Source organism: Ancylobacter dichloromethanicus (assembly GCF_018390645.1).
Taxonomy (GTDB): Bacteria; Pseudomonadota; Alphaproteobacteria; order Rhizobiales; family Xanthobacteraceae; genus Ancylobacter; species Ancylobacter dichloromethanicus.
On record NZ_JAHBGC010000021.1, the window covers coordinates 1 to 47717 of the forward strand.

Below are 47717 nucleotides of genomic sequence, written 5' to 3' on the forward strand. Positions count from 1 at the left end.
TGATCACCCCGGAGACTACGCCAACCTCAATTCCTACCAACTCCGCGACGGCACCGCCGTCAATCCGGCGATCCAGTGCTCGGCATAGTAGGCCTTTACACGCGCATCGTTCATGACCCGCTCGCTATGCTCGACGAGCGCCGGCGCCATGCGCTCCGTAAGATCCATTGGAACATGATCCAGGACTCCAGATGTAAGTTGCCGAATCAACATTAGCACCTTCAGATCCGCGACCGACAACCGGTCTCCAGCGAAATAGCGTCCGCCATGCGCCTCGAGCCGTTGTCCAAGTCGGGTGAGGTAGAACGGGATTGGGCCGTCAACAAGCGCCTTTCGCCGCGTCTTCTTTTCGTTCTCCGGGAGCAATACGGTCGCTGCGATTTGACTGGTAATATCCTCCACCGCACCCATCGCTTCATCGCATAGCGCCGGAGCTATCGCCAATTTTTGGTGACGGCCTGACCGGTCAGGCGGCGGCGGTTATGGGCTGGCGGTCATTCGGTTTGGCGATGACCTCGATCCCGTCGTTGAATGTCACACCGAGAACGAGTTTTGGCAACTGGTTGTGGCCATCGAGACGACGCCAGCTTTTCTGCGCGGCCTCGAGCAGTTTGAAGACCATCGCGAGCGCCGTCCTGTTGGACAGGCACCCCTTCGATCGGATCGTGCGGTGGCGCACGGTAGCGAAGGTGCTTTCAATGGGATTGGTCGTCCGCAGGTGTTTCCAGTGCTCGGCCGGGAAGTCGTAGAACGCCAGTAGCGTGTCCCGGTCCTTGCTCAGGCAGTCGGCCGCCTTCTCGTATTTGGGCGTGTAGCTCTCGATGAAGGCGTCGAACGCCAGCTCGGCGGCGGCCTTGGTTTCGGCCATCCAGATCTCCTGCAGTGCGCGTTTGGCCTTCGGCTGCTGGCTCTTCGGCAACTTGGCGAGCACGTTCGCGGTCTTGTGCACCCAACAGCGCTGCTCGCGCGTTTTCGGCCAGACCTCACCGGCGGCCTTCCAGAACCCGAGCGCGCCATCGGCGATGGCGAGCTGCGGCGGCACGTCGAGCCCGCGCCGCTTCAGGTCGAGCAGCAGATCGCGCCAGTCCTGCGCGCTCTCGCGGGCACCATCGGTGAAGCCGACCAGTTCCTTGCGGCCTTCCGGCGTCGCGCCGATCAGCACCAGGATGCACTGCTTTTCGTCTTCGAGGCGCGCCTGGAGATGGATGCCATCGGCCCAGATGTAGACGTAGCGCTTCACCGACAGATCGCGCTTCTGCCACGCGGTGTGCTCGTCGAGCCAGCCGTCCTTCAGGCGGCCGATGGCGGATGCTGACAACCCGACAGCATCCTTGCCGAGCAGCGCCGCCAGCGCCTCGGAGAAGTCGCCGGTCGAGATACCCTTCAGGTAAAGGATCGGCAGCAGCGTCTCGATCGACTTCGACCGGCGCATGTAGGGCGGCAGGTCGACGGAGAGAACCGGATGCGGTCGGGATCGGCGGCGTCCGCCTCGCGATCGCGTACACGCGGCTGGCGGACGGCGACCGGACCAATACCGGTCATCACCTCGCGTTCCGGCAGGTGACCGTGGCGCACGACGCGCTGGTGGCCGTCCGCGGTCTTCAAATCGGCATGCTTGCCGAGAAAGTCCGCGACCTCGGCCTCGACCGCCTGGGCCAACAGAGCACGCGCCCCATTGCGCAAGATTTCGGTGAGTTGATCGTCGACGTTTCCTGGCTGAATCAGCTTGATGATGTTATCTTTGGACACGGCATATCGCTCCTTCGGTGGAGAAGTGGAGGCGTCAAGCACCCCCACGATATGCCGCCTTCCCGATTCCCGCCGTCACCAACTTTCAGCGATAGCTCTAGCGCCGCTGCCCAAAGGTCTGAAGGGTAGAGATCGACGAGCCTGCCCACATATCTATTGATGGCATTTGACTGCGCCAAGGTCTGTCCGTCTACTTCGAGAACAGGCAGAGAGCCAAAGGGCGTATCTGCCTTCCGCCGCTCCCAGTCGGCAAAGGACACGCGGTCATCTTCGAACGCGATCCCTCCAACTGAGAGCGCCAGTCTTGCAGGCTCACCGCGCCCGCCGTGAAAGTCAAAGTAAGTCAGCTTCAATTTGGGCATGACCTGGTCTCTCTATGGCTGCCTTCTTGCAACCGATGGACATCGCCTTCTTTGGTGTCGCTTCGTCACTTACTTGCCTGGGAAGATCACGCTTGGAGATAAGCCCCACCAATGGCGCACGCTGCTAAGCGCTACGAGCTTTGCCGATCGACCCATAAACCACTCGCGCTAATCGCTTGGATTATATCGATCACGGTTGACTTTCAGACGAAGGACGTCGTCTCGGCTGTAGTGACCGGCAGGATCGAGTTTGAGGTGTTCGCCCATGACGATTTCCACATCGATGTCCGCATACAAAATCTTCTCCTCACCGATAACGGGTCCCGCGATTATCAAGCCGCCAGGTGCAACAATCATTGAGCCGCCGTCGTTTATTACGCGTCTATCTGTGACGATATGTTCTCTGAGTGGAAACGCGTCAGGTATGTCGGTAGCGCGCAGCAAGCCAGAGGCCGAGATCACATAGACTCGGCCCTCCATTGCGATGAACTGTGAGATGTTTTCGGTCACGACTAGGTCTCCGGGCCAGACAGCGACGTGCAGTTGCTCGCCCTGGGCGTACAAGGCTTGGCGCGCAAGCGGCAACCAGTTCTCGTAACAGTTTAGAGCGCCAGCCCTTAGTCCCTTGAAGTCGTGAACCTCAAGCCCACGACCGTCGCCGTCGCTCCAGATCAAACGCTCGTGGAATGTGGGTTTGAGCTTGCGATGCACCCCGACAATTCCCTTGTCGGGGTGGATAGCAGCGAGCGAGGCGTAGACCGAGCCACCAGAGGCCGTCCGTTCAAGGAAACCGACGTATACAAACACGCCGAGCTTTGCGGACTCGCTCCAGATCGCCGCCAGTTCAGGTCCGTTGGCAGCAATGGCGCTGCGCAGATAGGCGATGTGGCCGACCTTCAGCAGCGCGTCGTTCGCAGCGATCGACGGAACCCGTAGCCAGGAAGGGTATCCGGCAATGAACACCTCTGGAAAGGCGATCAGCTCCGCACCGCCACTTGCAGCCTGACGCAAAAACTCCAAGGCTCTGTCCGTCGTCGCAGCCGAGTCGAGAAACACCGGCGCCGCCTGAATAGCCGCAACTCTCATTGTGCTTTCCGCCTCCGGAGAAGTCCTGCCTAGGTGATAGTTCTTCTCCAGAGTGTCATGGCTGACGCGAGACATCTCCTACCCGCGCCACTGGTGACCCACCGTGCTTCACCAGCATCTGTCATTCTCATTGGCGGCCGGTCGATCTTGGCGCGAGGTGCTGTGCAGTTTGGTTAAAGAGGTGGGGATGAGTGCTCGCGTTTACCGTTTTGGTAAACTGGGCCTCCTTGAGAAGATCGACCGCCCGTCTGACCGCTGGCCGACTCTTGATCTTGGTCCGCCAAGCAGCCACTGCCGGAAACGCAGCCAAATCGATCCCTAAGCTCTTCGCTATAAAGATCCACGGAAATGTCATCATGTCGGCAATTGAATACTCTCCGAGGATGTAGTCTCCCCTCGACAGACGCGTCTCGAGGACGCGGATGCAGCGTTCGTACTCTCCACGATATCGATTTAGCGCGTAATCGAAGCGCTCGGGCGCGTAATTCACAAAGTGGCTCAGCTGTCCTGCCATTGGTCCGAGATTGGCCGATTGCCAAAATAGCCACTCATTACGCTCCTTGCTGCGCAATGAGGGCTCCCCCCCAAAAAGACCTGTCGCCTCGAAGAGATAGAGGAGGATGGCGCCGCTTTCGAACACGGTCACAGGCTGAATGCCTGTGCTATGGTCAACAATCGCTGGAATCCTTGCATTCGGACTGATTGCCAGAAAGCTCTCGGCAAACTGATCCCCGTTAGTAGGCAGGCTCAGAAGCACGGTTCGGTAATCGAGGCCGCACTCCTCAAGCATGATCGCGACTTTCCAGCCGTTTGGTGTCGGAGCGTAATAGAAATCTATCATTTCGCAGGCTCACAAGCCTTGGTATCGCCGAGAATCAAAGCGGTGTGCTCACCGAGCGCCGGCGCCGGTGATGGTAGAGATGTCGGCGTACCAAGAAACTGGGCTGGCGTCCGCGCTTGTCTTAAGCGGCCGGCGACGGGATGATCATATTCGATGAGTGTTTTGTTGGCCGCGATCTGGGGGTGATGCCGCATCTCGGTTCGCGTCAACGCTGGTGCACAAGGTACCCCCGCAGCCTCGAGACGCGCGAGAAGCTCGTCCCTTTTGAATCCGGCCACGATGGATTGTGTAAGTGTCAGCCTGGCTTCCCGGTTGACCTCTCGAAGCTCGGCATCCGCGAATCGCGGATCCAACAATATGTCTGGGCGGCCAGTCGCTCTCGCCAAGCCTTCCCAGTCTTTGTCTTGCATCACAGAGATGCTCAGAAAGCCATCCGCAGCGCCATAAATGAGATCCAAAAAGGACTGCGCCTCTTCGCGATGCAGCTCGTCGTTTACAAAGGTATGCCCGTTCATGTCAGACCCCCAGAGGAAGGCGACAACGGTATCCAACATTGAAAGTCTGATCTCTTGTCCGACGCCTGAACGCTCGCGTGCTAAGAGGGCCGCGACAATAGCCTGACTAGTTTGAATTGCGGTCAGCTTGTCCGGCAAGATTGTGCGGATCAGCCTCGGGCGGTCTTCGTCAGAACCGGCCTGCACTGTTGCCAAGGACGAGACCGCCTGGACCAGGGGATCGTATGTGGGTTTGTCGGCGAGTGGGCCTTCGAAGCCAAATCCAACAATCGATGTGTAGATAAGGCGAGGATTGGAGGAACAGAGGGCGTTGGAACCGAGACCCAGCCGCTCCGCGACGCCGGGCCTAAAATTTTGAACGAAGACGTCCGCATCTGCCACAAGTTGCTTTACTGCGTTCAGGCCAGATGGGTCCTTTAGATCAATCACAACCGATTTCTTGCCGCGGTTGTTGTTCAGATAGGACGCTGAAAGCCCGCCGCGCCTTGTTGAGAGTTGTCGGGTGTAGTCGCCCTCCGGCCGCTCAACTTTGATGACCGTGGCTCCCTGATCAGCGAGAATCATTGTCGCCATCGGACCCGAGATCACCGTCGTCAGGTCTATGACTCGTACGCCTTCAAGTGGGCCTGGCATGCAATCCTGTCCTCCCCCAGACTCGGCCGGCCCTGACTTTAGCTCTCCAGACAGGGCCGCCCCAGCAGCGCAACGCCCGAATGATCCGCCGATCACCCGTGTCGACATCAATGTACAATACTCATAGAGAGTTGTATAGATTTTTATAAGAGATGTGAAGTCGGTGAAGGTGCCTCGACTTGCCCCTCCGGCAGCAGTGTCCAAATGCCAACCGAAAAGCCTTGGTGGAAGCGAAATCCGCTCGGCTCGTGACGTCTTTACCTGCTAGCCCGACCGGCGGGCAATAAACGGGGGATACGGCAATTAAAATGGCTCTAACTCATTCGCGAAGGCGCCCGACTGTCAGGCGGGCAATCTTCGTTTCGCTGGTGGTGGGAACGGTTCTCAACCTTATCAACCACTATGACGTATTTCTCACACAGACTTTGAGCTCATCGGTTCTGGTACAGATGGGCCTGACCTATCTCGTTCCGTATCTGGTTTCGACTTACAGCCAGGTCGCAGCCATTATGGAGGCCCATCAGGGTGGCTGGGGGTCTCCCCCAGCCGTCACTGATAGGGCGCCTGCCTCTTCAGGCGTCCAGGTTGCCTCACCTTTAGGGCCCCTGAATACGTTGCACAACTCTGGGCACCCAAGCTGAGCGGGTCGCCGAGGTTCTCGCCGCTATCATGTTCGAACAAGGGTGCCAGTCGTTCTTGGCATTCGGCCAGCACGCGCTCGCACCAGGCTTCCGGGCTGCCGTCCTTGTCGAACATGTCGCTTTTCACGACGGTCAGCAATTTTCCGCGGAGCTCGTTGGTGTCGTAGCTATATCCATCCAGCGAGGCCGTCCGCCAGTTCAGGTCCCGCGTGGCCGCCCCGATCGCGAGCGTAGCGAGCTTGACCTGTTTCCAATCCAGCCCGTCGACGTGCAGCAGGCGCCATGCGTCGTAGAGATTGTAAATCGGCGCGGGGTCTGGACGCCGATCTGCGCTGTAACGTCCTGATTTACTTCATATCAGCGGGGCGCATTGCCTCATCAATAATGTTACCGGAGAACTGATCGTCAGGAGTGGGGCGGCGATACCGAATCGGATCGGTATCGCCGATGGCAGGATGGAATCAGCATGGGTACGCGGCGCGAGATCACGGCGGCGGTGGTGGACCGCTATCGATCAGCGGGGCGGATGGATAAGGGGCGCATTCTCGACGAACTTTGCGCGGTGACGGGCTGGCATCGCAAGCATGCGGTTCGGGCGCTGGCCAGTCATGTCGGAATTTCGCCGGAGGCCCGGCGGCAGCGAAGCCCGACCTATGGCGCTCCTATCAAGGATGACAGCGCGTTCATGAACGATGTCGTCGTGCCCTGGTGTCGCGCGCAAAAAATCGAGGTGACGCGTTCGCGCGCCTATAAGAAGAATGATCAAGCTTTCGTCGAGCAGAAGAACGGCGCGGTCGTCCGACGGCTTGTGGGATACGGTCGCTTCGATGGCGGCGAGACGACGCGTGTGCTGGAACGTTTGTATGCTGCATCTCGGCTGCACACCAACTTCTTCCAGCCGTCCTTTAAGCTAAAGTACAAGCGACGCGAAGGCGCAAAAGTGATCAAGCGTTATCATGTTCCGGCCACGCCCTATGAGCGCGCACTAGCGCACCCGAAATTGAGCAGGGCCGTCAAGCGGCGTCTTCGAGAGATTTATCGCACGCTCGATCCTGTGGCTCTGCTGGCTGAGATGAGGGACGCTCAGGCGGAGCCTGGCACGCGCGTCGGCGCCCGCGCGAGTAAGCTCGCGGCAGTAGCCAGCCTACCGGCACCGACAACGAACGCAGCAGCGTTCGCGAAGAGGCTTGGCAATGATGTGCATCTGGGGGAGCAGCGCATCATCCATCGGCGCATGCACAAGCCATATAAAAAGCGTGTCAGAATGCCATCGATTCTCGATCCGCACCGCGCTGACATCGAGCGCTGGCTGGCGGCCGAGCCTCGTCTGACCGCGCTGGCAATCCTCGGTCGCCTCGCCGAACATTCCCCCGAAAAGTTTGGGCCGCCGCAGCACACCATCGTGCAGCGCTTGTTGCGATCGCTCAGACGAAATGCAGCCGAGGTGATCGTCCCTCGCATGGCGGGGGGTACGGCACCGGCCGCCATTGGTGATCCCGGGACTGGGGGCGGCGCTGCGTGTGATGGGCACTCCGCGACGCCCCCAGTCCCTCCGATCCTGCGAGCAATGACGCAACCTCGGACCGGCCGACAGTCGGAACTATATCCGTCAAGCGAAAGTAACATTCTCAGGTGAGGCAATACGCGGGGTCAAGGTTCGGCGCCGATTCACACCGAGAACGAGCCGAACCCAACTCGAGCACTTTTGCGGCCTCCAAGGTGAATACTCAGGCTGAAGCCATTGCACCGACTTCGTCGCTCCTGGCGGGGCGCGAGACAGAGCTCGACGCGTTATTGCCCAGCCGTTTAAAGGAATTTAGCCGCAAGGGTACGACACCCTTGCGGATTTTATCTTCGTCCAGTCTTCTGGTAAGATATTGATATTATTCGCATAACATAGATTATGGAATATATTCCTAGAGGGTGATTGACGCGCATTGTATTCTCCCGAACGTTTCCTTTGAGAGCCGCCCGAGGAGACCCGTGATTTTGTGCGCCTGACTGCGCCGATCAAAACTAACTTGGGACAATGACCCACCGGATTATTTGGTGATCCATCCTGGAAGACGAATTTAACAAACAAACGAGCCAATTTAACAAACAACGAGCCAATTTGCCCCGCGACCTCGCAAGCCGAGCCGATCCATTTATCAAGAGGCGGTTGCTTGATCTCGCGGTCCCGTACGAAAAAAGACCAGCCAAAACCAGACCCTGCCGCCAGTATCGATTACCCCCCAAGCTGATGCCGACCACTAGAACGGCGGGGTGAGGCTGGCTAGCGCGGGGACACGCAACCATCTCAAATTGCTGTTTCGGGCGATAGGCATTTAAACAGACGACCGACATCTCGCCCTTTCTTGCCAAGATGTCCGGCGGGATCAGCGTTTTTTTGGAACCTCTGAACTCATGCTCTCTCCTCCGTGTCCTCGGTTTCATATTCGTTTATGAGACGATTGAACGAACTTGAACTCATCGAAGCAGCAGATTCACTATGAAGCAAGTTGCTCAGCGTCCATCGGCGATGACTGAGCTCGCCGCAAAAAACGTGGCAGCTGCGTTGCGACGAATTAACTCCCCCAATTCTCTTTCAAGCCAGCGTGTCAGCCGCATCGCTGATGGCGGCGTATATTTCCTCGAGGTCTGCCGCCGTGACGCAATAAGGCGGCATGACATAGATTGTGTTGCCAAGTGGACGCAGCAAAAGGTTTCGACTGTTAAAGAAGGCCTGAAGCTTCGGACCGATGCCGGCGAGGTACCCTCCATCGCGCACTTTTAGATCAAGTGCCGTAATCGTGCCGGTCCGCCGGACGTTTTTGAAACGCGCGTCGGCGCGGAATGGCCCAATTCCCTGTTCCTGCATCGCGACAACGGAAGCTACCCGCTCGCTAGATTCCTGATTTTGCCAAAGATCTAGGTTCGCCTTTGCGGCGGCACTCGCCACTGGATTCGCCGTATACGAACTCGAGTGAAAGAACGTGCGCGTACGATCTTTCGAATAGTGCGCGTCGAAAATGTCGGCGCGGCAGAGCGTTACTGCGAGCGGAAGCGACCCGCCCGTGAGACCTTTGGAATAGCAGGCGATATCCGGCGACACATCCGCCTGCTCGCAAGCGAATAATGTTCCCGTGCGGCCCCAACCGGTCATGACCTCGTCGGCGATGAATAGAACGTCAGAGGCCTCACAGATCCGCTTCATTTCTTTTAGCACCCAAGCAGGATACATCAGCATCCCGCCCGCACCCAAGATCAATGGCTCTACAATAAAGGCTGCCGGATTTTCAGTCCGGCATGCAATTTCGAGCGCATCGAGCGCCGCCTGCTCATGCCCGCCTGTCGGAAACGGGACTGAAGTAACATCGAACAGCAGTGGCTCGTACGCCGCGTTGAAGACGCCTCGCGCCCCAACCGACATCGTCCCCACCGTGTCGCCGTGATAGGAGTGCTGCATCACCACAATGCGCGTTCGTGGCTTGGCCATGTTATGCCAGTAGCCGAGTGCCATTTTTAGCGCTACTTCCACACTAGTCGAGCCGCTGTCGGAGAAGAACACGTAGTCGAGACCACGGGGCACAAGTTTCAAAAGCAGAGCAGCAACCTCTTCAGCCGGTTCGTGAGTGTGGCCGGCAAAAATAATCTGGTTGAGCTGTTCCGCCTGTTTCTGGATGGCGCTGACGATATTTGGATGGCAATGACCGTGGGTCACGACCCACCAGGATGCGATCGCATCGATGATACGATGGCCATCCGCGGTATAAAGATACGCGCCCTCTCCGCGCACAATTTTGGTCATCTCGTCCTGGAGCGCGTGCTGCGTGAATGGATGCCAGATCGGTGACTTCTTTTTTGACATCACAGATTGAAATCATCGCGGCGAAATGAGGTACTGAACGCGGCTCGCAGCGAGTTTGCCGTGAGAGGAGAAAGCCGGGGCAACCGACCGAGCCACCGGACCCTCCCGATCTCGCAAATAGCGCTCTCACTTTCAGAATTTCTTTCGCCAATGAATGCAATCCCGAGAATTTCGATCGTACGATTGCGCAACGCCTCGATCGACAGCAGCGAATGATTGATAGTGCCCAGCTCAGTGCGCGCACAAAGCACGATCGGCAGCTGCCATCGCGCAAAGATGTCAATATAAAGCGTGCTGCGACTAAGCGGCACCATCAGCCCACCCGTGCCCTCAATCACAAGTGGGCGCCCGCCGGTATCAGGCACATCGAGCGACACCGTGTCGATTTGAACTCCGTCAATTGCAGCGGCATGATAGGGCGAGGCGGGTGTTTCCAGGATAATGCCCGTTGGTCTGGCCGTTGATGAGCGCTCCCCGGAAGCCGAGTTGCCCGACGGCGCGCTCAAGTTCGGTCGCCGCCGCCTCAGCGTCCTGCATGGCGAGATGGGCGAAGCCGGCGTAGCGATCCGGCCGCTTCTGCACCTCGCGGGCAAGGAAATCATTGGCGTCGCGGGCGAGGCGGATGGCCTCTTGCGTATCGCTGACGCCCTGCACCCCCGGCGTGGTGACCGAGAGCACCATCAGCTCTATGCCGGTCCGGTCCATCATTTCGAGCCGCAACTGGTCGAAATCGGCCAGGCGGCGTTCGACATCGGCAAACAGCGCGTCGCTCTGCGTCGGTCTTGCCACATATTTCCCGAGCTCAGGGGTAGTGAAATGCTCTTCAAGCGCGATCTTGCGCATGTGCCGCTCCTCTGTGATTGCCGCTGTCGAATGACGCCGCCATCCGATTATGGCTTGGGAGCGGGGCACGCCTCGGCGGGCGATTTGGCGATCTTGAGCTGCTGCATCATGAATTCCGCATTGTTCTTGGAATCGGCGAGGAGGGCGCCCGACCAGTACGCGGTCTTGCAACTCGCCGCGCCGCAATCGCCGCCCGCGGTCTGCCATTCGCCGGTGCGCACCACGTCGCAGGCGCAGATCGCCTTGTCGGGATTGGCGGGATCGACGGTGCATATCTTGTTGAGGCACTGCGACCACGGCGTGCCGCTTTCGCAGCGCAGCCCCTTCTTGCCCTGCTCGAACTGGGTCAGCGCGAACTGGGAATAGACGGTGCGGACGCCCTCCGCGTCGGTGCTCGGCTTCACCGTGTCACAGGCGACGGTGGCGAGGTTCGGCCCCTCCTGCACATCGCACATGCAGATCGAGATATCGGGGTTTCCCGGCTGCGGAATGCAGGGCGCCGAGGTGCACAGGGCGAATTGCTGATCGCACAGATAGTTCTCCGCCGCCGCCGGCCGAGGCAAGCCGAGCGCGGCAGCGAGGGCCAAAAGGACAGGGACAAGACACAGCATCACGGCGCGCATGGAAGGCTCCTCGCGGTTCCATCGGTTATCGTCGGTCATCGCGGTGGGGTCGAAGGTTCGCCAAGCCGGCACCCGCGCGACCCTGGACCCCCGCGACCGATGTCGGGAACGCCGGTGTCCGGAGCCTTGAACATGACGCCGCCGCCAGTGATGAAAAGGCCGTCATCATGTTCAACGGTTTCCGACGCCTGCAGGTCGGCAATTAATGCGCAGCTTTCCTTTCAAGGTAAAGACACGCGATTTCCGGGGCGGCCCGGGTGGGCGCAGGCGCGCGCGCCCGGGCTCCCGTCGTGCCCGCCGCTGGCGGCGTACTCCCATTCCGCCTCGCTCGGCAGATCCTTGCCGCACCAGCGGGCGAAGGCGAGCACATCCGCGGGCATATATGGACCACTGGATGGTCCATCAGCCTGGATGAAGCTCCGCCGGCCGTTCGCGCGCGGCATCAAGTTACCGGGAAAAAGCGCGCTCGGCGCAATTGCGATCTCATCGTGCACCCTCCTCGCCAAACTGCCGCCGCGGCGCGCCATCGCTTGCGGTCTCCGGCGCGGGAGCGTCCCGGGTAGCGCAACGCGCGGCGTCGATTCGATGGCCGAAAGGAGGGCGCCCGCGCGCGAGAAGCTAAAACGTATTATGACTGTTTCGTATGTGACGACGGCTACTTAAGATCATGCGGCGGTGCATGAATGAAACGTTTACCGACCGCGATCTCGCATGGTAGCCTGCGGGTAACGGCTGGCTCGCCTGCCCGCCGCGCGGTTCGCGCGCGGGTGGCGAAGCGCCGGGAAACACAGCGAGCGAGGAACTGCAGTCAATGTCCGAGGAGTCGGCCTTCGAGTTCTTTCACCTTGTGACGAACGGCGGCGTCGCTGTTCTCACCATCGACCGCCCGCCGGTCAATGCGCTCTCGCGCGAGCTTTATGAGAGCCTGGACAGGGTCATCGACCATATCGAGGCGACCCCGGCGATCCGCGTCGTCGTCCTCGCCTGCAAGCCGGACGCGCGCGCCTGGGTGGGCGGCGGCGACCTGAAGGAATTCCTTTCCTTCACCGCCGAGACGCGGCGGGCGCGGCACGATTATGTCGAGGGGATCACCGACCGCTTCTACAATCTCTCCTGTCCGACCATCGCCGCCGTCACCAAGCCCGCCATCGGCGGCGGCATGGTGTTCGCCAGCTTCTGCGACATTGTCGTCGCGGCCGATACCGCCTTCTTCTCCATGCCGGAAGTCGACCGCAGCCTCACCGGCGGGGCGGGATCCTATTTCAACCGGCTCAACCTGCCGGTGAGCTTCATCCGCGAGATGATCCTGACCGGAAGGCGCCTCAGCGCGGCGGAGTTGCGCGACGTCGGCTTCCTGAACCATGTGCTGCCGGAAGCCGAGGTGCTGCCGAAGGCGATGGAACTCGCCGAACTGATCGCCGCGAAGAGTTCGACGGCGGTGCGCGCCATCAAGCAGAGCGCCAACCTCATCGACCGGATCGGCTGGGAGAAGGGGCGCGACGCGGCGCATGAGGTCAGCGCCGCGCGGCTCGTCGACGGGCCCGACTACAGGGAGGCCATCTCGGCCTTTCTCGAACGCCGCAAGCCCGTCTTCGATCACTGAGCCGGCGCGTCGCCGGCTCCGACTCATTCGCCGTGGAAGACCGGCTCGCGCTTCTCGGCGAAGGCGGCGATGGCTTCCTGCCGGTCGCGCGAGCGCGCGGTCGGCGCGTGCGCCACCAGTTCGAAGCGGAAGCCGGTGGCGAAATCGGTGTCGCTGGCGACGTCGAGGGCCTGCTTGGCCTGGCGGACGGCGAGCGGGGCGTTGGAGGCGATGCTGTGCGCGACCGCCAGCGTCTCCTTCAGAAGGTCGCTGGCGGGCACCACCTTGTTGACAAGTCCCCAGTCGAGCGCTTCCCCGGCCGAGAACATCGCGCCGGTCAGGATCATCTCCTTGGCCCGGCGGATGCCGCAGGCGCGCGGAATGGTCTGGGTCGCGCCGGCGCCCGGCGAGATGCCGCGGCGGACTTCGGGCAGCGAGAAGCGGGCCGCCTCGCTCGCATAGGCAAAGTCGACGGCGGCGACGATCTCGCAGCCGGCGCCGACCGCCGCGCCGTTCACGGCGGCGAGGATCGGGACGGGGGAATCGGCGATCTGGCGGATCAGCCGTTCCATCAGCGCGCGCTGGCGGCGCACCGCGGGCGGAGCCATGGTCGCTCGCTCCTTCATGTCGCCGCCGCCGCAGAAGATGCGCTCGCCCGCCCCGGTCAGGACGACGCAGCGCGTGGCACCGGCATCAACATACAGCTCCCACAGCCAGTGGTTCAGCTCTTCCGCCATGGCGAGGCTGATGGCATTGCCCGCGGCGGGACGGTTCAGCGTCAGCAACTGGACATGATCGAAGGTCTCGACCCGAAGGGTCTCATAGGGAGCCGACACGCGCTTTCTCCTGTTTGGTAAACGTTATACCGACTTAACCTGTCGTTACGCGACTGGCTAGCAAGTTGACAGCATGAAGGCGGCGTGCCTTAGGTGGAAAACGATAAATCAAGGCGTCGCCGGACGGTCGAACGATCCAGCGGCGTTTCCGGTGCGGGCCGCCCGCGCCGTCCGGTTCTGCGGAAGGTCAATGTCCCGTCACGGCCCGCTGGCGCTGCTGTTCGCCACCATGTACCCGCAGACCGTGATGTCGATGATGGTGCTGACGCCGCCGGTGGTGGCGGAGCAGGTGACCGCGGCCTTTGGCCTTCCCGCGGAAACGGCCGGGCTCTACGTGGCGGCGAGCTACGTCTTCGTCGCCATCGGCACGCTGTCCACCGCTTCGGTGATTCCGCGCATAGGGCCGCTGCGGCTGAGCTTCGCCTGTATCGCGGCCGGGGGCTGCGCGCTGGCGCTCTTCGGCCTCGGCTCGTTCGCCTTCGTCCTGCTGGCGACGGCTCTGATGGGGCTGTGCTACGGGCCGCTCACCCCGGCCGGCCAGCAGGCGATCGCCAATGGCGAGCCGATCGCCAATCTCGCGCTCTTCCTGTCGGTGCGGCAGACGGCGGTGCCGCTCGGCGGCATGCTTGCCGGGCTGATCGTGCCGGCGCTGGTGGTGCGGTCCGATCTGGAGACGGCGCTCTTCATCGTCGGCGGGACGGTCACGCTGTCCGGGCTGCTGGCGGGAGGGCTGCTCGGCATCGTGCGGCATGAGCGGCGCGAGCCGCGCCCGGTGGTGCGGGCGGGGTTCCTGGCGCCGCTGCGGCTGATGCTGGGGCACCGCGCGCTGCTGGCCATGTCCTTCGCGTCGACGATCTATGGCGCGCTGCAGCTCGTCGTCGGCTCGCTGCTGGTGGTGTTCGTGATGCGCGAACTCGGCCGCGACCTCGTCACCGCCGGCATGATGCTCGGCATCAGCCAGGCGGCGGCGGTGTGCGGGCGCATCGGCTGGGGCTTCATCGCCGACCGGATCGGGCGGCTGCGCGGCACGCTCGGCGCCATCGGGCTCGGCATGGCCGCCGCCTGCGTCATGGCCTGGGCGCTGGGTCCGGACACGCCGGACTGGGTCATCGCGCTGGTCGCCTTCCTGCTGGGCGGAACGACGAGCGGATGGAACGGCGTGTTCCTCGCCAGCCTGATGCAGGCGGTGCCGGCCTCGCAGGCCGGATTCGCGGCGAGCGGGGCGCTGCTGTTCTCCTATCTCGGCATCGTACTCGGCCCGCCAATCTTCGGCGGCATCGCCGCGCTGGCCGGCTTCCCCATCGCCTTCCTGCTGCTCGGCGCGCTCGCGCTGGGAGGCGCCGCGCTCTGCCTGATGCCGGCCTCGACCGCGAGATAGTCGACATTTAATCGCGTCCCAGACATCGAGGGGCTCCTTTTGTCGCCCCCCGAAGCGGCTTAGAGTCCTATAAGAAAGCCATAAACCGTTGGCCGACATGTCGTGCGGGGGTGAGCCCCTCTTGACCTCAATTATAAAAATGTCGACACTAATGCCATTGACGCCGTAGCGCGCTGCTCGGCAATCAGGAGAGAAAAAATGTCGGGAGTGAGTGGCCTGATGACGGGCACGCTGGAACATCTGCGCCGCCCGCTGGTGCGCAACATCAAGAAGGGCCAGCGCGTCCTGATCCTGTCGGACACCGAGCACGATCCGCGCGTCTGGCAGGCCATCATGACCATTCTGGCGGACATCGAGGCGGATGCGACGCTCTGCCTTTTCAGCCGCCGCCCCGCCGACTATTACGACCCGCCGGCCGCGGTGTGCGAGGCGATGATGAAGTCGGACGTCAACGTCCTGTGCTCGTCGACCGGCATGCTCCATTGCGCCGCCAGCCTGCGCTCCATGGAGGCGGGCATTCCCTCGATCTGCCTCGATGGCGGCATGCGGCTGGAGTGGCTGCAGTCCGGCGCCATCGCCGACGATATGAAGCAGATCGCCGTGCGCAAGCACTATGTCGGCAAGAACGTGTTCGGCGAGGGCGCCAAGACCTGCCGCGTGACGTCGCGCTACGGCACCGACTTCACCTACAGCGTTGAGAACATGGTCTGGATCCCGCCGCTGCCGGGCCCGGAATTCGATCCCTACAAGATCATCAACTTCCAGAAGGACGAGAACCGGCCGGCCGGCAAGCTCTATTACTATCTGTACCCGACCGGCGAGTTCAACGTCGCCCCGATCGAGGGCACGGCCAACGGCAAGCTGGTGATCGACCTCACCATGCACCACCTCGGCAAGCTTTCCTCGCCGATCGAACTGACGGTGGAGAACGGCCGGGTGGTGAAGATCGACGGCGGCGCGGATGCGCGCATCCTGCGCGACTTCCTCGCCACCTATGGTGACGACAACGCCTATATGTGCCCCGCCGAGGCGTCGGTGGGCGTCAACGCCAAGGCCGTCATCCGCGGCATCCAGCGCGAGGACAAGAACATCATGGGCACGATGCATTTCGGCCTCGGCACCAATGTCGATGTCGGCGGCTCGATCATGTCCAAGATCCACATGGACGGCGTCATCCTTGAGCCGACGCTCTATGTCGACGGCGTCAAGCGCATCGAGGACGGCCGGTTCCTGGTGCCGATCGAAGGCGAGGGCTGACGCGCCTGCGCCCGAAGGGGGCTACAGCGCCGCCGCGGCCGCCTGGCGCCGCCGGCGGCGCGAGCGCATCGGGGAGGGGATTCCGCCGTCGGCGTAGATCTGTTCCAGCACCGCCAGCGCGTGCAGGTGGTTGGAGCGGATGAGGACGTCGGCGAGCGGTGCGTCCTGCTCCTCCAGCGCGTTCATGAGCTGGACGTGGTGTGCCATGGATTTCTCGCGGCGTGTCGGCTGCGAGAGCGACAGCCGGCGCAGGCGAAGCGTGCGCAGCAGCAGCGAATCGAGGATGCGCTTGGCCGTGGCGTTGCGCGCGGCGATGGTGAGGCGGTTGTAGAATTCGACATTCGCCCAGAGATAGGCGGAGAGGTCGTGCGCGTCATGGGCGGCGCTGAGGCGCGCCAGCAATTCGCGCAGGGCCTGCATGTCCTCCGGCGTTCGCAGGGTCGCCGCGTCCGAGGCCACCGCGCCGAAGAGCACGGCACGCACGCGATAGATCTCGCGCACTTCCTCGATGTCCAGCACCGCGACATGCGGCCGGCGGCGCTGGGGGATGCGCACCAGTCCTTCCTTCTCCAGCAGCAGCAGCGCCTCGCGGATGGGCGTGCGGCTGGTCTCGTAGCGCTCGGCGAGTTCGACCGAGCTGAGGTCCTCCCCGCTCTGGCGGATGTTCTCGATGATCTCCGCGCCCACCTCGCAGGCGACGCGCGAGACCAGTGAAGGCCGGTCGTGATGCTCGGCGACGATGCGGCGCACCACCAGAACGGCGTTGAGGAAGGATTCGGGCTGGCTGGAGGGAGGCGTCGCGATCCAGGAATCGGCGCGCTCGAAGGTGGTCGTCGTCAAGGAAAGGGTCGCCTTCCGCCGCTTTGCCCGTCGCCGGCGTCGGCCGGGCTTCCGGAAGCAATCTACCGCCGCGCGGCCGATCCTGTCGACAGGATCGGCATTCCGTCCATTCGCGGCGGACTTCCGGGGAGGTTCCCGCGTGGATGGCATTCGGCCTGACGCGGCATGTCATGTCGACATAATTACCAGAAATCGCTTATCGGCGAACGCTTGGATCGCACCTGCCAAGTGGGCCTGTATGCCGCGATGCCTGGCAGAGAAGGCGCTTGAATCACGGAAAAGTACGGAGCATCAGCTAATTAGATGTACGCCGCGCCGGCGAGGCATGAAGGCTTGGCGCCAGATGACATCGCCGGGTGTTTGAGTGGCGGATAAAAATCTGTCGACACATATCTTGACGTCGCCCGTTCCGATCCGCTTCAATGCGCCGGCCAACGAAAAGAACATTCAAAGGGAGGAACGTCATGAATCGGTGCCTTTCCTATCTCCTCGGAGGAACGGTCCTGGCCGCGCTCGGCATCGCACCGGTCAGCGCGCAGGAATCGCTCGTGGTTGCGGCCTTCGGCGGCAAGCACGGCCAGACGCTGCAGAAATGCGTCATCGACACCTTCACCGCGAAGACCGGCATCAAGGTCACGGTGGATCAGGGCGTGTCGTCGGTCACCGTCGCGAAGCTGAAGCAGCAGAAGGGCAATCAGTCGCTCGACGTGATCTGGCTGGACGGCGAGGTCTCGCAGGCGGCGGAGTCGGAAGGTGTCTTCCAGGACATCGACCCGGCCAAGGTGCCCAACATCGCCAACATCATCCCGGAAGCGGTCCACAAGAACAAGGACGGCAAGATCACCGGGCTCGACGACTATTACTATTCGGTCGGCATTGTCTACAACGAGGACGAGGTGAAGGAGGCTCCCACCTCCTGGTTCGACCTGTGGAAGCCGGAATATGAGGGCCTGTCGACCTGGCCCTCCATGTCGGACGGTTCCGGCCCGCCCATGCTGGTCTATGTCTCGGAACTGCTCGGCGGCGGCATCGACAACCTGAAGCCCGGCGTCGAGAAGATGAAGGAGCTGGAGGTCGCCGCGTTCTACGACTCCGGCGGCAATGCCAGCAACATCCTCTCCCGCAAGGAAGCGATCATCGGCGTGCTGGACAGCGGCGCGGTCTGGTCGCTGGCGGACGCCAACCCGTTCAAGGTCGGCTTCGTCATCCCGAAGGAGGGCGGCCTCGCCTCGGGCACCCGGCTTCACCTCATCAAGCCGTCCGAGGCGGCCTATGCCTTCATCAACCACGCCCTGACCGCCGACGCGCAGAAATGCTTCGTCGAGAACTATTTCTACGGTCCCTCGGTCAAGGACATCTCGCTCAGCGAGAAGGCGAAGGCCCGCCTGCCCTGGGGGCCGAACGGTTCGATCAAGGATCTGCGCTTCTCCGATGCCATCGCGATCAACGAGCACCGGCAGGAGATCGTCGACGCCTGGAACCGCGACGTGCTCGGTCGCCAGTGAGCGTGCGGGCCGCCTCCGGGGAGTTGAACCCATGCCGCTGATCGCCATCGACCGCTTGACCAAATCCTACGGGTCGCTGCAGGTGCTGAAGGGTGTGTCGCTGGACATCGAGGAGGGCGAGTTCGTCGCCCTCCTCGGACCTTCCGGCTGCGGCAAGACCACGCTGCTGCGCGCCATCGCCGGCTTCGTCGACATCGACGGCGGCGATATCGCCATCGGCGGCCGGTCCATCGCCGGCGAGCCGCCCAACCGGCGGCCGGTCAATATGGTGTTCCAGAACTACGCGCTGTTCCCGCACCTCACCGTGCGCGACAACGTCGCCTTCGGTCCGCGCCGCAACGGCGTGGACAAGGCCGGCCTCGCCGCCATCGTCGACCCGGCGCTGGAGACGGTGGGCATGACCGCCTATGCCGACCGCCTGCCGGCGCAGCTCTCCGGTGGGCAGCAGCAGCGCGTGGCCCTCGCCCGCGCCATCGCCAACAAGCCGAAGGTGCTGCTGCTCGACGAGCCGCTGGGCGCACTCGACCTGAAGTTGCGCAAGCGCATGCAGATGGAACTGAAGCACCTGCACCAGAAGCTCGGCATCACCTTCCTGTTCGTGACTCACGATCAGGAGGAGGCCCTCGTCATGGCCGACCGGATCGTCGTCATGCAGGAAGGCGACATCGCCCAGGTCGGCACCGGCGAGGACATCTATGCCCGGCCACAGAGCCGCTATGTCGCCGATTTCATCGGCGAGGCGAACCTGCTGCCGCTGGAGGCCGGTCCCGACGGCACGCTTCGCATCGCCGGCGAAGCCGAGCCGCTGCCCTACCGCGCGCCGGCCGGCGCCGGCGCACCCACCTTGCTCGTCCGCCCGGAGGAGATCCGCGTCGGCGCCGCGCCGGCCGGGGGCGTCAGTCTTTCCGGCACGCTGACCGACCGGGTGTTCATCGGCAACGCCACCCGGCTCTTCGTGAAGATCGCCAACGGACAGTCCGTCGTCATCCAGCAGGCCGGCGCCGGCACCGAGGACACCCTGCCGGCCGGTGCGCCGGTCCGCATCGGATGGGCGCGCGAAGCCGCCCGCGTGCTGACGGGTTGAGCCATGCGCATCAACCGCCTCTGGGCCGCGATCCTGCTCGGCATCCCCCTGATCTACCTGATCGTCTTCTTCGTCACGCCGCTGGGCATGGTGGTGGTCGACAGCTTCTCCAACGAGGCGGGCGAACTGACGCTGGCGAACTACGCGACCGTCCTCGGCGAAGCCTATTACTGGCGCGTCCTCGGCTACACCTTCTGGATCGCGCTGGTGACCTGCGTCGCCACGCTGATCCTCGGCTATCCGCTGGCCTATTACATGAGCCTGATCGAGCGTCGCCGGACAATGCGCCGGCTATGCTTCATCCTGATCCTGATGCCGCTGTTCACCTCCAACATCGTGCGCTCCTTCGGCTGGATCGTGCTTCTCGGGCGCGAGGGGCTGGTGAACGAGACGCTGCTGCTGCTGGGCATCGTGGATCGGCCGCTGCGTCTTCTGTCGACCGAGGTCGCGATCATCATCGGCATGATCTACGTCATGCTGCCCTTCATGGTGCTCGCCATCGCCAGCGTGCTGCAGAACATGAACGGCTCGCTGCGCGAGGCCTCGCGCGATCTCGGGGCGACGGCCTTCGCCACCTTCCTGAAGGTCACGCTGCCGCTCAGCGCCCCCGGCATCGTCGCCGGCACGCTTATCGTCTTCACGCTCAGCATTTCCAGCTATGTGACGCCGCGCATCATGAGCGGCGGGCGTTCCGTGGTGTCGTCGATGCTGATCTACGACCAGTTCATGCTGGTCTTCAATCCGTTCCTGGGCAGCGCCATCGCGGTGGTGCTGCTGGTGGCGAGCTTCGCGCTCATCATCGCCTACACGCTGCTGATGGAGCGCCGGCCGGCACGGGGGACGTCGACATGAGCCGCCGCCTGACCCGCGCCCGCGATGCCGCGGGACCGCTGCTGATCTCGATCATCGCATGGGCCGTGCTGATCTATCTGGTGCTGCCGCTCGCCGTGGTCATCGCGATTTCCTTCACCACGACGGAATATCTCGCCTTTCCGCCGGTCGGCTTCACCCTGCGCTGGTATCAGCGCTTCCTGGCCGACCCTTCCTATGTCGACGCCATCCTGCTCAGCGCCCGTCTGGCCTTCGGCTCGACCTTGATCGGCTTTGTTCTGGGGGTCCCGGCGGCGCTGGTGCTGAAGCGCGGCCGCCTGCCGGGCGCGCAGATGCTGGGCAATCTGTTCCTGTCGCCGCTGATCCTGCCGGCCATCATCATCGGGGTGGGGGTGCTGCAGATCTCCGGCGCGCTCGGCTTCGCCCGCAGCTTCGAGGCGATGCTCGTCGGTCACGTCGTCATCATCCTCCCCTACATCGTGCGCACGACCCTGGCCTCGCTCGAGGGCTTCGACACCTCGCTTGAGGAGGCGGCGCAGGACCTCGGCGCCTCGGGCCTCGGCACCTTCTTCCTCGTGACCCTGCCGCTCATCAAGCCGGGCATCATCGCCGGCTGCCTGTTCGGGCTGATCATGAGCTGGATCGACGTCGAGGTGAGCATCTTCAACACCGTGATCGCCCAGTCGCCGATCCCCGTGAAGGTGTTCAACTACGTCCAGTACTCGGTCGACCCGATGATCGCCGCCGTCTCGGCCGCCACCATCTACATCGCCTTCGTCCTCGTCCTCCTGCTCGACCGGCTCGTCGGCCTCGACAAGGTGACGGGGCAGCAGAAATGACACCGGAGCCTTCCCCCATGCCTCGCCCCGCCGCCGCTTCCCCGTCGTCCGGCCCGCTCAGCGGCATCCTCGTGGTGTCGATCGACCAGGCGGTCGCCGGCCCGCTCTGCGCGATGCGGCTGGCCGATGCCGGCGCCCGCGTCATCAAGGTGGAAGCCGGGGAGGGGGACCGCGCGCGCGATTACGACAAGGCGCTGGGCAGCACCTCGGCGGCCTTCGGCTGGCTCAACCGCGGCAAGGAGAGCGTCGTCCTCAACCTGAAGGACCCGGGCGATCTGGCGCTGATGAAGGCGATGCTGGCGACGGCGGACGTCTTCCTGCAGAACCTCGCCCCCGGCGCCAGCGACCGCCTCGGGCTCGGCGCGGCGCAGCTCACGCGCGAATTCCCGCGGCTGGTCGTCGTCGACATCATGGGGTACGGGCGCGGCACGCCCCATGCGGCCAAGCGCGCCTACGACATGCTGGTGCAGGCGGAGAGCGGCATCTGCGCCGTCACCGGCACGCCCGAGGTGCCCTCCAAGGTCGGCATCTCCATCGCCGATATCGGCACCGGCACCAATGCCTATTGCGCAGTGCTGGAGGCCTTGCTGGAGCGTGAGCGCACGGGGTGCGGGCAGGCGATCGAGGTCGCCATGTTCGACGCCATGGCCGAATGGATGTCGCTGCCGCTGCTGCATTACGACTATATGAGCATCGAGACGGCGCGCTACGGCCTGTCCCACGCTTCCGTCTATCCCTATCGCCCCTATCATTGCGCCGATGGCGATATCGTCGTGTCGATCCAGTCGGCCGCCGAATGGGTGCGCTTCTGCACCGCCGTGCTGCGCCTTCCCGAGCTGGCAAAGGATCCGCGCTTCATCGACAACTGGGCGCGGGTGCAGAACCGCGACGCCCTCGATGCCGCCGTGCACGAGGTGTTCACCGCTCATCGCTGCGACGAGATGATCGAGCGGCTGGAGGCGGGGCAGATCGCCTGGGCGCGGGTGTCGACGCTGCACGATCTCTCCGTCCATCCGGCGCTGCGCCGCATCGCGGTCGAGATGCCGGGCGGCGAGAGGGTCGAGATGCCGCGACCGGCCGGGCGCCTCGTCGCCTCGGGCAGCAGGGTGCCGGCGCTCGGCGCCGACAGCGCACGCATCCGCGCCGAATTCGCCCCTGCCGAGGCGGCGGCCGGTCCCGGCGCGTGAAGAACCGCTCACCAACAAGGAGGCCAAAGTGGCAGAGAAAATCGGCTGGCAGGGACGTTTCTATGAGGATTTCGAGGTCGGAGACGTCTATCCGCACCAGATCGGGCGCACGCTGCTCTCGGCCGACAATTCCTGGTTCACCCTGCTGATGGGCGCACCGTCGCCGGTGCATTTCGACCATCACTATGCCGCGCAGACCGAGTTCGGCAAGCCGCTGGTCAATTCGGTGCTGACGCTCGCCACGGTGATGGGGCAGAGCGTGTCCGACCTCTCGCAGAACGTGTTCGGCAATCTCGGCTGGGATGAAATCCGCCTGCCCAATCCCGTATTCGAGGGCGACACCATCTATTCGCAATCGGAAGTTCTGGAGAAGCGCCTGTCGAAGTCGCGCGAGAGCGTCGGCATCGTCAAGGTTTCCACCACCGGCTTCAATCAGGACGGCAAAGTGGTCATCACCTTCCGGCGCACGATCATGCTCTATCGCCGCGGCTACCAGCCCAAGCTGCCCAAGCCCCGGCTGGACGAGGTCAAGGCGAAAGCATGAGGCCCGCCGGCGGATGCCGCCTCCACGGCGTCCGCCGCGCTTGCCCTACATCGACCAGCCGCCGTCGATCACATGCACCGCGCCGGTGGTGAAGGCGGCGCCGGCGAGGTAGACGGCGAGGTCCGCAATCTCCTCCGGCCGGCCGATGCGGCCGATCGGCTGGCGGGCGATGAAGGCGGTGCGGGCCGCCTCATAGTCGCCCAGCGCGCGCAGCCGGCCTTCGAGCGAAGGGCTCTCTACCGTTCCCGGGCAGATGGCGTTGCAGCGTATGCCGCGCCCCACATAATCGGCGGCAACCGATTTGGTGAGGCCGATGACGGCGGCCTTGGTGGTGGCGTAGGCGAAACGGCTCGGAACGCCCTTGATGCTGCTCGCCACCGAAGCGATGTTGATGATCGCGCCGTCGCCGCGCGCCAGCATGCCCGGCAGCACCGCGCGGATGGTGCGGTACATCGACTTCACGTTGAGATCATAGGCGAAGTCCATCTCCTCGGCCGTGCAGTCGAGCACGGAGCCCGCATGCACGAAGCCGGCGCAGTTGACGAGGATGTCGATCTTGCCGATCTCGGCCACGAGGGCGTCCACGGCGCCGGAATCGCGGACGTCGAGGCCGCGCGCCTGCGCTCCCTCAAGCCCGGCGAGCCCGCCTTCATTGATGTCGGTTGCCCAGACGCGCGCGCCGGCGCCGAGGAAACCCTCGGCGATGGCGTGGCCGATTCCCTGCGCGGCGGCGGTGACGAGGACGACACGGTCTTGCAGATGCGGCACGGCACTCTCCTGACTTGGCGGGTAGCGGTTCACGCGGCGGCGAAGCGGGCCAGCGCCGCGCGGTCGATCTCGATGCCGAGGCCCGGGCCGGTCGGAATGTCGACCCATCCGCGCACATGCTCGATCGGCGACGTGAGCACAGCCTGCCGGAACGGGTGCTCGGAGCGGTCGAATTCCAGCAGCGGCTCGCGCGGCGTGTGGCGGGGAGGGGTGTGCGGCAACACCGCGAGAAGCTGCAGCGCCGCTGCCAGCCCGATGCCGGTGCCCCAGACATGGGGGATGTAGCGCACGCCGAAGGCCGCCGCCATGTCGGCGATCTTCTTGCATTCCGTCAGTCCCCCGGCGGCGGCGGTGTCGGGCTGGACGATGTCGACGGCCCGCGTCGCCAGTATGTCGAGGAAGCCCCAGCGCGTTGCGGTGCATTCGCCGCCGGCGACCGGGATCGGCTGGCCGGCCTTCACCTCCCGGTAGCTCGCGAGATCCTCGGGAATCACCGGCTCCTCGAACCAGGCGATGTTCTGGTCGGCGACGCGGCGGCCAAGGGCGATGGCGTCGAGCGCGTCGAAGCCGTGATTGGCGTCAAGCATGAGCTGGCGTCCGGGCCCGATGGCGGCGCGCGTCGCGCGGATGAGGGCGATATCCTCTTCGAGATCGAGGCCGATCTTGAGCTTCACCGCCTCGAAGCCCTCCTCGACATAGCCGCGCACTTCCTCGATCACGTAGTCGAGCGGGTCGCCCTGCTCCAGCCTGTACGTGCCGGTGGCATAGGCCTGCACGCGCGTGCGCAGCGGGCCGCCCATGAGGCGATGGACCGGAACGCCGAGCGCCTTGCCGCGCAGGTCCCACAGGGCGATGTCGATTCCGCTGAGGGCGGCGATGACCAGACCGCGCTGGCCATAATCGCGGAAGCGGCTGTGAAGGGTCTGCCACAGCGCCTCGCCGGCCATCGGATCGGCACCGATCAGGTGACGGCGGAAGCCGTCGATCACCGCCGCATTCATGCGCGCCGGCCCGTAGCATTCGCCCCAGCCGACAAGGCCGGTATCGGTGACGATCTCGACGATGCAGGCCCCGCGCACGCGCGTGTTGTCGAAGGACCAGCCGAAGGGCTTCGACAGTGCCGCTTCGAGGACATGGGTGTGAACGGCGGCAATTCTCATCGGCGGGTTCCTCGCGGCTCGTGGGACGACTTCAGGCGATGGTGCGGCCGGGTAGGCGAGTGTCGACAAAAACTCCGGAAGCGGCGATCCCCCGGCCGGTTTCGGCCGTCACGGCACCCGCCCGGCCTCGCCCTGATATTCTTAATTACAGGCATGGCTGGCGGCATCGCGGCCGCCGGCCGACCAGCGGCGTATGGTGAAAACCATACTAATGTGTCGACAGATTTGTTGACAAGCCCAACTGCATCGGCTTCCATGCGGTGACAGGCGGTGCACGGGTCGACACCTCGCCAATGAGGGGCCGTGGCTGCGCAGCGCGCCGGAGAGCGCGTCTTCAATCAGCATGTGGGAGGAACGAATGCCGAGAATCGACAGGCGCGACGCGCTCAAATTCGCTCTGGCCGCGCCGGTGGTGCTGGCCGCCGGCCGCCTCGGGGCCCAGGAGGCTTCGGGCACGAATTGGCCGACACGGCCCGTTCAGGTCATCACCGGCTTCGGCCCCGGCGGCGGCGGCGACATCGCCACCCGCGTCACCTTCCAGGCCGTGTCCGAAATCCTCAAGCAGCCGATGGTGGTCGAGAACCGCACCGGCGGAAATTCGCTCGTCGCCGCCCAGGCGGTGCTGGGGCTGCCGCATGACGGCTACGGCTACCTGATGAACGGCCTCCAGCAGCTCGTCACGCCCCTGCTGATGAAGGACCTGCCGATCAACTACCAGGCCGATTTCCAGCCGGTCACCCAGATGGTGAAATACCCCGAGACCATCTCGGTGGCGAAGGACTCGCAGTGGAAGACCTTCGAGGAGCTTATGGCCTATGCGAAGGAGAATCCGGGACGCATCCGCTACGGCACCTCGGGCATCGGCGGCGTTCCGCACATCGTCGCCGAGGCGATCCAGCTCTATGGCGGAGTGAAGTTCCGCAACATCTCCTACCGCGTCGCCCCGGAAATCGCCCGTGACGTGGTCGGCGGCCAGCTCGATCTCGCCGTGCTCAACGTCTCGACGCTGACGCCGATGATCCAGGCCGACAAGGTCCGCCTCCTGGCGGTGGGCAACGATACGCGGCTGCAGCAGTTCCCCGACGTGCCGACGCTTGCCGAACTCGGCCTGCCCAAGGCCAACCACGCCGACTGGGGCGGCATCTTCACGCCGGCGGACGTCCCGGCGGACATTGTGAGCCAGATGCAGGCGGCGGTCACGCAGGCGGCCAAGACGCCCTCCGCCTACGACAAGCTGGCCGCGCAGGGCACGCTGATGGTCGGCAGTTCGACGGCCGACTTCAAGGTCTTCCTCGCCAACTGGCAGGGGATCGTCGAGGAGGTCGTCCGGGAGGCCAAGATCTCGCTCTGAGATCGCCCTTTCCGCACGCGCGCCCCGGAAGCCCCGCTTCCGGGGATCACCTTCGGACGGCGCGGGCCGAACGGACCGTTCCATGCCCCGCAGGACCCATGATGTCTCGGATCCGCAATCTCAACGACGTGATGGTGGGCGTTCTCCTCATCGCCCTGTCGATCTTCGCGCTCATCCTCGCCCGACCGCTCAATCCCGGCACCGTCGACGCCATGGGGCCGGGGTTCTTTCCCCGCCTGCTCGCGGCCATCGAGATGGTGCTCGGCATCGCCATCGTCGCGCAGGGGCTGCTGACCGAGGGCGAGCCCTTCGAGGCCTGGTATCCGCGCCAGATTCTGTTCGTGCTCGGCAGCATCGCCTTCTTCGCTCTCACCATCGACCGCTTCGGAGCCGTGATCGCCGTGGCCGGCACCGTGCTGGTGTCCTGCCTGGCGCGGCGGCAGACCCGCTTCATCGAGGCGGTGCTCGTCGCCGCCGGGATGGCGGTTTTCGTGGTGCTGGTCTTCCGCGTCGGTCTCGGCCTGCCCATGCGGGTCTGGCCCTGGGGACACATCTACTGATGGACAGCTTCGTCTCGCTCTACCATGGCTTCACCATCGCCCTCCTGCCGGCGAACATCCTCTACTGCCTCTCCGGCACGCTGGTCGGCACGCTCATCGGCGTCCTGCCGGGCATCGGGCCGCTTTCCGCCATTGCCATCCTTCTGCCGATCACCTTCTATCTGGAGCCCGCCTCCGCCCTCATCATGCTCGCCGGCATCTATTACGGCGCGCAGTATGGCGGCTCCACCTCGGCGATCCTGCTCAACCTTCCCGGCGAGAACTCCTCCGTCGTGACCTGCCTCGACGGGCACCAGATGGCCCGGCAGGGCCGGGCGGGGCCGGCGCTCGCCGTGGCGGCGCTCGCCTCGCTCTGCGCCGGCGTCGTCGCCACCTTGGTCATCGCCCTGTTCGCGCCGCCGATCTCCAAGCTCGCGCTGATGTTCGGGCCGGCGGAATATTTCTCGCTGATGGTGCTCGGGCTCATCGCCGCCATCGTGCTGGCGCACGGCTCGGTGCTGAAGGCGCTGGGCATGATAATACTCGGCCTGCTGCTGGGCTGCGTCGGCACCGATGTCGAGTCCGGCTCGCTGCGCATGGCGCTGGGTTTTCCCGGGCTGTTCGACGGCATCGGCTTCGTGCCGCTCGCCATGGGCCTGTTCGGGGTGGGCGAGATCATCCGCAACATCGAGAGCGATCACCACCAGACGGTGATGCAGACCCGTATCCGCGATCTGTGGCCCTCGCGCGAGGATTTCCGCCGCTTCTGGCCGGCGGCCGGGCGCGGCACGCTGGTCGGCTGCATCCTCGGTATCCTGCCGGGCGGCGGCGCGACGCTCGGTTCCTTTGCCGCCTATACGATCGAGAAGAAGATCTCGAGGACGCCCGAGCGTTTCGGCAAGGGCGCCGTGGAAGGGGTGGCGGCGCCGGAGGCGGCCAACAATGCCGGCGCGCAGACCTCCTTCATCCCGCTGCTCACGCTCGGCATTCCCTCCAACGCCATGATGGCGCTGATGGCCGGCGCGCTGCTCATCCACGGCATCCAGCCGGGGCCGCGCGTCATCACCAGCAATCCCGACATCTTCTGGGGCCTGATCGCCTCGATGCTGCTCGGAAACGCGCTGCTGGTCGTCATCAACCTGCCGCTGGTCGGCATCTGGGTGCAGTTGCTCCGCGTGCCGTATCACCTGTTCTACCCGATGATCCTCGTCTTCTGCTGCATCGGCGTCTACACGGTGAACAGCAGCGTGCTCGACGTCATGCTGCTGATGGTGTTCGGCTTTCTCGGCTACATGCTGTCCAAGTGGCGCTGCGAGCCGGCGCCGCTTCTGCTCGCCTTCGTTCTCGGCCCGCTGATGGAGGAGAACCTGCGGCGCGCCATGCAGGTCTCCTATGGCGACCCCGCCATCTTCGTGACCCGACCGATCAGCGCCGGGCTGCTCGTCGCGGCTCTGGGCTGCCTGATCCTCGTTCTGCTTCCCGCCTTCCGGCGCACCCGCGAGGTCGCCTTCCAGGAGGAAAGCTGACGCCGCCCGCCGGCGTTCGCCCTCCCGTGCCGCTCCCGAGGTCCATCCATGTCTGCCAGCAACCATCCCCCGGCCGGCCCCGTGCTCACCGCCCGTCTGCGGCGCGAGGCGATCAGCGTGCGCGCCCTGCGTCTCATGGCGCGCCGCGCCCTGCCGCGTCCGGTGTTCGACTTCTCGGACGGCGGCGCGGAGGACGAGCATACGCTGCGCCGCAACGAGGCCGCCTTCGCACGCTACGCCCTGCTGCCGCGCCCGCTCGACGGCGCCCCTGTCCGCGACCAGTCGCAGCGCCTGTTCGGCATGGATCTGTCGATGCCGGTGATGATCGGCCCCACCGGCCTCGCCGGCCTGTTCTGGCCGGGCGCCGAGAAACTCGCCGTGCGTGCGGCGAACGAGGCCGGCACCGCCTATTGTGCCAGCCACGGCTCGGTCTGCACGCTGGAGGACATCGCCGCCACCGGGGAGCCGAACCGCCTGATGCAGCTTTTCGTCTACCGCGACCGCGGTTTCACCCGGGAGCTGGCCGAGCGCGCGGCAGCGGCGGGCTACAAGGCGCTGGTGCTGACCACCGACAACCAGCTCCACGGCAAGCGGGAGCGGGACCTGCGCAACGGCTTCACGATTCCCCCGCGTTTCGGTGCGGCCGACACGCTGGCGATGGCGACGAAACTGCCCTGGCTCATGCGCATGGGCCGGGAACTGCCGACGCTGACCTTCGGCAATTACCGCCGCGAGGGCCAGCCTTCCGACATCCGCACGCTGGCCGCCCGCATGCACGACATGTTCGATCCGGCGATGACCTGGGCGGATGTCGACGATCTGCGCCGCCTCTGGAAAGGGCCGCTGATCCTCAAGGGCGTCCTTGACCCCGGCGAGGCGGCGGAGGCGGTGGCGCGGGGCGTTGACGGGCTGATCGTCTCCAACCATGGCGGCCGCCAGCTTGACCACGCGGTGAGTTCCATCGAGGCATTGCCCGCCATCGTGCGTGCCGTGGAGGGCCGCATTCCGGTCATGCTGGACGGCGGCGTCCGGCGCGGCACCGATGTGGTCAAGGCGCTGGCGCTCGGCGCCTCCGCCTGCTTCATCGCCCGGCCTTACCTCTGGGCTCTGTCGGTCGGCGGCGAGGCGGGGGTGGCGCATGTGCTGGGGTTGTTCCGCGACGAGATCGACCGCGCCATGGGGCTGCTCGGCGTCACCAGCCTCGCCCAGCTCTCGCCCGACCGGCTGATGACGCTGGCGCCGCTCGGCGGCACGGCGTGAGCGGAGGACACTATGGCAAACGACACCGTCATCATCACCAGCCGCCTTCCCGACGCACTGGTCGACGAGATCCGCGCGGTCGCGACCGTCGTCCTCGGCGACCATCCGGCGACGGCGATGCGCCGCGACGAGGTTCTCGCCCATCTGCGGGCGGCGACGGCGATCATCAACCAGAACGAGCTGAAGATCGACGACGCGCTGCTCGACGCGGCGCCGCGCCTGAAGGTCGTGGCCAATGCCGCCGCCGGCTTCGACAACATGGACGTGGCGGCGATGCGTGCGCGCGCCGTCATCGGCACAAACTGCCCCGACGCTTATTCCGCCGACACGGCGACGCACACGGTGGGGTTGCTGCTGGCGCTGACCCGGCGCCTGCTGGAGGCGGACGCCTATGTCCGCTCCGGTCGCTGGGCCGGGGAGGGCTGGATGCCCGGCGGGCGCTGGGACGGCATGTCCCTCGCCGGCAAGCGCTACGGCGTCGTCGGCTATGGCGGCATTGGCCGGCAGGTGGCGCAGCGTGTCCGGGCCTTCGGCATGGAGGTCGTGCACCACTCCCCGTCCGAAACAGGCGAGGCGGGCTGGCTGCCGCTGGACGCGCTGCTCGCCTCCTCGGACGTGGTGGGCCTGCACTGCCCCCTCAACGCCTCCACGCGCCACATGATCGACGCCGGCCGGCTCACGCAGATGAAGAAGGGCGCCATCCTCATCAATGTCGCCCGCGGGCCGGTGGTGAAGAACGACGATCTCGTCGCGGCGCTGGAGAGCGGCCATCTCGGCGGTGCCGGGCTCGACGTGTTCGAGTTCGAACCGCAGGTGCCGCCGGCCCTGTTCGCCATGCCCAATGTCGTGCTCTCCCCGCACATGGCGGGTTGCACGGTGGAAAGCCGGCAGTCCGCCTGGCGCCTGTGCGTAGACAATGTGCTGGCGGTGCTCGCCGGCCGCCCGGCGAAGACGCCGGCCTTCGCGCCCTGACCGGCGGGCTCAGTCGCGCAGGTCGAGCCGGCCGAAGCCTTCCACCTCTATGGCGACATGGCGTGCCGGCAGGCGGATCGGCGTCGGCGCGACCAGCGTGCCGGTGAGGACCACCGCCCCGGCCTCCATCCGCTCGCCATTGGCGGCGAGCTTGCGCACCAGCCAGCGCAGCGCCTCGAACGGCGCCAGCACCTCGGCCGTGCTTCCGGCATGGACGGCGCCGTCGATCTCGATGGCGCCGGCCCGCGCGCCGAGGGGCAGGGTCCGCCAGTCCGGCGCGGGCGGGCCAAGCACGAAGCCGACATGGAGGAAATCATCCGTCAGCAGCGTCGGCGCCCCGATTTCGGGCGGCGGGACGCCATAGCGCGCGTCGACCACCTCGCAGGCGACATGGGCGGTGGCCACCGCCGCGCCGAGCGCGTCGTCGGAGAGGTCAGCATCTCCGTCGAGGCCGGCGCCCATGACGAAGGCGATCTCGCATTCCACCATCGGCGCGAGTAGGGGGGCGACGAGCGCCTCCCGCAGCGTGGCGGCGCGGGTCGTGTCGAAGATGCCGGCATAGACCGGTTCGTCGAGGCCGAAGCTGCGCTGGCCGGCCATCGAGGTGCAGCCGATCTTGTAGCCGACATGGTGTATCCCCTGCGCCGCCAGCGCGGCGTGGAGGCGGTGCTGGAGCCGATAGCCCTCGGCCATGTCGCGCGGTCGCCGGGCCTCGGGCACGGGCACCCAGCGCGGGCGACCGCTGCGGGCGTGGAGGAAGGGGGCGAGGTCGTCTTCGGCCGGGTTCATGTGAATCGCTTCTTCAGCCATAGAAAAAGGACCCCGGCGCGCCGGGGTCCCAGGGATTGCAGCGTATCGACGATCGTAGCGTGTCGATACATCCAGCTCGCGATCAGTTCGACTTCGGTTCCGACTTGGAATCGTAGCGCTTCGCCCATTCCGTCAGGATCGGCGTGCGGTTGTCGATCGACCATTCGACGCTGTAGTCCTGCGCCTTCTTCGCCCCGTCCGGGATCGAGTTCGGCGGGCCGCCATTGATGCCGTCCATGCCGACGGAGCCGTAATACTTGTTGAACAGCTCATGGGCCTCGCGGCTGGCGCCCCAGTTGATGAGGATCTTGGCGGCTTCGGGATTGCGGCTGCCCTTCACCATGGCGGTGGATTCGATGTCCCAGGCGGTCTCGTCGCTGGGCACCAGCAGGTCGATGGGGGCGCCCTTGGTCTTCAGGAACGGGCCGGTGAGATCGGTGGAGAGGCCGACCACATACTCGCCGGTCGCGGCATATTTGCAGGGGGTCGAGGACGAGTTGGTGTAGACCGAGACGTTCTGGTGCAGCTTGTCGAGGAAGGCCCAGGCCTTTTCCTCGCCCATCTTCTGGATCCAGCTATGCACATAGCCATAGCCGGTGTTGGACATGGTCGGGTTCGGCATGGCGATCTGGCCCTTGTAGACCGGATCGGCCAGATCGGCCCAGGTCTTGGGCTTGGGAATGCCGCGCTTCTCGGCCTCCACCGTGTTGAAGCACACGATGTTCAGGTACATTTCGAGCCCAGTCCAGTAAGGTGGGTCGTTCTTGTCGCGGAACATCGGTTGCAACTTCTTGTAATCCGCGGGCGCGTAGGGCTCGATGAGCCCGTCGCGGGCCAGCGACACGATGTTGGTCACCGGCACGCCGAACAGCACGTCGGCGCGCGGGTTGTCGCGCTCGGCGAGCAGGCGCGCATGGATGACACCGCCGGCATCGCGCACCCAGGTGATGTCGATGTCGGGATGGGCCTTCTCGAACGCCTGCTCGTAAGGCGTCAGCACTTCCTTCTGCAGCGTCGAATAGACGGTGAGCTGGGTTTTCGCCGCGGCGGGCGCGACGACGCCGACGACGAGCGCCGCCGCCGCGGTGGTCGACAGCAGGCAAGCAAAGCTACGCATGTTTTCCTCCTTGTTTCCAATGCCCATGATGCCCGCCTTGAGGCGGATCGTTCTGGTTGGACGTCTGGCCGGGCGGCCGCGTCAGCGGATCGTCCCGGCTTCGGCAAGCGCGGCACGGCGCTCGGCGGAAAGGCCGAGAAGCGTGCCGAACACATAATCATTGTCCTGACCGATGGCCGGCGTCGGCGCGAAGGCGCCGCGCCAGCCCTCATCGGCGAGCCAGGGCAGCGTCGCCATCTGCGTCTCGCCCCCGATGTCGCGGAACATCACCCGCTCGCGCATGTGCGGGTCGGCGACGATCTCCGCCATGTGGCGCGAGCGTGAGGCCGGGACGCCTTCGGCCTGAAGCGCCGCCTCGATGGAGCGCGCGTCGCGCGAGCGCAGCCATCCCGCCACGCGCGCATTCAGCTCGTCCTTGGCCGCGAGACGTGCTTCGGCCGTCGCCGCGAAGGGCTGACCGTCGAGGTCGGCATCGGCCATGGCCCGGCACAGGCCGCGCCATTCGGCGTCGGTCCGGACCGAAAGCGCCAGCCAGTTGTCCTCGCCTGCGCAGCGGAAGCAGCCCGACGGCGCGGCGCCGGTCTCGGTAGTGCTGCGCGGCTCGGGCACGTCGCGCCCGAGCGCGGCGTGCAGCAGCGCCTCGGGGAGCAAGGCGACGGTGGCCTCCAGCATGGACAGGTCGACATAGGCGCCCTGTCCGGTCTTGCGCCAGTGGCGGATGGCGGCGAGGATCGCGGTGGTCTCCCACAGCGCGGTGATCGGGTCGGTCCAGGCCGGCAATATGCCCATCGCCTCCAGCGCCGCGTTCGGCTCGCCGATCATGCCGACGCGGCCGCTATAGCCCTGCAGCAGCGAGCCATAGGCGAGGAGGTCCTTCTCCGGCCCGGTCCGGCCCATGCCGGAGGCGGAGACGAAGATGATGTCCGGCTTGATCTCGCGCAGCATGTCGTAGGACAGGCCGTATTTGGCGAGCACGCGCGAGGAGAAGTTCTCCACCACCACATGGCTGGAGCGCACCAGCTCGCGGATCAGCTCCTGCCCCTCGGGCGTGGTGATGTTGAGCGTGCAGCTCTTCTTGTTGTTGTTGATGACCGAGAACATGCCGTCGCGGACCGAGAATTCCGGCCGGGTCGAGGATTCGATCTTGATGATCTCGGCGCCCATGGCACCGAGCATCTTGGTGGTCATCGGCCCGGCCATGACCCAACTGAAGTCGACGACGCGGATGCCTTCGAGGGCGAGCGGGTTCATCACATGCCTCCCACGGCGCTGCGCTTGGGTGCTCCGCCGCGGCCGGCGAGCAGGGTGTCGAGAAGGTCGCCTCCGTCGCCGGCCTTTCCGGGCGCCGGCCTTTCGCCACCGCGCGCCATCTCCTCGCCGCTTTGGGTGATGAAGCGGAAGGGTAGGGCAGGCATCGGCAGCGCCGTGCCGTCGGCGAAGCGGACCTCGTCGAAGAACCGGCGCGCCCGGAGCTGGACGTTCTCGATCAGGTCGCGCGGGGTGCTGACGGGGAAGCAGGCCACCCGCGCCTGCTTGGCAGCCTCGACGACGTCGCGGTTGCGCTGCGTCGTCGACCATCGCGCCATCAGCTCCTGCAACCGCGCGGCGTTCGCCGTGCGCACCACGCGGTCGCCGCACAGGCTGGCATCCTGCGTCCAGTCGGGATGACCCATTACCTCGCACCAGCGTGCCCATTGATGATCCTCGCGCGGCGACACCATCACCGCGCCGTCGGCGCAGGGCAGATACCAGACGAGGCCGCCGGCGATGGTAAGGCCCTTGCCCGGATCGCGGCGCCGGTCGGTGACGTCCATTCCGGCCTGCCAGTCGGCGAAGGGCTCGACCAGCATGTAGACGAGCAGGTCCTCATGCGAGAGGTCGACCAGCGGCCCGGGCCGCGCGCCGTCCGCGGCCTCCACCGCCCAGAGCGCGGCGATGGCGACCACGAGGCCGCCGGCCATGTCGCCCTCGAAGTCGGCGCAGCCCACCGGGGGCGTGGCTTCCGGGTCGGTGACCGGGCTCGCCTGATGGAAGGCGAAGCCGCTGGCGTGCTGCTGGATGAAGGAGGAGGACGGGCGTCCGGTTCCGGGGCCCGTCAGCCCCTGGCCCGAGACCACCAGCGTGGCGGGGCGCCGCGTGCAATTCTCAGTCCCGTCGCGCAGGGCGGCGTCGGTGGCGAGCACGAGGTCGCACTGCCCGGCGAGGTCGCCCAGCAGTTCCCGGCCTCCGGCGCCGGCGGCGTCGACGCTCACCAGAGCCTTGCCGCGGTTGAGATAGGCGAAGAGCGCGCTTTCTCCCCGCGCGGTCAGCGGCGCCTCGGCGCGCAGCGCATCCCCTTCCGGCGGCTCGACCTTGACCACCTCGGCACCGAGATCGGAGAGCAGGCGCGCGCCGAAGGCGACGGAGATGTCGGAGCCCAGCTCAAGCACCTTGAGACCGGCCAGCGGGCCACGGAAGGGAGGCGGTGTGAAACGATTCATATCGGTCTCGACATTTGTGGTCGTGTCGTTGGTCGGATGACGGCGTGGTGAGCGGTCCCGCGCGGCCGGCGTTCAGGCTTCGCGCAGGCTGGAGCGCCATTGCTGCTGGCTGCGCAGCAGCACCTTGGTGACGAGCACCTGCAGCAGCTTCACCCCGGCGGAGGTGTAGAGGATCATCAGCGCCATGGCGCAGGCGGCGCCGTCGTCGCCGGTGTCGTTGAGCGCCACCACCGCGATCGAAGCCACCTTGGTGGTGGAGGCATAGATGAAGATCACGCCCGCCACCGTGGTCATCGCGTTGACGAAGAAGAAGGTCGCGATGTCGATGATGGCGGGGATCGAGATCGGGATCGTCACCCGTCGCAGCGTGGTCCAGAAGGAGACGCCGAGCGCCTGGGAGGCGGCCTCGAACTCGTTGTCGATCTGCTTCAGCGCCGTCAGCGCCATCAGATGCGGCACCGTGTAGTAGTGGCCGATCGTGCACATCACCATGATCGCCATGGTGCCGTAGATCACGTTGAGCGGGTTGTTCGGCAGGTTGAAGAAGAACACGTAGCCGAGGCCCAGCACGATGCCGGGCACCGCCAGCGGCACCATCGCCACGACGTGGTAGCCCAGCAGCACCCGCGAGCCCTTGCGGTGCTTCTCCGTCAGATAGGCCCCGCAGAAGGCCATGAGGGTGCCGAACAGCGCCGTCCATGCCGCCATCTCGACACTGTTCCAGTAGGACAGCCAGCCGCCCGGATCGAAGGCGCCGAAATCGAAATTGTCGAACGAAAGCGACAGGTTGTAGGGCCACAGCGTGACGAGGGAAGCGAACACGGCGGTGCCGATAATGCCGAGGATCGGGATCGACACCAGTGCCGCCACCGCGAGCATGAGGCGGTCGAACAGGCGCGACGGCCTGGGCTCCAGCATCACCGCGCGCGAGCTGAGCTGCGAAGTCTGGTGCTTGTAGGTCACGCGCTCGACCACGAAGGTCAGGACGGCGGGGAACAGGAGGATGACGCCAATCACCGCTCCCATCTGGAAGTTCGCCTGGCCGATGATCTGCCGGTAGACGTCGACGGCCAGCATGTTGAACTTGCCGCCGATCACCTTGGCGATGCCGAAATCGACGATGGCAGTGGTGAAGACCACGAAGCTGGCGTTAATCAGCCCGTAGCGCACGCCGGGAAAGGTAATGGTCCAGAAGATGCGCCAGCGGGAGGTATTCAGTGTTTCCGCCGCCTCGTACAGCCGCGCATCGGCGGTTGCCAGCGCCGTGGTCATGATGAGCACGACGAAGGGCAGGCAGTGGAACACCTGCGCCATGATGATGCCGACCGGCCCGTAGATGGAATGGCCGAACATCAGCCATTTCAGATAGCCCTGATTGCCGAAGATGTAGATCAGCGCGATCGCCGGCAGCAGCGAGGGGGCGAGGATCGGCAGCAGCGCGATGCCCTTGAACAGCGCCTTCAGCGGCATGCAACTGCGGGTGAGGGCATAGGAGAACAGGAAGCCGAGCGGCACCACCAGCGCCACCGTCAGGGTGGCGACCCACAGGCTGTTGATGACCGACTGGCGCAGGATGGGATCGCTGGCGTAGCTGACGAAATTCGCAAGGCCGACGAATTCGCCGTCGCGGTTCTCGAAGCTCTGCGACAGCAGCGCGTAGAGGGGTAGCACGATGATGACGAGCGCGGCGGCGAGCATCAGCGCGCCGGTCACCAGCCGGGTGATCTTCTCCCAGTCGATCCCGGGGCGCAGCGCGGGGAGGGGGTGGGTGGTGAGATCACTCATGGCCGCGCCGCCTCGCGGATCTGCCCGGACTGGGCCGCCGGGAACACCGCGAAGCGCTCCCGCGGAAGGCCGACGCCGACGCGTTCGCCTACCGTCAGCGACAGTTCCGCCATGTCGCGGCTTAACAGGTCCGCCGACACTTCGGCATTTCCGAGTGCCGGCACAATGAGGCTGGCGCGCCAGAACGAGCCGAGAAATTCGAGATGCGTCACCTGTCCGGGAAGGGTGTCGCCGGGTGCGCCGCCGGCCAGCGTGCGCAGGCGGATCTGTTCCGGCCGCAGGCAGGCGATGACGTCGCCCTGGTTCTCCGGCGTGTCATAAGGGGCGGGAATCGGGAAGGCGAGGCTGCCCACCGTGAGCCGGCCTTCGCTCACATGGCCCGGGAGGATGTTCATCTTGCCAACGAAGCCGGCGACGAAGAGGCTGCGCGGCGTGTGGTAGATCTCGGTAGGCGTGCCGATCTGCTCGACTTCGCCGTCGCGCATCGCCACCACGCGGTCGGCCATGCTCAGCGCCTCCTCCTGGTCATGGGTGACCATGATGGTGGTGAGGCCGAGCCGGCGCTGGAGATCACGGATCTGCTGGCGCAGATGGACGCGCACCTTGGCATCGAGGGCGCTCAGCGGCTCGTCGAGCAGCAGCAGACGCGGCGAGGGCGCGATGGCGCGGGCGAGGGCGACGCGCTGCTGCTGGCCGCCGGAAAGCTGGGCCGGGTATTTGCGCTCCGAACCCTTCAGGTCGATCAGTTCGAGCAGTTCATTCAGCCTGGAATCGATTTCACGGGCCGCCAGCCGCCGGTTGCGCAGACCGTAGACGATGTTCTCCCGTACATTGAGGTTGGGAAACAGCGCGTAGGACTGGAACAGGATGCCGAACTGGCGCTGTGCCGGCGGCAGGTCGGAGATGTCCTGGTCGAGGCTGTGGATCGCACCGGCGTTCTGGCGTTCGAGGCCAGCGATGATGCGCAGCAAGGTCGACTTGCCGCATCCCGACGGGCCGAGGAAGCAGACGAATTCGCCCGTCTCCACGTCCAGCGTCACATTGGAAAGGGCCCGGAAGCTACCGAAATGCTTGTCGATGCCGGTAACGCGCAGAAACGGCGCCGCGCCGGCATGGCCGTTGCCATGGCGGGCGAGGTGCGTGGCGGAGCGGGAAACGTCAAGCATGGGGAAACGGCTCGCTGACGGCGGGAAGGGCGGGGTAGAAGGCGGAGCCGCCCCGGGCGGCGGGGAGCGCGGCAAGCGGACGCCCGATAGGCGGACGTACGGCCGGGGAGGCGACGCCGAGTGCGGCGCCGGTCTTCTGCGTCGGTGACGCCGGGCGGATGTGTCGGGTATCTGGGGCGCGCGTCGCCGCGCGACAGCGCGGCGTTCCGGGCTGGGACATGGCTTCCTCCTGGTTGGCGCCGTCCTGTGCGGGATCGGTCGGGAACCGATGCCGCCGGCGACGTCCGTGCCTGTCTGTGCAGGTCGCTTTGAATGAACGATAGGCCGGGTCAAAGCATGTGGCAAGAAAGAAATGAAACGGTTCATCACTGAATTGCGAGAAGGTCGCCGGGTGACGGGCGGGAAGTCCGGCCGCGCTAGCCGGCGCGCGGGGTCTTGGCGCCCGGCGCCGCGCAGGAGCCGCGGATGATGAATTCATGGGTAACGGTGATCCGCTGCCGGGTGGAGCCGTGACCGCCGGCGAGGTGGTCCAGCAGCAGCTCGGCCGCGCAGCGTCCGGTCGCAGCCCAATCATAGCGTATGGCGGTGATCGGCGGCTCGATGAGGGCGGCAAGCTCGGTGTCGCCCAGCGTCACCAGCGACAGATGCCTGGGCACGCTGAGATTGAGCAGGCGCACGGCTTCGATGACGCCGGCGAGGTGGCCGCCGCTGGCCACGATCGCCGTGGCCGGGTCGCGGCCGATCAGCGAGGAATAGGCGGCGTCGCGGCCATAGGGATGCTGGCGCCCGCCGGAGTGGATCAGGTCGCGCGGCACGTCCAAGCCGAGATCGGTGAAGGCCGATTCGAATCCGCGCAGGCGTTCGCGTCCCGAATGGGTGATGGCGGGCACCGTAATCAGGCCGATCCGCCGGTGGCCGAGCCCGAGGAGATAGCGGGTGGCGCGGTAGGTGCCGTCATACTGGTTGGTCAGGACGCAATCGACGTCGAGGTCGATCACCCGCTCCATCATGACCAGCGGCACCGAGAAGTCGCGGAGCTGGGCGCGGGTGGCCTCGTCATTGTCGTTCGCGACCATGACGATGACGCCGTCGACCCGCCGGCGCTTGAACTGTTCCAGCACGTCGCTTTCGCGCTCGCGGTCGGAATGCGAGTTCGCCAGGAACAGCGTGTAGCCGGCCCGCGTCAGAACCGGCTCGAGGCCGGTGACGGCGGCGGCGGTGAGGGGGTTCTGTATGTCCGGCATGAGCACGCCGATGACCCGGCTCTGGCGCGAGCGCAGGCTCTGGGCCACGGGATTGGGCTCGTAGCCGAGATTGAGTATCGCTTCCTCAACCCGCCGGCGCAGCGCGGCATCGACATTGCCCGCACGGTTCAGCACGCGCGACACCGTGCCGAGCGAGACGCCCGCGTGCCGGGCGACATGCTTGATGGTGACGGTCGCTGAGCGGGCGGTCGGCTTTTTCACGGCGGGGTCAGGGGGTTGAACGGGGCGTCAATTCCGGTCGCCCTGTCGGGGAACAGGGTGCACTGTAGGCTTACGTGCAGCGGCGCAGCAAGCCGGTCCCGGGAGCGGAAGCCGCCTGTCCGATGCGGTGGAAGCGGCGGCGCGAGCGGCCCCGTCTTCTCTTGACAGGATGTGGAGAAAGAGCCAATTCTGTCGACACTATATAGCGTATCCTGAAGAGTTTCGGGCATTGTAAAGCCGTTGTCCGATAAGTCGGTCGACATTAATCCTGTGCTGCCGTGCCGGTCCCGGTGCCGCCGCCCGAAGAGTAAGCCAGCTATGGAAGTGGTCGAGCTGCACGGTATCGTCGAGGGCTCCGGCGAGGAACTCGTTCTTCTGCATCCGGTCGGGCTGGACAGTTCCTTCTGGGGCGCGATGCCGGCCATGCTCGCCCACTCGCACCGCGTTCTGCGGCTCGATCTGCGTGGTTTCGGCGGCTCTCCGCTCGGCGCCGGCGCGGTGCCAATCGAAGCCTACGCCGCCGATGTGCGGCAGTCGATCCGGCGCCACGGCCTGCGCCGGCCCGCGGTGCTGGGGCTGTCCTTCGGCGGCATGGTCGCGCAGACGCTGGCGCTGGAACATCCCGAGAGCGTCTCCCGGCTCATCCTGTGCGGCTGTCCCGGCGGCATCCCGGCCGAGGCCCGCGAGGCCCTGCGCGAGCGGGGCGCGGCGGCCGAGCGGGACGGCATGGAATCCATCGTCGCCCTGACCATCGAGCGGTGGTTCACCCCTGGCTTCGTCGACAATCCGGTGGTGGAGCGGGTGCGTGCGCGGCTGCGTTCCAACACCGTCAGGGCCTGGGCGGAGGGCTGGCGGGCGATCAGCGGCTTCGACGCCCTGCCCCGGCTCGGCACCCTCGACGTCCCGACGCTCGTCGTGGCCGGCGCGCAGGACGCCGCCACCTCGCCGGCCGCCTCCGCCGCGCTGGCCGCCGCCATTCCCGGCGCGCGGCGTGCGGTCCTGCCCGGTGCGCCGCACATGATGCAGCTTGAGACCAGCGGCCTGTTCACCGAGACGGTCGGCGACTTCCTGGCCGGCCGTCCGGTCGGCGCGGCCTAGGTGCGGCGAAGATGGAACCCTTGCTGTCGCATGTGCTCACCGGGGCTCGCCGCGACCTCGCGCTGCTGCTCGTCCATCCGATGGGCGCCGACCTGACCTTCTGGGACGACTTCGTGAGGGCCGTCGACGGGCGCGCGGCCACGCTGGCGGTGGATCTTCCCGGCGCCGGCGACAGCCCCGATCCCGGGCGGCCGGTGTCGCTCGACGCGCAGGTCGCCGCGCTGGAGGCGTTGCGACAGGGGCTGGGAATCGAACGGCTTGCCGTCGTTGCCTGCGCGGTCGGGACGATGACCGCCGGCGTCTATGCAGCGGCCCATCCGGAGGCGGTCGCGGCGCTGGTTCTCGCCAATCCCACCCCGGCCAGCGCCCCTGCCGCGCGCGAGATGCTGGCGGCGCGGGCCGAGGCCGTGCGCGCGGGCGGCATGGAGGCGGTGCTGCCGGGTGCGGTCGAGCGCGCCTTCCTCGAACAGCCGCGCGACGGGCGCTACCTGCGCTACATGAATCGTTTCGCCGCGCAGGATCCCGAGGCTTATGCGCGGGCGCTGCTGGCGGCGGCCGAGGCGGATGCGGCCGCGGCCTTCGTCCGTGTCGCCTGTCCCTGCCTGCTGGTACCCGGCCGGCATGACGTGCTGCTGCCGATGGAGCGTACCGAGGCGGTCGCCGCCCTCGTGCCGCACGCCCAGTGCCGCGTCATGGAGGACGCCGCGCATTTCGTTCCCTACCAGCAGCCCGGCCGCTTCGCGGAACTGGCGCTGGACTTCATCGGCCGCGAGGTCGATCCCGCCTGATCTTCCGGAGTGTGACCATGGGCAATAAAGGCTTTCTCCTCGTCCTGATGCAGCCGCCGCCGGCCTTCGAGGACGAGTTCAACGCCTGGTACGACACCGAGCATGTGCCCGAGCGCGTGGCGGTCGAGGGCTTCGAGAGCGGGCGGCGCTATGTCTGCATCGACGGCCATCCGAAATATCTCGCCATGTACGACATGGTGAACGAGGCGGTGCTGGAGACCGAATCCTATCTGCGCGTCTCTGCGGATCGCGCGAGCCCGTGGACCCGGCGCGTGACCAGCCGGGTGAAGGTGTACCGCTCGGCCGGCGAGCAGATCTTCCCCGGCGACGAGGTGACGGTGCCAAGCGTGCGCACACTGCTGCTGCGCTTCAGCGGCGTGCCGGCCGGGCTGGGTGAGGCGGTGATCGCCGGGGCGAAGGCATCCTTTGCCGGCAAGCCCGGGACGGTCCAGCTCCGGGTCTTCGCCTATCCGAGGGGGGGCGGCGTCGACTTTCTGGTGATGGTCGGGCTGGATGCGCCCCGGCAGGTCGCCCTGGACGTGTCGGTCTTCGGCGAGGCGGCACCCTATTTCGACATGGCGAACAGTTACGCGCCCTATTGATCGCCCCGTCCCGCACAGAAGACCGGCCAGCGCATGCGCTGGCCGGAAGTTCGTTCGGGAGGTCGTCCTGGAAAGGCGGCTGAGGCAGGGGCGCTCGTGCGCCTCAGTTCAGCGCGGCCGGATCGAACGGGTAGGGCACCGGCGGGCCGTCGCGCAGCGGCAGCACCACGCTGGCGGTGCCGGGGGAGCCTTCCTTGCCGTTCTGGTCCTTCAGACCGATGTCGAGGTCGACGACGCCGAAGCGTCCGCGCTGGCTCCGGCTGGTGACCCTGCCCCAGGCCGCGAGCGTATCGCCGGGGATGTTCATGCCGCGATACTGGAAGTTCATCTTCCACAGCCAGCCGGTCTCGCCGGCCCAGTCGACAAGCACCTGCGCCAGCACATGCTGCTTCCACGAGCCGTTGATGAGCACGTCGGGCAGGCCGTCATGCCCGGTGGCATAGCGCCAGTCGTAATGGATCTTGTGCCAGTTCTCCATGGCGGCGGACCAGCGGATGATGTGCGCGGTGGTCATCGGCCCCTTGGCGAGCACGGGGATGTCGTCGCCGACGGCGACGGTTTCGAAATACACGGTCTCGGCCATGGCTTATCTCATAATCATGGTGTTCAGGGACTTCAGCAGCGGGCGGCCGTCGGCGGTGCGGTACTCGTCCTCGATGACGACGAGCACCATCGGCCCGGCCTTGCCCAGCTTCTGGTAGATGTCGAGATAGGCCGAGCGGCACTGGATGCGCTCGCCCACCTTGGGGTAGCTGAAGAACTCGTATTCGTAGCCGCCGTTGAGGATGCCCGAGAGCGGGACAGGCAGCTTGGGAAGGCCGGGCCGCATGGCGCGCGAGACGCCGTCGAAATCCGGATCGCCGGCGGCGGCCAGCGAATCGTTCAGTTCCTCCGCCGGCCGGCGGAAGGCGTGGACGGGAAAGCCGGGCGGGGCGACGACGTCGCCATAGCGCGTGCCGGCGGCGTGGGCCGTGTCCCAGAAGCGCGGATTGGGATCCATCAGCGCCTGGAAGAAGCGGCGCACCTCGCTCGCCTCCACCGGGTGCGGCGCCTCCAGCCAGTCGGAGCGCGCGCCGATCACGGCACGCACCTCGGGGGTGATGTGGTCCACCAGTTCGTCAACAGCCATGCGTGTCTCCTCGCCTTGCTTCTTCTTCTGCCGCCTTGCGGGCGGGCGGCGCGCTCCTGTTCCGGGCGTGCCTTCTTGATCTCCACTGTACGCATCTATGAAACGTTTTCAAGATTGATGAGGCATGGCACACTGAACGCGAGGGCGGAAATCGCCCTGCGGCCGGAAGGCTGAACGAATGAAGGAACGAAGGCACTGTCCGGCGCCGTCGCATGGGAGGAAAACAGAATGAAAATCGTTTTTATCGGGGCGTCGCACTGGCACCTCGATCTGTACCTGCTGCCTTTGCTGGACCTCTCCGGCGTCGAACTCGCGGGCATCGCCGATCCGGACGAAGGCGCGGTCGCGCGCCTCACGCAGCGGCTCGGCTGTCCCGGCGACACCGACTACCGCGCGCTGTGCCGCCGCCTGCGCCCCGACTTCGTCTTCGCCCTCGGCCGCCACGCCGACATGCCGGAACAGGCCCGGTTCCTGATCGAGGAGGGCATTCCCTTCGCGCTGGAGAAGCCGTGCGGCCTGAGCGCCGCCGATGTGGAGCCGATCGCCGGTCTGGCCGCCCGCGCGGGGGCCTTTGCGGCCGTTCCGCTGGTCTTCCGCAATGGCGACTTCGCCCGGTACCTCGAAACGCTGAAGGAGGAGGGCGATCTCAGCTATGCCAGCTTCCGCTTCATCGCGGGCTTTCCCGCTCGCTACCGTCAGGCGGGCTGCGACTGGATGCTTGATCCGTCACTGTCCGGCGGCGGCTGCACCATCAATCTCGCCGTGCACTTCTTCGACCTCGCGCTCAGCCTTCTCGGGCCGGATGTGCGGGTGCTGAACGCCACCATGGCCAATCATGCCTGGCGCGAGCGGGTGGAGGACTATTCGGTCGTCACCTTCGAGCGCGCGGGCGCCCTGTGCGTGGTCGAGACCGGCTATCTCTACCCCGCCCCGACCAGCAATTTCGACATGCACTACGCGCTCCGCTCGCCCCGCACCTACACCATCGCCCACGACACGCAGACGGTGGAAAGCCTCGCCAATGACGGCACGTCCCGCCAATGGCCCTCGCTCACCACCAATGTCCCGCATTACCGCACCTTCGTGGGCGACGTGCTGCGGCGCGTGCGCGAGGGGCAGCCCCCGCTGGCCAGCCTTTCCGACATGGTTCCGATCATGCGGCTGATGGACGAGGCCTATGCGCGGGCGAGCGCCCATCCGCTGCTGCCGGCGTCGCCCGTCCTCGTCGCGAGCTAGTCTCCGGGAGCGAGTTCCTGGCAGGATTCGCGCAGGATGAACTCATAAGGGACGATCACCCGCTCCGGCGGCGTTTCGCTGCCGCCGATGCGCGAGATGGTCAGGCGCGCCGCCACCCGCCCGGTCTGCGCCCAGTCGTAGCGGATGGCGGTGATGCCGGGGCGGGTGAGGGCGGCCAATTCGGTATCTCCCAGCACCACCAGCGAGAGTTCGTCGGGGATGGAAAGGTTGAGCTGGCGCATGGCGTCGAGCACGCCGGGCAGCATGCCGCCGGAGACGATGAGCGCGGTCGGTTTGTTGCGCATGGAGAGCACGGAATAGGCGGCGTTCACCGCATAGTCGCGCGTATAACCGCCCATATGCACCAGATCCGCGCTCACCTCCGTGCCGACATCGGCCAGCGCTTCCGCATAGCCCTGGAATCGGTAGCGGCCGGACATGTTGTCGGTGGGGACGGTGATGAGGGCGATGCGCCGGTGGCCGAGCGCCGCCAGATAGCGGGTGGCGCGGTAGGTGCCCTGCACCTGGTCGGTGCGCACGGCGTCGAATTCGGTGCCGATCTCGCGCTCGAGCAGCACCACGGGCATGGGCAGCCGGCGCAGTTGCTCCACGGTGCGCGGGTCCTGGTCGCGGGCGAGGATGGCGATGATGCCGTCCACGCGCCGGCGGGCGAATTCGTTGAGGATGTTCTCCTCGCGGCCGCGCTCATAGCGGGAGTTGGCGAGAAAGAACGAATAGCCCTGCTGGGTCAGTTCCTCCTCGACGCCGGCCGCCGCCTCGGAGGACAGCGGATTGCGCAGGTCGGGCACGATGACGCCGATCACATGGGTCTTCTTCGAGCGCATGCCCTGGGCGAAACTGTCCGGCCGGTAGTCCAGCGCGGCGGCGGCGTCGAGCACGCGGCGCTGCAGCGCCGGCTTCACGTTGCGCGCCTTGTTGAGCACGCGCGAAACGGTGCCGATCGACACGCCTGCCTGGCGTGCCACGTCGCTGATCGTCGCGCGGGTCGGCGCAACCCTGCCGGGCTTGCTTTCATCCATGGTCGGCACTCGCAATGCGTTCCCGGAGCGCGAGAACGTTCCATGCTTAGCCGATCTGCGGCCACCGCGCGATGGCGTTCGCACGCTGGCCGGCGCTCGTCCACGTCTCCCGGCCGTGCCGCGAGAGTGTTCAATCCCGCCCGCTGCGGTCGCGGTGGTGCCCGCCTTCACGCTTGACCGACGCCGGGTCGTCCTCTTAGGCTCTGGAAGGAAAACGTTTCAAATATAAATCTCCGGGAGGCTGCAGCGATGGGCGAGACGGTGAAAGTGTGCGAGGTCGGCCCGCGCGACGGGTTGCAGATGGCGGCCTCGATCATGCCGACGGAGGTCAAGATCGAATGGATGGCTTCGCTCGTCGCTGCCGGTCTCCGGGAGATCGAGGTCGGCAGCTTCGTGCCGCCGAAGCTCATCCCGCAAATGGCCGACACGGCCGAGGTGGTGCGCGCGAGCCGTGCCATGGGCGGGTTTACCGTCGCCGCGCTGGTGCCGAATCTGAAAGGTGCCCAGCGTGCCTATGAAAGCGGCGCCGACGTCGTGATCGTCCCGGTATCGGTGAGCGAGGGGCACAGCCGCGCCAACACCAACAAGGGCAGCCTGGAACAGGTGGCCGAAGTGCGTGCCATCGTGGAGTGGGTGCGGGCGCAGGAGCGGCCGATGAAGGTCGATGCCGGCTGCGCCACGGCCTTCGGCTGTTCCATCGAGGGGCGCATTCCGGTGGACCGCGTGGTCAGGGTCGCCGCGGCGCTCGCCGAAGCCGGGGTGGACGGCTTGGTGCTGGCCGATACGGTCGGCTACGGCAACCCGGCGCAGATTCGCGACACCATCCGCGCGGTGGGCGGCGAGATAGGCGCGGTGCTCGACCGGCTGCATCTGCACGACACGATGGGCCTCGGCCTCGCCAATGCGCTGGCGGGCCTGGAGGAAGGCATCCGCGCCTTCGATTCGGCGCTGGCCGGCCTCGGCGGCTGCCCCTTCGCCCCCGGCGCCTCCGGCAACATCGTCACCGAGGACCTCGTCTTCATGCTGGAAAGCATGGGTTTCGCGACCGGCATTGATCTCGACGGGCTTTTCCGCGCCCGCGAGGTGCTGCAGCGTGGCCTGCCGGATGCGGCCCTGCTCGGCAATGTGGTCAAGGCCGGGATCCCGCGGACCGATCCCCGGGCGGCGTGACGCTATCGTCCGGCTTGTCCGTGCCATCTGAAAGGGGAAAGGCCGTGCAGGGCACCATCACCTATCTGACGACCATCGAGTTCGGCGAAGGGGTGATCGCCCGTCTCGACGGGTATCTCGCCGATGCCGGCATTCGCCGGCCGCTCATCGTGTCCGACCGCGGCCTCGCCGCCACCGGGCTGGTGGCACGCGTGGAGGCGTTGTGTCCGCCCGGTTCGGCGGTGTTCCTCGATGTGCCGTCCAACCCCACCGAGGCGGCGGTCCTCGCCGCGCTGGCGGCCTATCGCGACAGCGGCGCCGACGGCATTGTCGCGCTGGGCGGCGGGTCGCCGATTGATCTCGCCAAGGGCGTCGCCCTGCTCGCCACCCACGAGGGGCCACTGGAGCGCTACGCCGTCATCTATGGCGGGCTCGGCCGCATCACCCCGGCCGTCGCGCCCGTCGTCGCGGTGCCGACGACGTCGGGAACGGGCGCGGAAGTGGGCCGCGCGGCTCTTCTCACCCTCGCCGACGGGCGCAAGCTCGGCTTCATCAGTCCTCACCTTTTTCCGCGCAAGGCCGTGTGCGATCCCGAACTGACCTACGGGCTGCCGCCCTTCCTCACCGCCGCCACCGCGCTCGATGCGCTCTCGCATTGCGTCGAGACCTTCCTGTCGCCGCGCTACAACCCGCCCGCCGACGCCATCGCCCTCGACGGCGCCGGGCGCATCTGGAGGCATGTCGGGCGCGCCTTCGACGATGGCGGCGACGTCGTGGCACGGCGCGAACTGATGATGGGATCGCTGCAGGGAGGGCTCAGCTTCCAGAAGGGGCTGGGCGCGGTCCACGCCCTCTCCCATGCGCTGGGCGGTCTTGGCGAACCGAACCTGCACCACGGCACGCTGAACGCGCTGCTGATGCCCGCGGTCCTGCGCTTCAACCGGCCGGCGATCGGCGACAAGGCCGAGCGCCTCAACACCGCGCTCGGCCTCGCGGCGTCGGCCGATCTTGCGGAGGAACTCGACCGGCTGAACCGCCGGCTCGGCATTCCGGCCGACCTGGCGGCGCTGGGCGTTCCTCGCGACCGGATGGACTGGCTGGTCGAGCGGGCGCTGGCCGATCACAGCGCCGCCACCAATCCCCGCCCGCTTTCGGCGGCGGATCTGCGTGCCCTGCTTGAACAGGCGTCCGGCGCCTAGGCTCAGGACTCATTGATCAGAGCCAGAAGATGACGGCGGCTGCGATGCAG

Annotated in this window: 45 protein-coding genes and 3 pseudogenes; 22 read left to right on the forward strand and 26 right to left on the reverse strand. The window is 65.9% G+C overall.

Translation table 11 applies throughout. From position 1 onward, the window contains the following. Positions 1–33 precede the first annotated feature (33 nt). From KHC23_RS13775 to KHC23_RS13800, 6 genes and pseudogenes are all read right to left on the reverse strand, one after another. Positions 34–411 (reverse strand): glutathione S-transferase C-terminal domain-containing protein, encoded by a 378-nt coding sequence (locus tag KHC23_RS13775; RefSeq protein WP_050983372.1) that lies wholly within the window; start codon positions 409–411, stop codon positions 34–36. Positions 412–466: 55 nt separating this feature from the next. Then, positions 467–1749, reverse strand: a pseudogene (locus KHC23_RS13780) (IS256-like element ISMdi13 family transposase). After that, positions 1722–2111 carry a glutathione S-transferase N-terminal domain-containing protein gene (locus KHC23_RS13785; protein ID WP_080579882.1) on the reverse strand — a complete coding sequence of 130 codons (390 nt, stop codon included), beginning with the start codon at positions 2109–2111 and terminating at the stop codon, positions 1722–1724. Before KHC23_RS13785 ends, KHC23_RS13780 begins: the two are co-directional and overlap by 28 nt. Before the next feature lie 168 nt (positions 2112–2279). Next, entirely contained in the window at positions 2280–3197 is a 918-nt protein-coding gene (locus KHC23_RS13790; protein WP_015822495.1) for a carbon-nitrogen hydrolase family protein, read from the reverse strand. A gap of 127 nt (positions 3198–3324) precedes the next feature. Then, positions 3325–4038 (reverse strand): glutathione S-transferase N-terminal domain-containing protein, encoded by a 714-nt coding sequence (locus KHC23_RS13795; RefSeq protein WP_015822496.1) that lies wholly within the window; start codon positions 4036–4038, stop codon positions 3325–3327. After that, complete coding sequence (locus tag KHC23_RS13800; RefSeq protein ID WP_015822497.1) at positions 4035–5186, reverse strand: CaiB/BaiF CoA transferase family protein; 1152 nt, start codon at positions 5184–5186, stop codon at positions 4035–4037. The genes KHC23_RS13795 and KHC23_RS13800 overlap by 4 nt, the downstream gene beginning before the upstream one ends. Before the next feature lie 308 nt (positions 5187–5494). On the opposite strand from KHC23_RS13800, the gene nrtS reads away from it, so the two are divergent. Beyond that, positions 5495–5827: a nitrate/nitrite transporter NrtS gene (gene nrtS / locus KHC23_RS13805; protein WP_173390158.1), complete on the forward strand. Its 333-nt coding sequence runs from the start codon at positions 5495–5497 to the stop codon at positions 5825–5827. Here the strand turns inward: nrtS and KHC23_RS13810 are convergent. After that, on the reverse strand, positions 5736–5942 hold the full coding sequence (locus KHC23_RS13810; RefSeq protein WP_046847893.1) for a hypothetical protein: 207 nt from the start codon (positions 5940–5942) through the stop codon (positions 5736–5738). The genes nrtS and KHC23_RS13810 overlap by 92 nt on opposite strands. 351 nt (positions 5943–6293) lie before the next feature. Between KHC23_RS13810 and KHC23_RS13815 the strand changes: the two genes are divergently transcribed. Next, positions 6294–7463 (forward strand): hypothetical protein, encoded by a 1170-nt coding sequence (locus tag KHC23_RS13815; RefSeq protein WP_015822499.1) that lies wholly within the window; start codon positions 6294–6296, stop codon positions 7461–7463. 951 nt (positions 7464–8414) lie between these two features. Here KHC23_RS13815 and KHC23_RS13820 read toward each other — a convergent pair. The 5 genes and pseudogenes from KHC23_RS13820 to KHC23_RS24410 form a co-directional block, all read right to left on the reverse strand. Then, positions 8415–9677, reverse strand: coding sequence for an adenosylmethionine--8-amino-7-oxononanoate transaminase (locus KHC23_RS13820; RefSeq protein ID WP_246544601.1), 1263 nt, complete (start codon positions 9675–9677; stop codon positions 8415–8417). Beyond that, a pseudogene (gene bioD, locus KHC23_RS13825) lies at positions 9677–10114 on the reverse strand (ATP-dependent dethiobiotin synthetase BioD); the annotation flags it as partial. The pseudogene bioD and the gene KHC23_RS13820, both read right to left, overlap by 1 nt. Further along, positions 10074–10520: an amidohydrolase family protein gene (locus KHC23_RS24405; protein ID WP_246544602.1), complete on the reverse strand. Its 447-nt coding sequence runs from the start codon at positions 10518–10520 to the stop codon at positions 10074–10076. The pseudogene bioD and the gene KHC23_RS24405, both read right to left, overlap by 41 nt. Positions 10521–10567: 47 nt before the next feature. Further along, positions 10568–11143 carry a hypothetical protein gene (locus KHC23_RS13830; RefSeq protein WP_213373258.1) on the reverse strand — a complete coding sequence of 192 codons (576 nt, stop codon included), beginning with the start codon at positions 11141–11143 and terminating at the stop codon, positions 10568–10570. Positions 11144–11424: 281 nt separating this feature from the next. Next, positions 11425–11549 (reverse strand): annotated as a pseudogene (locus tag KHC23_RS24410) (SUMF1/EgtB/PvdO family nonheme iron enzyme); the annotation flags it as partial. 405 nt (positions 11550–11954) lie between these two features. On the opposite strand from KHC23_RS24410, the gene KHC23_RS13840 reads away from it, so the two are divergent. Then, entirely contained in the window at positions 11955–12746 is a 792-nt protein-coding gene (locus tag KHC23_RS13840) for an enoyl-CoA hydratase/isomerase family protein (protein WP_213373259.1), read from the forward strand. 23 nt (positions 12747–12769) lie between these two features. Here KHC23_RS13840 and KHC23_RS13845 read toward each other — a convergent pair whose 3' ends face one another. Continuing rightward, positions 12770–13561, reverse strand: a complete 792-nt coding sequence (locus KHC23_RS13845) for an enoyl-CoA hydratase-related protein (RefSeq protein WP_213373260.1) — start codon at positions 13559–13561, stop codon at positions 12770–12772. A 190-nt stretch (positions 13562–13751) separates the two neighbouring features. Here KHC23_RS13845 and KHC23_RS13850 point away from each other — a divergent pair, with 190 nt between their 5' ends. Both KHC23_RS13850 and KHC23_RS13855 read left to right on the forward strand, forming a co-directional pair. Then, complete coding sequence (locus KHC23_RS13850) at positions 13752–14939, forward strand: MFS transporter (protein ID WP_213373261.1); 1188 nt, start codon at positions 13752–13754, stop codon at positions 14937–14939. Between the two features lie 198 nt (positions 14940–15137). After that, positions 15138–16196 (forward strand): aminopeptidase, encoded by a 1059-nt coding sequence (locus KHC23_RS13855; RefSeq protein WP_213373262.1) that lies wholly within the window; start codon positions 15138–15140, stop codon positions 16194–16196. Between the two features lie 21 nt (positions 16197–16217). On the opposite strand, the gene KHC23_RS13860 is transcribed toward KHC23_RS13855, so the two are convergent. Beyond that, positions 16218–17036: a GntR family transcriptional regulator gene (locus KHC23_RS13860; RefSeq protein ID WP_246544603.1), complete on the reverse strand. Its 819-nt coding sequence runs from the start codon at positions 17034–17036 to the stop codon at positions 16218–16220. Positions 17037–17500: 464 nt separating this feature from the next. On the opposite strand from KHC23_RS13860, the gene KHC23_RS13865 reads away from it, so the two are divergent. From KHC23_RS13865 to KHC23_RS13890, 6 genes are read left to right on the forward strand one after another with little or no spacing between them, the layout of a single operon-like run. Next, positions 17501–18541, forward strand: a complete 1041-nt coding sequence (locus KHC23_RS13865) for an ABC transporter substrate-binding protein (protein WP_213373264.1) — start codon at positions 17501–17503, stop codon at positions 18539–18541. A 31-nt stretch (positions 18542–18572) separates the two neighbouring features. Next, positions 18573–19625 (forward strand): ABC transporter ATP-binding protein, encoded by a 1053-nt coding sequence (locus tag KHC23_RS13870; protein ID WP_213373265.1) that lies wholly within the window; start codon positions 18573–18575, stop codon positions 19623–19625. A gap of 3 nt (positions 19626–19628) precedes the next feature. Continuing rightward, a complete protein-coding gene (locus tag KHC23_RS13875) occupies positions 19629–20477 on the forward strand; it encodes an ABC transporter permease (RefSeq protein WP_213373266.1) in 849 nt (282 codons plus the stop codon). Continuing rightward, positions 20474–21295 (forward strand): ABC transporter permease, encoded by an 822-nt coding sequence (locus KHC23_RS13880; protein ID WP_213373267.1) that lies wholly within the window; start codon positions 20474–20476, stop codon positions 21293–21295. Before KHC23_RS13875 ends, KHC23_RS13880 begins: the two co-directional genes overlap by 4 nt. A gap of 17 nt (positions 21296–21312) precedes the next feature. Next, positions 21313–22482 (forward strand): CaiB/BaiF CoA transferase family protein, encoded by a 1170-nt coding sequence (locus KHC23_RS13885; protein ID WP_213373268.1) that lies wholly within the window; start codon positions 21313–21315, stop codon positions 22480–22482. 28 nt (positions 22483–22510) lie between these two features. Beyond that, positions 22511–23026 (forward strand): MaoC family dehydratase, encoded by a 516-nt coding sequence (locus KHC23_RS13890; RefSeq protein WP_213373269.1) that lies wholly within the window; start codon positions 22511–22513, stop codon positions 23024–23026. 45 nt (positions 23027–23071) lie between these two features. On the opposite strand, the gene KHC23_RS13895 is transcribed toward KHC23_RS13890, so the two are convergent. After that, a complete protein-coding gene (locus tag KHC23_RS13895; RefSeq protein ID WP_271188652.1) occupies positions 23072–23794 on the reverse strand; it encodes an SDR family oxidoreductase in 723 nt (240 codons plus the stop codon). 29 nt (positions 23795–23823) lie between these two features. After that, positions 23824–24954 carry a mandelate racemase/muconate lactonizing enzyme family protein gene (locus KHC23_RS13900; protein WP_213373271.1) on the reverse strand — a complete coding sequence of 377 codons (1131 nt, stop codon included), beginning with the start codon at positions 24952–24954 and terminating at the stop codon, positions 23824–23826. Between the two features lie 358 nt (positions 24955–25312). Here KHC23_RS13900 and KHC23_RS13905 point away from each other — a divergent pair, with 358 nt between their 5' ends. From KHC23_RS13905 to KHC23_RS13925, 5 genes are all read left to right on the forward strand, one after another. Then, entirely contained in the window at positions 25313–26305 is a 993-nt protein-coding gene (locus KHC23_RS13905; protein ID WP_213373272.1) for a Bug family tripartite tricarboxylate transporter substrate binding protein, read from the forward strand. Positions 26306–26403: 98 nt separating this feature from the next. Continuing rightward, positions 26404–26865 carry a tripartite tricarboxylate transporter TctB family protein gene (locus KHC23_RS13910; RefSeq protein ID WP_213373273.1) on the forward strand — a complete coding sequence of 154 codons (462 nt, stop codon included), beginning with the start codon at positions 26404–26406 and terminating at the stop codon, positions 26863–26865. Continuing rightward, positions 26865–28370: a tripartite tricarboxylate transporter permease gene (locus KHC23_RS13915; protein WP_213373274.1), complete on the forward strand. Its 1506-nt coding sequence runs from the start codon at positions 26865–26867 to the stop codon at positions 28368–28370. The genes KHC23_RS13910 and KHC23_RS13915 overlap by 1 nt, the downstream gene beginning before the upstream one ends. A gap of 48 nt (positions 28371–28418) precedes the next feature. Then, positions 28419–29630 carry an alpha-hydroxy acid oxidase gene (locus KHC23_RS13920; RefSeq protein ID WP_213373275.1) on the forward strand — a complete coding sequence of 404 codons (1212 nt, stop codon included), beginning with the start codon at positions 28419–28421 and terminating at the stop codon, positions 29628–29630. Between the two features lie 12 nt (positions 29631–29642). Then, positions 29643–30602: a 2-hydroxyacid dehydrogenase gene (locus tag KHC23_RS13925; RefSeq protein ID WP_213373276.1), complete on the forward strand. Its 960-nt coding sequence runs from the start codon at positions 29643–29645 to the stop codon at positions 30600–30602. A 9-nt stretch (positions 30603–30611) separates the two neighbouring features. Here KHC23_RS13925 and KHC23_RS13930 read toward each other — a convergent pair whose 3' ends face one another. The 7 genes from KHC23_RS13930 to KHC23_RS13960 form a co-directional block, all read right to left on the reverse strand. Further along, positions 30612–31391, reverse strand: a complete 780-nt coding sequence (locus KHC23_RS13930) for a 2-keto-4-pentenoate hydratase (RefSeq protein ID WP_213373277.1) — start codon at positions 31389–31391, stop codon at positions 30612–30614. A gap of 103 nt (positions 31392–31494) precedes the next feature. Then, positions 31495–32529, reverse strand: coding sequence for an extracellular solute-binding protein (locus KHC23_RS13935; RefSeq protein ID WP_213373278.1), 1035 nt, complete (start codon positions 32527–32529; stop codon positions 31495–31497). An 81-nt stretch (positions 32530–32610) separates the two neighbouring features. Continuing rightward, positions 32611–33780, reverse strand: a complete 1170-nt coding sequence (locus KHC23_RS13940; RefSeq protein ID WP_213373279.1) for a CaiB/BaiF CoA transferase family protein — start codon at positions 33778–33780, stop codon at positions 32611–32613. Next, a complete protein-coding gene (locus KHC23_RS13945; protein ID WP_213373280.1) occupies positions 33780–35009 on the reverse strand; it encodes a CoA transferase in 1230 nt (409 codons plus the stop codon). Before KHC23_RS13945 ends, KHC23_RS13940 begins: the two co-directional genes overlap by 1 nt. Positions 35010–35081: 72 nt before the next feature. Beyond that, positions 35082–36794 (reverse strand): putative 2-aminoethylphosphonate ABC transporter permease subunit, encoded by a 1713-nt coding sequence (locus tag KHC23_RS13950; protein ID WP_213373281.1) that lies wholly within the window; start codon positions 36792–36794, stop codon positions 35082–35084. Then, positions 36791–37960 carry a putative 2-aminoethylphosphonate ABC transporter ATP-binding protein gene (locus tag KHC23_RS13955; protein WP_213373282.1) on the reverse strand — a complete coding sequence of 390 codons (1170 nt, stop codon included), beginning with the start codon at positions 37958–37960 and terminating at the stop codon, positions 36791–36793. The genes KHC23_RS13950 and KHC23_RS13955 overlap by 4 nt, the downstream gene beginning before the upstream one ends. Positions 37961–38376: 416 nt before the next feature. After that, positions 38377–39426: a LacI family DNA-binding transcriptional regulator gene (locus KHC23_RS13960; protein WP_213373283.1), complete on the reverse strand. Its 1050-nt coding sequence runs from the start codon at positions 39424–39426 to the stop codon at positions 38377–38379. Between the two features lie 318 nt (positions 39427–39744). Between KHC23_RS13960 and KHC23_RS13965 the strand changes: the two genes are divergently transcribed. From KHC23_RS13965 to KHC23_RS13975, 3 genes are read left to right on the forward strand one after another with little or no spacing between them, the layout of a single operon-like run. After that, positions 39745–40524 (forward strand): alpha/beta fold hydrolase, encoded by a 780-nt coding sequence (locus KHC23_RS13965; protein ID WP_213373284.1) that lies wholly within the window; start codon positions 39745–39747, stop codon positions 40522–40524. Positions 40525–40535: 11 nt separating this feature from the next. Next, on the forward strand, positions 40536–41312 hold the full coding sequence (locus tag KHC23_RS13970; RefSeq protein WP_213373285.1) for an alpha/beta fold hydrolase: 777 nt from the start codon (positions 40536–40538) through the stop codon (positions 41310–41312). 17 nt (positions 41313–41329) lie between these two features. Next, complete coding sequence (locus KHC23_RS13975) at positions 41330–41914, forward strand: DUF4286 family protein (protein WP_213373286.1); 585 nt, start codon at positions 41330–41332, stop codon at positions 41912–41914. Between the two features lie 103 nt (positions 41915–42017). Here the strand turns inward: KHC23_RS13975 and KHC23_RS13980 are convergent, their stop codons facing one another. Both KHC23_RS13980 and KHC23_RS13985 read right to left on the reverse strand, forming a co-directional pair. Next, on the reverse strand, positions 42018–42497 hold the full coding sequence (locus KHC23_RS13980) for a hotdog family protein (RefSeq protein ID WP_213373287.1): 480 nt from the start codon (positions 42495–42497) through the stop codon (positions 42018–42020). A 3-nt stretch (positions 42498–42500) separates the two neighbouring features. Beyond that, the gene (locus KHC23_RS13985) at positions 42501–43043 is read right to left on the reverse strand and encodes an FAS1-like dehydratase domain-containing protein (RefSeq protein ID WP_213373288.1); all 543 of its coding nucleotides are present in this window, start codon (positions 43041–43043) and stop codon (positions 42501–42503) included. Positions 43044–43271: 228 nt separating this feature from the next. On the opposite strand from KHC23_RS13985, the gene KHC23_RS13990 reads away from it, so the two are divergent. Then, positions 43272–44279 (forward strand): Gfo/Idh/MocA family protein, encoded by a 1008-nt coding sequence (locus tag KHC23_RS13990; RefSeq protein ID WP_213373289.1) that lies wholly within the window; start codon positions 43272–43274, stop codon positions 44277–44279. Here the strand turns inward: KHC23_RS13990 and KHC23_RS13995 are convergent. Then, positions 44276–45319 (reverse strand): LacI family DNA-binding transcriptional regulator, encoded by a 1044-nt coding sequence (locus KHC23_RS13995; protein WP_213373290.1) that lies wholly within the window; start codon positions 45317–45319, stop codon positions 44276–44278. The genes KHC23_RS13990 and KHC23_RS13995 overlap by 4 nt on opposite strands. A 249-nt stretch (positions 45320–45568) precedes the next feature. On the opposite strand from KHC23_RS13995, the gene KHC23_RS14000 reads away from it, so the two are divergent. Both KHC23_RS14000 and KHC23_RS14005 read left to right on the forward strand, forming a co-directional pair. Continuing rightward, the gene (locus KHC23_RS14000; protein ID WP_213373291.1) at positions 45569–46489 is read left to right on the forward strand and encodes a hydroxymethylglutaryl-CoA lyase; all 921 of its coding nucleotides are present in this window, start codon (positions 45569–45571) and stop codon (positions 46487–46489) included. Positions 46490–46533: 44 nt separating this feature from the next. Then, positions 46534–47667, forward strand: coding sequence for an iron-containing alcohol dehydrogenase (locus KHC23_RS14005; protein ID WP_213373292.1), 1134 nt, complete (start codon positions 46534–46536; stop codon positions 47665–47667). Positions 47668–47717: the final 50 nt, after the last annotated feature.

Bases quoted from the DNA above. Each gene is read 5' to 3' on its own strand.
- KHC23_RS13810 (WP_046847893.1), bottom strand. From the start codon at position 5,942: ATGTTCGACAAGGACGGCAGCCCGGAAGCCTGGTGCGAGCGCGTGCTG.
- KHC23_RS13885 (WP_213373268.1), top strand. From the start codon at position 21,313: ATGCCTCGCCCCGCCGCCGCTTCCCCGTCGTCCGGCCCGCTCAGCGGC.
- KHC23_RS13800 (WP_015822497.1), bottom strand. From the start codon at position 5,186: ATGCCAGGCCCACTTGAAGGCGTACGAGTCATAGACCTGACGACGGTG.
- nrtS (WP_173390158.1), top strand. From the start codon at position 5,495: ATGGCTCTAACTCATTCGCGAAGGCGCCCGACTGTCAGGCGGGCAATC.
- KHC23_RS13995 (WP_213373290.1), bottom strand. From the start codon at position 45,319: ATGGATGAAAGCAAGCCCGGCAGGGTTGCGCCGACCCGCGCGACGATC.
- KHC23_RS13945 (WP_213373280.1), bottom strand. From the start codon at position 35,009: ATGAATCGTTTCACACCGCCTCCCTTCCGTGGCCCGCTGGCCGGTCTC.
- KHC23_RS13910 (WP_213373273.1), top strand. From the start codon at position 26,404: ATGATGTCTCGGATCCGCAATCTCAACGACGTGATGGTGGGCGTTCTC.
- KHC23_RS13865 (WP_213373264.1), top strand. From the start codon at position 17,501: ATGAATCGGTGCCTTTCCTATCTCCTCGGAGGAACGGTCCTGGCCGCG.
- KHC23_RS13855 (WP_213373262.1), top strand. From the start codon at position 15,138: ATGTCGGGAGTGAGTGGCCTGATGACGGGCACGCTGGAACATCTGCGC.
- KHC23_RS13830 (WP_213373258.1), bottom strand. From the start codon at position 11,143: ATGCGCGCCGTGATGCTGTGTCTTGTCCCTGTCCTTTTGGCCCTCGCT.
- KHC23_RS13850 (WP_213373261.1), top strand. From the start codon at position 13,752: ATGTCCCGTCACGGCCCGCTGGCGCTGCTGTTCGCCACCATGTACCCG.
- KHC23_RS13920 (WP_213373275.1), top strand. From the start codon at position 28,419: ATGTCTGCCAGCAACCATCCCCCGGCCGGCCCCGTGCTCACCGCCCGT.
- KHC23_RS13820 (WP_246544601.1), bottom strand. From the start codon at position 9,677: ATGTCAAAAAAGAAGTCACCGATCTGGCATCCATTCACGCAGCACGCG.
- KHC23_RS13775 (WP_050983372.1), bottom strand. From the start codon at position 411: ATGGGTGCGGTGGAGGATATTACCAGTCAAATCGCAGCGACCGTATTG.
- KHC23_RS13790 (WP_015822495.1), bottom strand. From the start codon at position 3,197: ATGAGAGTTGCGGCTATTCAGGCGGCGCCGGTGTTTCTCGACTCGGCT.
- KHC23_RS13935 (WP_213373278.1), bottom strand. From the start codon at position 32,529: ATGCGTAGCTTTGCTTGCCTGCTGTCGACCACCGCGGCGGCGGCGCTC.
- KHC23_RS13980 (WP_213373287.1), bottom strand. From the start codon at position 42,497: ATGGCCGAGACCGTGTATTTCGAAACCGTCGCCGTCGGCGACGACATC.
- KHC23_RS13900 (WP_213373271.1), bottom strand. From the start codon at position 24,954: ATGAGAATTGCCGCCGTTCACACCCATGTCCTCGAAGCGGCACTGTCG.
- KHC23_RS13870 (WP_213373265.1), top strand. From the start codon at position 18,573: ATGCCGCTGATCGCCATCGACCGCTTGACCAAATCCTACGGGTCGCTG.
- KHC23_RS24405 (WP_246544602.1), bottom strand. From the start codon at position 10,520: ATGCGCAAGATCGCGCTTGAAGAGCATTTCACTACCCCTGAGCTCGGG.
- KHC23_RS13880 (WP_213373267.1), top strand. From the start codon at position 20,474: ATGAGCCGCCGCCTGACCCGCGCCCGCGATGCCGCGGGACCGCTGCTG.
- KHC23_RS13950 (WP_213373281.1), bottom strand. From the start codon at position 36,794: ATGAGTGATCTCACCACCCACCCCCTCCCCGCGCTGCGCCCCGGGATC.
- KHC23_RS13990 (WP_213373289.1), top strand. From the start codon at position 43,272: ATGAAAATCGTTTTTATCGGGGCGTCGCACTGGCACCTCGATCTGTAC.
- KHC23_RS13985 (WP_213373288.1), bottom strand. From the start codon at position 43,043: ATGGCTGTTGACGAACTGGTGGACCACATCACCCCCGAGGTGCGTGCC.
- KHC23_RS13795 (WP_015822496.1), bottom strand. From the start codon at position 4,038: ATGATAGATTTCTATTACGCTCCGACACCAAACGGCTGGAAAGTCGCG.
- KHC23_RS13815 (WP_015822499.1), top strand. From the start codon at position 6,294: ATGGGTACGCGGCGCGAGATCACGGCGGCGGTGGTGGACCGCTATCGA.
- KHC23_RS13930 (WP_213373277.1), bottom strand. From the start codon at position 31,391: ATGAACCCGGCCGAAGACGACCTCGCCCCCTTCCTCCACGCCCGCAGC.
- KHC23_RS13875 (WP_213373266.1), top strand. From the start codon at position 19,629: ATGCGCATCAACCGCCTCTGGGCCGCGATCCTGCTCGGCATCCCCCTG.
- KHC23_RS13965 (WP_213373284.1), top strand. From the start codon at position 39,745: ATGGAAGTGGTCGAGCTGCACGGTATCGTCGAGGGCTCCGGCGAGGAA.
- KHC23_RS13785 (WP_080579882.1), bottom strand. From the start codon at position 2,111: ATGCCCAAATTGAAGCTGACTTACTTTGACTTTCACGGCGGGCGCGGT.
- KHC23_RS13915 (WP_213373274.1), top strand. From the start codon at position 26,865: ATGGACAGCTTCGTCTCGCTCTACCATGGCTTCACCATCGCCCTCCTG.
- KHC23_RS13840 (WP_213373259.1), top strand. From the start codon at position 11,955: ATGTCCGAGGAGTCGGCCTTCGAGTTCTTTCACCTTGTGACGAACGGC.
- KHC23_RS14000 (WP_213373291.1), top strand. From the start codon at position 45,569: ATGGGCGAGACGGTGAAAGTGTGCGAGGTCGGCCCGCGCGACGGGTTG.
- KHC23_RS13925 (WP_213373276.1), top strand. From the start codon at position 29,643: ATGGCAAACGACACCGTCATCATCACCAGCCGCCTTCCCGACGCACTG.
- KHC23_RS13905 (WP_213373272.1), top strand. From the start codon at position 25,313: ATGCCGAGAATCGACAGGCGCGACGCGCTCAAATTCGCTCTGGCCGCG.
- KHC23_RS13970 (WP_213373285.1), top strand. From the start codon at position 40,536: ATGGAACCCTTGCTGTCGCATGTGCTCACCGGGGCTCGCCGCGACCTC.
- KHC23_RS13940 (WP_213373279.1), bottom strand. From the start codon at position 33,780: ATGAACCCGCTCGCCCTCGAAGGCATCCGCGTCGTCGACTTCAGTTGG.
- KHC23_RS13955 (WP_213373282.1), bottom strand. From the start codon at position 37,960: ATGCTTGACGTTTCCCGCTCCGCCACGCACCTCGCCCGCCATGGCAAC.
- KHC23_RS13975 (WP_213373286.1), top strand. From the start codon at position 41,330: ATGGGCAATAAAGGCTTTCTCCTCGTCCTGATGCAGCCGCCGCCGGCC.